We start from the raw sequence: 56,440 nt of genomic DNA, 5'->3' as shown, positions 1-56,440 counted from the left end.
CGACGGCGAACCCGTCGGCGCCATCAACCGGGTTCCGGCCGAGCACGATTCACGTTCCAACATGCATGTCGGCGGCCGCGCCGAGAAGACCGAGCTCACCGACCGCGAACGCGAGATCTGCGCCCGCATCGGCCCCTCGCTCAAAGAACGGGGCTTCATCCTCGTCGGCATAGACGTCATCGGCGACTACATGACCGAAATCAACGTGACCTCGCCGACCGGCGTGCGCGAGGTGAGGAAATTCGGCGGCGCCGACATCGCGGCGCTGTTCTGGGACGCCGTGGAAGCAAAGCGCGCGTAAAGTCCGTCGCTCTACGGTTCAATTCCCTGGCTGTTCTTGCCTATCGGCTCCTGCAATCCGCCTGCACTGAATTCGATAATTTGTTCCTGTATTGTTCTTGAACGTTATCGAGAATTGTGCTTGTCTCTGACCCGAGGGGCGCCCTTCCGCGTGGCGGGCGCATTCGGGATGGAGGGGGCAGCATGGTTTCGCGGGTGCGGACTGTCGCGTTTCAGGGCATCGAGGCCGTACCCGTCGATGTGCAGGTGATGATCGCACCCGGCAAGGCCGGCATGCAGATCGTCGGGCTTCCCGACAAAGCGGTCGCCGAGAGCCGTGAGCGAGTGCAGGCCGCGCTGCATGCGTCGGGCCTGTCGATGCCGGCCAAGAAGGTAACCGTCAACCTCGCGCCCGCCGACCTTCCCAAGGAAGGCAGCCACTACGATCTCCCGATCGCGCTCTGCCTGATGGCCGGGCTTGGCGCGATTCCCGGCGACGCCCTGGGCGACTATGTGGTGCTCGGAGAACTGTCGCTGGACGGAACAATCGCCCCTGTTGCCGGCGCGCTGCCAGCCGCGATCGGCGCCAACGCACTCGGCAAGGGGCTGATCTGCCCGCATGGATCGGGACCGGAGGCGGCCTGGGCAGGTCCCGAATTCGACATACTGGCGCCGCGCAGCCTGATCGCCGTCGCCAATCATTTTCGCGGCACGCAGGTCCTTTCGAGGCCGGAAGCAAGTATCCATGCACCGGCGCGGGACCTGCCGGATCTCGCCGACATCAAGGGCCAGGAGAGCGCCAAGCGGGCACTGGAAGTGGCGGCGGCGGGCGGCCACAATCTGCTGATGGTCGGTCCGCCCGGTTCCGGCAAATCGATGCTGGCGCAGCGGCTGCCGTCGATCCTGCCGCCGCTCGCGCCCAGGGAATTGCTGGAAGTCTCGATGGTCGCCTCGATCGCCGGCGAACTGGCCGGCGGCAAGCTGACCGACCGACGGCCGTTCCGGGCGCCGCATCATTCGGCATCGATGGCGGCGATGGTTGGCGGCGGCCTGCGCATACGCCCCGGCGAGGTGTCGCTCGCCCATCACGGCGTACTTTTCCTCGACGAGTTTCCGGAATTCTCGCCGGCGGTGCTCGATTCACTCCGCCAGCCGCTCGAGGCTGGCGAATGCATGATCGCGCGAGCGAACCATCGCGTCACCTATCCGGCCCGCATCCAGCTCGTCGCGGCGATGAACCCGTGCCGCTGCGGCATGGCGGGCGAGCCTGGCTACCGCTGCGCGCGCGGTCCGCGCTGCCTCTCCGACTATCAGGCGCGGATTTCGGGACCGCTGCTCGACCGCATCGATCTCAGGATCGAGGTGCCCGCCGTTTCCGCTGTCGACCTGATCCGCCCGGCGAAATCCGAAACCAGCGCTACCGTCGCACTGCGTGTTGCCCGCGCCCGGTCGATCCAGCGCGAACGTTACGAACGGCTCGGCTGCGCGTCGACCACAAACGCGCATTGCGCCACGGCGCTTGTCGAGGAGATCGCGTCACCCGACGCCGCGGGCATGTCGCTGCTGCGCGACGCCAGCGAGAAGATGGGCTTTTCGGCGCGCGCCTATCACCGCGTGCTCAAGGTGGCACGTACGCTTGCCGACCTCGACGGTGTCGAGACGGTCGGCCGCATTCATCTCGCGGAAGCGATTTCCTACCGCATGTCGGGCGAAAGACTGGCACAGCAGGCGGCATAGCGCGAACAGCGTTGGCGGGCGTTTTCAACGATAGGAGAAGAACTATCGGCCGTTACCGAACGGCACCGACCATGGTGTTTTCGCCGTCGCGGATCGAAACCCAGCGCCCTGTGTGGTCGCTGGCCTGCCGCTTCAGATAGCGGTAGCCGGTTTCGTCCCAGAGCTTTACAGCGGCGGCGAGGTTGTCGAGAACAAAATCACCCTTATCGGTACGCACCGTCAGCACGGCATGCCCCTCACCGTCGGGCTTGCGCACGACGGTGATCAGCAGGTTGGAAAGTGAAATGCCGCTGTTCATCAGGATACGGCGCTTCTCCAGCACGTAGTCTTCGCAGTCGCCGAAACCGTCAGGATAGGCCCAGACCTCGTCCTTGCCGTAAATATCGAAATCGTTCATCGGCTTGATGCTGTCGTTGACCGACAGGTTTACGCTGGCCAGCTGCCGCCAGAGTTTTCCGGTCATGTGCTCCGGGCCGCCGTCTGCTGAGCGGACCGCGCACTCGCCCGGATTGGATTTGCAGAATTCGAAGTGGCCTATCGGCTGCGATGTCAGGCCGCCGGTGTGCATCAGCTCCGAGGCTTGGACTGCGGGAATTGCAAAAAGCAGGGCGATCGCCATTCCGACGCCCCGTGCAAATCGCTGTCCCGGTGTGGAAATCATTCCGCCTGTCCCGACCACCCGCTTTTGTTAACAAAAGGTTAAGGTCGAGCTGCCGGTCCTGTCAATTCAAGGGAGGCAACGATCTATTGGAATGGTTACTTCCGCGGCACGCGTTGCGCTGCAGCCACACATTGGCGTGCGATCACGCCCGGGCAGAGTGAACGATGCGTGGCTTGACCGGAACGCGGTTTTCGCGGCCGTAGCTTGTCATGAAGTCGACGATGCGCGGCACAATCTCAGACCTGAAGCGCGAGCCGTTGAAGACACCATAGTGGCCGACCGCCGGCTGCAGGTAATGCGCGCGCATGTCGGCCGGAATGTTGGTGCACAGCGTGTGCGCCGCCTGGGTCTGGCCGACGCCGGAAATGTCGTCGTTCTCGCCTTCGACCGTGAACAGCGCCACGTTCCGGATGACGGAGGGGTCGACCGGCTCGCCGCGGTGCTTCATCTCGCCCTTCGGCAAGGCATGGCGAACGAATACGGTATCGACGGTCTGCAGGTAGAACTCGGCGGTCAGGTCCATCACGGCGAGATATTCGTCGTAGAAATCACGGTGCTTCTCGGCATTGTCGCCGTCGTGCTTCACAAGGTGCATGAAGAAATCCTTGTGGGCGATGATATGGCGGTCGAGATTCATGCTCATGAAGCCCGAGAGCTGCAGGAAGCCCGGATAGACGTCGCGCATGAAGCCGGGGTTCGGCCACGGCACCTGCATGATGGCGTTGTCGCGGAACCAGTCGATCCCCTTCTCTTCGGCAAGCGTGTTGACTGCGGTCGGATTGCGCCGCGTGTCGATGGGTCCGCCCATCAGGGTCATGGTGGAAGGGGCACAGCGGTCGCCGCGCGCTTCCATGACGGCAGCCGCCGCCAGAACCGGAACCGACGGCTGACACACGGCCATCACATGCGTGTCGGGCCCCAGCGCGTGGAGCATGTCGATGACGTAGTCGATATAGTCGTCGAGATCGAACTTGCCGTCCGATAACGGCACCATCCGGGCGTCCGTCCAGTCGGTGATATACACGTCGGCATGCGGCAGCATGGCCTCGACCGTGCCGCGCAGCAGCGTAGCGTAGTGGCCCGACATCGGCGCAACGATCAACAGCTTCGGATCGCGCCGGCGGCTGGCGGGCAGCGCCCGCTCGAAATTAATCAGATTGCAGAAGGGCCGCGACCAGGCGATCCTTTCCTTCACATCGACGGATTTCCAGTCGACGGTGGTTTTCGGCAGGTCGAAGCGCGGTTTGCCGTAACGCCGCGTGGTTCGCTCGAACAGTTCCGCCATGGCCGCCACTGAGCGCCCCCAGGCGGTGTGCGAAAAAGGATTGAGCGGGTTGGTGTAGAGCAGCCTCACCGAGTCGGCATAAGCCCGTACGGGCTGCAGCGACGCATGGTTGAGTTCATACAGCTGATAAAACATCCGAACTCCGCGGCCGGCGGCGGTTTCGAGGATCGAATCCGTCCGAGACCATGTTGTATTGCAACAAAGCTAACATCGATTTGCTGCGATGCAATACTGCCGTCACGTAACTGTCATCTCATGCTTTGGTCCAAAGACCGTTAACGGTCGATCTCACCACCCTTCACTGGCGAAGCATGAGAACGCGAGATTCCGGATCGATGCCGGGCGGCATTTCGGACGAAAACTGGGCTTTCAGGGCAGCCGGCGCGGCATCGAGCGGCAGCACGGCAAACCCGAGCCGGGCATAAAATGGCGCGTTGAAGGGAACGTCGCGAAATGTCGTCAGGCTCGTTCCCGCGAAGTTTCCGGCCCGCGCTTCGGCGACAACGGTTTCGACCAGCGCCGTACCAACCCCCTTGCGGCCATGAGCAGGGTCAACGGACAGTTCCCTGAGATGAAGATATCCATCGATCGCGCCGGCAACCGCAAAGCCCGCCGGATGGCCGGCTTTATCGGTCGCTACCCAGACCTTTTGCCCGGCCATCATGGCGCGCAAGACAGCAACGTCGGGGATCGACGCGTCGACGACATCGGGAAGTCCGTGATCGCGGAACAACTCCGATGCCCGGTTTTCCACCCCCACCAGCGCCGGATCGTCCGCCGCAACGCGCATGCGGATGAGATAGCCAGGCAGCGTTCGGATCACTGGCTCAAGCGCCTTCGACCAGCACAATCTCGCCGTCGGCGAATTGCTGGCGGATTGCCTTCGCCGCTTGATACTCTTTCGAGTTGTAGCAATCGCGCGCAGCGTCGAATGACGGAAATTCGATGATCACGTTGCGGGCACGTCCGGGTCCCTCGACCTTTTCGTGGGCGCCGCCGCGGGCAAGGAAATTTGCACCGAACCGCTCGAAAGCAGGCTTGGCCGTGGCGACATAGTCCTTGTAGCCTTCGGGGTCGCGCACATCGACGCGGGCGATCCAGTATCCTTTTGGCATTTCTCTCTCCGTGGAACTTCCGAAAGCTGTTGCCGCTCTACGCAGCCTGCATTTCGTCAAGAATGGCCTGCGCTGCCGCCTTCCGGTCGGCTGCTGACACGATCGGCCGCGCGACGACCAGGTGACTGGCGCCGGCCCGGATCGCATCCGTCGGGGTAACCACGCGCTTCTGGTCGCCACGGTCGCTGCCCGCCGGGCGTATGCCAGGGGTCACGACGGCCATATCGGCGCCGACAACCTTGCGCACCGCCGCCGCCTCACTCGCTGAGCAGACGATACCGCCCATGCCGGCGTGAAGCGCCTGCTCGGAGCGCCGCAGCACCAGCGTATGCGGATCGTATTCGTAACCGGTCTCGATGAGATCCTGCTCGTCCATGGACGTCAGCACGGTAACACCCAGCAGGCATAATTTGCTGCCCTTCGCTGCCTCGACAGCGGCCTTCATCGCCTTGGGATAGGCATGCAGGGTCAGCATGGTGACGCCCATCTTGACGATATTCTCGACACCTTTCCCCACCGTATTGTCGATGTCGAGCAACTTCATGTCGAGGAATACCCTGGTGCCGCCGCTCGCCAGCTCGCGGGCGAAATCGAGGCCTCCGGCGAAGGCAAGCTGGTAGCCAATCTTGTAGAACGAAACCGTGCCGTCGAGTTCGCGGACCACCTTTTCGGCCTCGGCCAGTGTCGGCACGTCGAGACCGACGATCAGGCGGTCGCGCATGGTGTCTCCAGCCATCAGAATTTCCCCTCGAAGATTTCGACAGGCGTCCAATCGCACAGCAGGCGCCGATCCGAAAGCCCAAACGCGAAAACGTTGCCACCGCCGCCCGGCTGATCGCGAATGCGAGAGATCGGCAGCCCGCCGAGATGGCATTTCAGCAGCGTGCCGACACCGCCATGCCCGACGAAGGCGACGGGCCTGTCGCGGGAGCTTCGGGCGATCGCGGCTTCCACCGCTGAAGCGATGCGTGCCTGCGCCGCATCGGCGGTTTCCCAGCCGTGAAAACTTTGCGACGGGTTGGCGAAGAACCAGTCGGCGGCCTTTTCGAATTCGGGCGGCGGCAGGAAGCCCGTCGCGGAGCGGTCGTTCTCGCCCATTTCTTCCACGGTCTCGACCCGGCAGCTAGCCGCGGTGGCGATGATCTTCGCTCCTTCGATCGCCTTCTTTTCGGTGCTGGCGAAAACGTGGCCGAGCGAGCGGACCCAGTCGCGCCCGGCGATCGCCGTCAGCCTGGCCCGCCCGACATCGGAGAGCCCCCAATCGGGGACCGGAACCTGGGGATCGATCACCACCTGCGGATGGGTGAGATAGTAGCCGATCACCCTTCGATCCTCGTCGACAGCATGCTTGCGCGTTCGATCAGCGTCCGGCACACCGTCGCCATCGATTTTTTCGAATGCTCTTCCTTGAGCTCGCCATCTTGGTCGAACGCTTCGCTGGCTCGCGCGATCGAACATTGCGGCGTGATGATTTCTACCTGGCAATGCATCAGCACCGCGCGCAGATGATAGAGACCTCGGGCGCCAGCGAAAGCCCCGTCCGACGAAGAACACAACCCGGCGACCTTGCCCTCGAAGGGCTTGAATGGCCGCCCGCCATCCTTGCGGATGCGGCTGACCCAGTCGAGGGCGTTCTTCAGCAGCGGCGGGATCGACGCGTTGTATTCCGGGCTGCAGATCAGCATGCCGTCGTGGGCGGCGATCAGGCGGCCCAACCTGTAGGCGTTTTCGGGAACGCCTTCTTCCTTCTCGAGATCCTGGTCCATGATCGGCAGCGGATAATCGCCAAGCGAGATGCGCGTCACCTCGGCGCCTTGCTCGGCAAGTTCCTTCATCGCCGCGTCGGCGGTCTTGCCGCTGTAGGCGCCGGTCCGGATCGAGCCCGCGAATACCAGTATCCTAGCTGCCATCGTTGCGTCTCCCGGTATGCGCCATGGGTCGGGCCGGACCAACGACCGGGCAGGCCCGCGAAATACTCAGGCGCTTGCCGGGCGGCGATAGATCCAGAGCTGCGTCGGCGGAATGTTTCGGATCACGAAGTCGAAATGCTTGACCGTGTAGTTGCCGCGACCGGCCGGAATGGGAGAGAGCGGGCCATAGGTGAGCTGCACCACCGGTCGCCCGACGGGAATGCGGTTGAGCAGGTCTTCCAGATAGGCAATGCGCTGCGCCACCGGGAAATTGAGCAGCGGCACGCCCGATATCACCGAATCGAACCGCAGGCCGCGCTTGTCGCCGAGCGTCTTGTCGAGATCGAAAGCATCGCCCTGGATGACATTGACGCCTGGATAGTGATCTTCCAGGTGGCGGACGAAGTCTTCGGAATATTCGACTGCGTAAAGGCTCTCCGGCTTGATGCCGCGGGCCAGGATGGCGCGGGTGATGACCCCCGTTCCTGGACCGACCTCGAGAACCGGCAGTCCGGAACCGGGATCGACAACCGACGCCATGCGCCGCGCCGTCACTGAACTTGTGGGCACAATCGAACCGACAGCCTTGGGCTTGTCGATCCAGCCTTTGAAGAAACGCAGTTCGTCGTCGAACTTCGAGGCGAGGGATTTGCGCAAACCAGTGCCGCGTGTCATGGACATCCTCTTCTGCGCCCTGCCCCAAGGGAACTTATTTACGCAACCGTCCGGCCTTAGCAAGGCAAAACCGGTTTTCGGCTACAATACCAACAGCCGAGATTGCCGGACATCACTCTCCGAACGATTCGAAGAAGTCCTTCATACGCGCGAAAAACCCACTCGATTGCGGGCTGTTGTCCTTCGATGAAAGCTGCTCGAATTCCTCGAGCAGTTCACGCTGGCGCTTCGACAGGTTCTGCGGCGTCTCCACAGCGACCTGGATGTAAAGATCACCGATATTGGGCTGGCGAAGCACCGGCATGCCCTTGCTCTTCAGCCGGAACTGGCGGCCGTTCTGTGTGCCTTCCGGCACCTTCACCCGCGTTTGCGTGCCGTCTAGCGTCGCCACCTCGAACTGCCCGCCCAATGCCGCCGTCGTCATCGAGATCGGCACCTTGCAATAAAGGTCGGCGCCGTCGCGCTGGAAGAATTCGTGAGGTTTTACCGACAGGAAAATATAGAGATCGCCGGATGGGCCACCGCGCAGGCCGGCTTCGCCCTCATTTGAAAGCCGAATGCGGGTACCGTCTTCGATGCCGGCCGGAATATTGACAGAAAGCGAGCGCTCCTCAGTGACGCGGCCCTGGCCAGCGCATTTCGAGCAAGGGTCCTTTATGGTCTGGCCGCGGCCATGACAGGTGGGGCAGGTCCGCTCGATCGAGAAGAAGCCCTGCGCCGCGCGTACCCGTCCATTGCCGCCGCACATCGAGCAGGTCACCGGCTGGGTGCCGGGCTTGGCTCCCGAACCGGAGCAGTCGGTGCAGGAAATCGAAGCCGGCACGTGAATCTGCGCGGTCTTGCCCGCATACGCCTCTTCGAGCGTGATCTCCATGTTGTAGCGTAGATCGGCGCCGCGCTCGCGGCCGCCGGAGGAGCGGCGCTGGCGGCCGCCGCCCATCATGTCGCCGAAAATATCCTCGAAGATGTCGGCGAAGCCGCCTGCGCCAAAACCCTGGCCGCCGCCGTTCATCCCGCCATTCTCGAAGGCGGCGTGACCGAAACGATCGTAGGCCGCACGCTTCTGCGGATCCTTCAGCGTCTCGTAGGCCTCGCCGATTTCCTTGAATTTGTGCTCGCAGGCTTGGTCGCCGGGATTGCGGTCCGGGTGGAACTGCATGGCGAGCTTGCGGAAAGCCGCCTTGAGCTCTTTCTCGTCGGCGCCTTTCTGGACGCCCAGCGTCTCGTAGAAATCAGCTTTCATGTCACCCTGTTGACCAAGCTTCCCGCCGCCACGCCGCCCATGCCGGCTGGCGCGTGTCCATTAGCCACCGATTTAGTAAGTCGCACGAGCGGATGCCATAGCATCCATGCAACGGCCGGGATTTTTTTCAGATTTAAGCCGGAAATGTAAGCTTTGCGCTTTTTCATCAGCCGCAGCAGCCTCAAAGAAAAGACCCGGCGCGTGGCGCCGGGTCTTTCTTGTCGATCGGAGGCATCAAGCCGACTTTTTCTTGTCGTCGTCTTCGTCGATTTCCTCGAAATCGGCGTCGACCACGTCCGAATCCTTGGCGGCATCCGCCTTGGCGTCGGCTTCGGCCGCTTCCTTCTGCGAGGCTTCGTACATCGCCTGGCCGAGCTTCATGGATGCTTCGGCAAGCGTCTGCGTCGCCGTGTTGATCGCCTCGACGTCATCGCCCTCTGTGGCCGTCTTCAGACCGGCGATGGCATCGGAGATCGCGGTGCGATCGGCTTCCGAAACCTTGTCGCCATATTCCTGCAGCGACTTCTCAGACGAATGCACTAGCGCTTCGGCCTGGTTGCGCGCCTCGACCAGCGCACGGCGCTTCTTGTCGGTCTCGGCGTTGGCTTCGGCGTCCTTCACCATCTTCTCGATGTCGGCGTCCGAAAGGCCGCCCGACGCCTGGATTCGGATCTGGTGCTCCTTGCCGGTGCCCTTGTCCTTGGCCGAGACGTTGACGATGCCGTTGGCATCGATGTCGAATGTGACCTCGATCTGCGGGACGCCGCGCGGTGCGGGCGGAATGCCGACCAGGTCGAACTGGCCGAGCGCTTTGTTGTCCTGCGCCATTTCGCGCTCGCCCTGGAAGACCCGGATGGTCACAGCCGACTGCGAATCCTCGGCAGTCGAGAACACCTGGCTCTTCTTGGTCGGGATCGTCGTGTTGCGCTCGATAAGGCGCGTGAACACGCCGCCAAGCGTCTCGATGCCGAGCGAAAGCGGGGTCACGTCGAGCAGCAGCACGTCCTTGACGTCGCCCTGCAGCACGCCGGCCTGGATGGCGGCGCCGAGTGCGACGACCTCATCCGGGTTGACGCCCTTGTGCGGCTCCTTGCCGAAGAACTGCTTCACGACTTCCTGGACCTTCGGCATGCGGGTCATGCCGCCGACAAGCACCACTTCGTCGATCTCGCCAGCCTTCAGGCCGGCATCCTTGAGCGCCGCCTTGCAGGGCTCGATGGTGCGCTGCACGAGGTCATCGACCAACTGCTCGAACTTGGCACGCGTCAGCTTCAGCGTCAGGTGCTTCGGACCGGTCTGGTCGGCGGTGATGAAGGGCAGGTTGATTTCGGTCTGCGAGGAGGAAGAAAGCTCGATCTTGGCCTTTTCCGCGGCCTCCTTGAGGCGCTGCAGGGCGAGCTTGTCGTTCTTCAGGTCGATGCCCTGTTCCTTCTTGAACTCGGCCGCCAGGTACTCGACCAGGCGCATGTCGAAATCCTCGCCGCCGAGGAAGGTGTCGCCATTGGTCGACTTCACCTCGAAGACGCCGTCGCCGATTTCCAGCACGGAAATATCGAAGGTGCCGCCGCCAAGGTCATACACGGCGATCGTCTTGCCTTCCTTCTTGTCGAGGCCATAGGCCAATGCCGCGGCGGTGGGTTCGTTGATGATGCGCAGCACCTCGAGGCCGGCGATCTTGCCCGCGTCCTTGGTGGCCTGGCGCTGGGCGTCGTTGAAGTATGCGGGAACGGTGATGACCGCCTTCTCGACCTTCTCGCCGAGATAGGCTTCCGCCGTCTCCTTCATCTTCTGCAGGATCATCGCCGAGATCTGGCTTGGCGACTGCTTCTTGTCGGCCGCCTCGACCCAGGCGTCGCCATTGTCGCCCTTGACGATCTTGTAGGGGACAAGCTTCTTGTCCTTCTCGGTGACCGGATCGTCGTAGCGGCGGCCGATCAGGCGCTTGACCGCGAAGATGGTGTTTTCCGGATTGGTGACCGCCTGGCGCTTGGCCGGCTGGCCGACGAGGCGCTCGCCTTCACCCGTGAAGGCGACGATGGAAGGGGTCGTACGCGCGCCTTCCGCATTCTCGATGACCTTCGCGTCCTTGCCGTCCATGACGGCGACGCAGGAATTGGTCGTTCCCAAGTCGATACCGATTACTTTTGCCATTTCATTCTCTCCACTAAGCAGACTGTCAGGACCCGATGTGGCGTTCCAGCGACAGCCCCTGTTCACATGAAATTCCGCGAGGTTTCAGGGCTTGTAGGCCATCCCCGCAGTTGTGCGGCGTATATAAGAAGACCCTATCCGACACGCAAGACATATCCCGCACGGAGAAATCGGCGTCGAGAGGCTTATTTCAGCGGTTTTTACGCTTTTTGACGGGATTTTCGGCAATCGGCGCCCTGACGGCGGTGAAGTCCTCGCTATAAACGGCCACCGGGCGGGACTCGGCAAACGGAATCGGGCGTACCATATTGCATGGATGAGCCAGGCAACCCCGATCGATCTTCTCGAACACCGCCGCAATCGCCTCCTCAATACGGTTCACACCTGGCTGCTCGGCTTCGGCAGCCTTGCGCTTCTCGCCATCACGGCCTGGGCGTTCGGCGGTACCGCCGGTATCCTCTACGCCATCATCTTCGGCGGCGCCTCGATGTGGGCAATGCGCCGTGTCAGCCCGCAGGTGGTGCTGAAGATGTACAAGGCAAGGCCGGTGACGCCGACGGAATTTCCGCTCGGCTTCCGGCTCATCAACGAACTGTCCAGCCGCGCCGGCTTGCCGGCCGCGCCGAAACTGTTTGTCGTGCCGTCAAAGCTGATGAACGCGTTCGCCGTCGGCCGCCGCGAGGATTCGGCCATTGCCATCACCGATGCGCTCGCTCGAAACCTGACGGCGCGCGAACTTGCCGGCGTCCTGGCGCATGAGATGAGCCACATCGCGCATGGCGACATGAAGGTGATGGCCCTTGCCGACATGGTCTCGCGCTTCACCTCGGTCATGTCGACGGTCGGCATCCTGTCGTTGGTGCTCAACCTTGGCAGCTTTGCCGGCGGCGGTCGCGAGCAGGTGCCGTGGATTGCCGTGCTTGTGCTGATCGCCGCGCCGACAGTCGGCGGGCTCCTGCAGATGGCGCTGTCGCGTACCCGCGAATTCGACGCCGATCTCGGCGCGGCGACGCTGACCGGCGACCCCGATGGCCTGGCATCCGCACTGCAGAAGCTGGAGCGGGCACAAGGCCGGCGCTGGGAAACCGTGTTCTTGCCCGGCGGCCGCATTCCCGATCCTTCGGTTCTGCGCACGCATCCGGTCACGGCCGAACGGGTGAAGCGGCTGCTGGCGCTGAAAAAGGCGGTCGAGGAGGGCGACATCGCCGTCGTCGCAAAAGAACCGCGGCAGCGCGGCGAGCCGCGCGTTTCCCTCGTCCCGAAAATCCGGCGCTCTGACAGCCATGGCGATTTCACCGGCCCCACAGGCGTCTCTTCGCTCTTTGCTCACCCGTCAGGCCTTCCTTCCGAAGAGCCTTCGATGCACCTGCCGGCCTGCGGCAAGTCGCTTTACCCGCCAGACGGAGATCCGCGCATCCGGCTGAAGCATGGCGGCGTCTGGTGGTGATGGCGCTTGCGCAAACCGGCCTGCCGGGTGATTTTGCCGCGGCAATGTAGTGTTAGGCGGGCATGCACGGGCCACGTTCCAGAAAAATGCGTTTGAGCGAGCGGCACATCGCCATGCTGGCGCGCGAGATTGCCGATCCGGGTTTCAGTTTGCTGCCGGGTTTCAGGGCCGCGACCGACGCCGACTACGACGCCATCGTCGGCGACATCATCGCGGCTGCGCCCAACGACGGCCTCTGGGTGTTCGCCTACGGGTCGCTGATCTGGAACCCCGCTTTTGACTTCATCGACAGCAATGTCGCCGTGGCGCATGGCTGGCACCGGTCGTTCTGCCTCGGCTGGGACCGCCGTTTCCGCGGCAATCCCGAGCAGCCGGGGCTGATGCTGGCGCTTGATCGCGGCGGCCAATGCCGGGGTGTCGTCTACCGGCTGCCGCCGGGCGCGCTGAAACCCAACATGGACAAGCTCATCCGCCGCGAGATGAGCATGGTGCCAACCGCCTTTCCGCCGCGCTGGATCAATGCGACCACCGCGGGCGGCCCGGTCCGGGCGCTGACCTTCGCCATGAACCGCAACAGCGGCCGCTACATCAACGGCCTGTCAGCCGACGCGCTGGCGGATATCCTGGCAACGGCCTGCGGCTTTCGCGGCTCGATGGCCGAGTATCTGTTTTCGACGGTCGCCCATCTGGAGGAACTCGGCATCCACGACCGTCATCTCTGGCAGATGCAGGAACTCGTCGCCCGGCGCATCGAAGAGACCCACGGGATCAGTTAGGCCCCTTCCGGAGCGAAAGCCTCAAACATACTCCCAGCCATCATGCTCGGCAGCACGGAAGATCGCATCGATCATCTTCTGGTTCGACACCGAATTCTCCAGCGCGAACACCGCGTCCTTGCCGCCCTGTGCCGCACGCGCGAACGTCTCCACTTCCAGCCGGTACTGGCGCGTGCCAGGGAAGCGGAACACAGTCGCCTGGTCATGCTTCTGGTTGTGCAGTTCGACGCGATGGTGCTCGTAGTCGCCAGCGTTGAACGGCGCGTGCACCTCGATGAATCCCTTTTCGCCATGAAGGACGATGAATTGCCTGAGCGCCATCTGCGTCGAGCAGTAGAACGACAGGTCGAAGTCGCCGAAATCAGCCTTGATGCTGGAATAGATGTCGGTGCCGAACTTCTCGTCGCGCTCGATCGTCGCCTGGATGCGCACCGGCTCCTTGCCGCTGACGAAACGGGTGACGACGCTCGGATAGACTCCGATGTCGGGCAGCGCGCCGCCGCCCAGTGAAAGCTGGTTGCGCATGTTGGCAGGGTCGACATTGTGGTAAGCAAACGCGCCCTGCACATGCCTCAGCCGGCCGATGGCGCCTTCGGCAATCAATTCGCGCACCTTCGACCATTGCGGGTGGTAGAAGACCATGAAGGCTTCGCAGACCAGCACGTGATTGCGGTCCCGCGCCTCGATCAGCGGGGCGATGTCCTTGGCGTCGAGCGCGATCGGCTTCTCGCAGAGTACATGCTTGCCGGCATCCGCTGCCTTCAGCGTCCATTCGACATGCTGCGAGGTCGGCAGCGGGATGTAGACGCCATCGACATCCTTTGACGCGAGCAGCTCGTCATAAGATCCAAAGGCATGCTCGGCGCCAAAACGCGTCGCCAGCGCGCGCGCCTTGTCGATGTCGCGACTGGCGATGGCGGCCACCGTGCCGTTTTCGGAATCGAGCATCGCCGGCAGCAGATGATCCCGTGCGATCTTGGCGGTCGAAAGGACACCCCATCGAAACATTTTCTTCCCTCCTGATTGACCGGCGGAAGCTATCCATCGCGGCTTAAAAAGGGAAGCCGCCGCACTCGATTCCTGCCGGCCCGGATCAGATCATCTCGAGCGGGCGCTTGCGCGACGGCGGCGGAAAGGCACGGTCGAGTTCGGCAATATCGGTCTCGGTGAGCTCGATGTCGAGTGCAGCGCGGTTGTCACGCACGTGCCCGGGCCTGCTCGCCTTGGGAATGGCGATGACGCCCGGCTGCCGCATCGTCCACGCAAGCGCAATCTGAGCCGCAGTGGCTCCATGGCGTTCGGCGACCGGCGCCAGTTTCGAATCGCGCGTCAGGTCGCCCTGGCCGATCGGCGAATAAGCCATGACCGGAATACCGCGCTGCCTGGACCACGGCAGCAGGTCGAAATCGACGCCGCGGCTCGACAGATTGTAGAGCACCTGATTGGTCTGCACCGCCTCTCCCGAGGCAACACCCGCCAGCTCTTCCATGTCGTCGGTATCGAAATTGCTGACGCCCCAGTGCAGGATCTTGCCTTGCTGCTTCAGCGCTTCGAAAGCCGCGACGGTCTCGCCGAGCGGCGTGCCGCCACGCCAATGCAACAGGTAAAGGTCGATACGGTCGGTGCCCAACCGCTTGAGGCTCGCCTCGCAGGCGCGCATCACGCCGCTGCGCGATGCGTTCGATGGCAGCACCTTGCTGACCAGGAAGACTTCTTCGCGGCGCCCCTCGATCGCTTCGCCCGTCACCTCCTCGGCACCGCCCGAAGCGTACATCTCAGCCGTATCTATCAGCGTCATGCCAAGATCGATGCCGAGCTTCAGCGCGACAACCTCGTCGGAACGACGGCGGCGATCCTCGCCCATGTTCCAGGTGCCCTGGCCAAGCACCGGCACGTCGATGCCGGCGGGAAGCCGGGTGGTGGGTAGCGAAGAAGACATTTCGTGTTCTTTCATTCGACAAGAAGTGCCAGCATCTATGGCGCGCCGGCCGGATTGCAATCAACCCTACCAGGGCACCACGGCAATTTCCGGCCACTGCCGTTGCGCCCGCGCGCCCTTCTCCTCGTGTGTCGCCCGGTTGTCGATGATGCGGTTCGGCGTCACCCGCAACGAAAAGATGTCGTCGAGGCCGAACGGTGCGGTGACCTCCATGGTGTCGTCATGCCGCAGCCGGACGCCGACCGCATGGGTCCGCGACGCGAAATAGCCAAGCGACTCCGCCGAGGACCGATAGGCCGGGCACGATCTGCCGAAACGCTCCGGATACCAGAGGTGCACCCTTGCCTGATTGCGGATTTCGACCGCCGGCGGCGTGCCGGCGAAATGCCGTTCGCCGGCCTCGATGACGACATCCTCCGCTTCCCACGACAGGTCGGAACCGTCGAAATAGAAAAGATCGATGTCCTTGATGCCGTAGCCGGAAGGCTTGCCGGTCAGGCTGTTCCAGACCGTGTTGTAGATGGCGCCCGAGACGATCATCCAGTCCGGCAGGTCGAGATTGCGGGCGCTCCGAAGTGCCTGCCAGGTCAGCGGATCAGCCTTCAGGATCGCAATGAGCGCGGCATGTTGCGTTTCAAAACCCAGCCCGGAAAACCGCAGATGATCCATGCGCCGTTTGAGCGTGATTCGCGTCGCGGCTGCAACGTCCGCAGGACGGACGGCAGCTTCCGATGCGCGCCCGGCGTGCCGCTATCCGCGCAGCACGCCACCAGTCTGCTTCTTGACGTTCTCGACAATGCGGCCAGCGAGCGCTTCGAAATCCTCGTCGGTCAGCGTCTTCTCGACCGGCTGGATCGAAACCTCGATGGCGATCGACTTTTTGCCGTCGCCGAGTGACGCGCCCTCGAAGATATCGAACACCGAGACGCCGGTGATCAGCTTCTTGTCGGCCGCGAGTGCGGCACGGGTCAGCGTTCCCGCCTCAACCGTCCTATCGACCACGAAGGCAAAATCGCGCTTCACCGCCTGGAAGGCCGAGAGTTCGAGCTTCGGCTTGGTGCGCGTCGGCTTCGCCTTCGGCTCGGGAACGGCGTCGACGAACACTTCGAAACCGGCCAGCGGTCCCGAAACATCCAGCACCTCCAGTGTCTTCGGGTGGAACTCGCCGAAATGCCCGAGCACCGTCTTCGGGCCGAGCTTGATCACGCCGGACCGGCCGGGGTGATACCAGGCCGGGCCACCGGCCTCGACCTGCAATCTGTCGACGGGCGCCCCGCAGGCTTCCAGAACGGCGAACGCATCGGCCTTGGCGTCGAATACGCCGACGTTTTGCGCGTTGCCGGCCCAGCTGCGGCCTGCGCCTTCGAGTTTCGCGGTACCGCGGCGGATGCCCGCGGCGACACGGCGCTGCGTCTCCGGTGTGTCACCCTCATAGGTGCCCGACACTTCGAACAGCGCGACATCGCCAAAGCCACGGTCGGCGTTGCGCTGCGCGGCGGCAATCAGCCCCGGCAGCAGCGACGGCCGCATGTCCGACATGTCGGCGGCGATCGGATTGGCGAGCTTCAAGCCGGACTGGCCGCCGCCAAAAATTTCGGCGTGCCTTGCCGGGATGAACGACCAGGTCACCGCTTCCATCATGCCGCGCACGGCGAGCGCCCGCTTGGCCGCGCGGCTGCGTATCTGCAGCGTGGTCAGGATCTTGCCGTTGACCGTGCCGTGGCTCGCCAGCGGCTGCGGCACGATCTCGTCGACGCCGTGGATGCGCATGACCTCCTCGACCAAGTCGGCCTTGCCGTCGACATCCGGTCGCCATGAGGGAACCGAAACATCCACCACGTCGCCCGAGCCATTCGGCCCGAAGCCGAGCCGCTTCAGGATGTCGAGGCTCTCCGCCTTCGGCACGTCGAGGCCGGTCAGCCGCTTCACTTCCGACACCGGGAACGAAACGATCTTCGGCTGGTGGCTGGCATAACCGACGACTTCGGTTTCGCTCGGCGTGCCGCCGCAGAAATCCATCACGAGCCTTGTCGCCAGTTCCAGGCCGGGCACCATGAATTCAGGGTCGACGCCACGCTCGAAACGATAGCGCGCGTCGGTGATGATGCCGAGTTCGCGGCCAGTGCGGGCGGTGACGATCGGATCCCAGAGCGCCGATTCGATCAGCACGTCTGTGGTGGTCTCGTCGCAGCCCGAATGCTCGCCGCCCATCACGCCGGCGATCGACTCGACGCCATTGTCGTCGGCGATCGCACACATGTCGGGCGTCAGCGCGTATTCGCGCCCGTCGAGCGCCAGCACCTTTTCGCCGTCCTTCGCGCGCCGCACGACAAGATTGCCGGCAACCTTCCTTGCGTCGAACACATGCAGCGGCCGGCCACGGTCGAAAGTCACGTAGTTGGTGATGTCGACCAGCGCGTTGATCGGGCGCAATCCGATGGCGATCAGCCGCTGCTGCAGCCATTTCGGCGAATGGCCGTTGTTGACGCCCGCTACCCGCCGCAACGCGAAGCCGGGGCAGAGGTCCGGCGCCTCGATCGTCACTTTCACCGGGCAGGCGCCCGTGCCGGCGACCGGCTCAATCTTGCCGTCCTTCAGCCTACCGAGTCCGGAAGCGGCGAGATCGCGCGCGATGCCGTGAACGCCGGTGGCGTCCGGGCGGTTCGGGGTTAGCCCGATCTCGATGACCGGGTCATCGAGATGCGCGTAACTGGCGAAGCTGGTGCCCACCGGCGCGTCTTCGGGCAGGTCGATGATGCCGTCATGCTCGTCGGACAACTCCAGCTCGCGCTCCGAGCACATCATGCCATGGCTCTCGACGCCGCGGATCTTTCCGACCGCCAGCGTAACGTCGATGCCGGGAACATAGGTGCCGGGCGCCGCGAAGGCCCCAACCAGGCCGGCGCGGGCATTCGGCGCTCCGCACACCACCTGCACGGGCGAGCGGCCGTCGCCGGTGTCGACGGTCAGCACGCGCAGCCGATCGGCGTCGGGATGCTGCACGGCGGTCAGCACCCTGGCGATGACGAACGGCTTCAGGCTCGACTTGTCGTCGACGGATTCGACTTCGAGGCCGATCGAGGTCAGCCGCTCGACGATCTCGCCGAGCGTTGCCTCAGTCTCGAGATGGTCCTTCAGCCAGGAGAGGGTGAATTTCATGGATTGGTTCCGTCTGGTCTCGGTACGCTGGTCTTCGGATGGCGCGGAAGATCGTCCGGCATGTGGACGAAGGGGAGTTGCTCGCTCACATAGGCGTGCAGGGTCGGCTTGTAACAAGCCGGCGTATCCATGACGCCGAGCATGAAATAGACGTGGTCGCCGATACGGGCGTCGACATAGGATACAGGCGAACCGCAGGTACCGCAGAAGCTGCGTATGACCGGGCCGTTTTCAAACGTCTTCAGCGCCTTGCCTTCGATCGCCATCTTGTCGGCTGGGAAGCCTACAAACGCCGAGACCGGCGCACCGCTTGCCCGCCGGCAATCGCCGCAATGGCAATAGCTGACGTGGCTCGGTTCAGCCGAAGCCTCGAACCGCACCGCGCCGCAGCGGCAGCCGCCGGTGTGAGCCGTCGTCACGCGCTCAGCCCCCCGAAAAGCGTCGGCAGGTCGAGCGGGCGGAAGCCGTAATGCTGCAGCCAGCGCACGTCGGCATCAAAGAAGGCGCGCAGGTCCGGCATGCCGTATTTCAGCATGGCGATGCGGTCGATGCCCATGCCCCAGGCAAAGCCCTGGTATTCGTCGGGATCGAGCCCGCCGAAACGCAGCACGTTGGGGTGCACCATGCCGCAGCCGAGAATCTCCAACCAGTCATTGCCCTCGCCGAAGCGCACTTCGCCCGGTCGCGAACGGTCGCACTGGATATCGACCTCGAGGCTCGGCTCGGTGAACGGGAAATAGCTCGGCCGGAAGCGCATCTTCAGGCTCGGCACCTCGAAGAACGCCTTGCAGAATTCCTCCAGCACCCAGCGCATGTTGGCGACGTTCGCCGTCTTGTCGATCACCAGGCCCTCGACCTGGTGGAACATCGGCGTGTGGGTGGCGTCCGAATCCATCCGGTAGGTTTTTCCAGGGATGACGATGCGGATCGGCGGCTTCTGCGCCTCCATGGTGCGGATCTGCACCGGCGATGTGTGGGTGCGCAGAAGCTTCGGCTGGTTGCCGTCAGCGGAATTGAGGAAAAACGTGTCGTGCATCTCCCGCGCCGGATGGCCCTCAGGGAAATTCAGCGCAGTGAAGTTGTAATAATCGGTCTCGATGTCCGGCCCTTCGGCGACCGAGAAACCCATGTCGGCGAAGATCGCGGTGATCTCGTCGGTTACCTGGCTGATCGGGTGAATGCGGCCGCGCTCGGCCGGAGACTGGCGCACCGGCAGGGTGACGTCGACCTTTTCGGCGGCGAGGCGCACGGTGATGGCGACGTCCTTCAGCTCTGTCTTGCGTGCCGTCAGCGCCTCGGTAACCCGGTTCTTCAGCCCGTTGATCGCCGGGCCTTTAACCTGCCGTTCTTCGGCGCTCATCGAGCCCAGCGTCTTCAGCATTTCCGAGACGGAGCCCTTCTTGCCGAGCGCGGCGACGCGCACGGCTTCTATGGCCTGTTCGTCGGAAGCCGCGGCGATGTCGGCGAGCAGGGAGTTTTCGAGCGTATCGAGAGTGCTCATGATCTCGTTCACGATTTTGATCCGCTTGGTTCGAGGCGATCCTAAGTCACTGCTGACTTAATCCAGTCCAAAGAAAAACCCGCGCCAGCCCTGCCAGCGCGGGTTTCCCAAATCAAGTATCCTGATGCTTCGGGAAAACGCTGGCCTTAGGCGACAGCGCTTTCAAAAGCATTCGGAGTGGTGTTCTTCAGGTATTCGAGCGCAACCTTCGCCTTGGCGACGAGCGCGGCGAATGCCTGCGGCTCGTGGATCGCCATGTCGGAAAGCACCTTGCGGTCGATCTCGATGCCGGCCTTGTTGAGGCCGTCGATGAAACGCCCATAGGTCAGGCCGTGCTCGTGCACCGCCGCGTTGATGCGCTGGATCCACAAAGCGCGGAAATTGCGCTTGCGGTTCTTGCGGTCGCGGTAGGCGTACTGCAGCGACTTCTCCACCGCCTGCTTGGCGATGCGGATGGTGTTCTTGCGGCGGCCGTAAAAGCCCTTGGCGGCTTTCAGAACCTTCTTGTGCTTGGCGTGGGCGGTAACGCCTCTCTTTACGCGTGCCATGTCATGATCTCCTTAAAACTGTACCAGCCGCGGCTCAGAGGCCGTTCGGCAGAAAATTCTTGATGACCTTCTTGCCGTCCGGTTCAGCCAGAACCATCGTGCCGCGGGCATTTCGAATGAACTTGTTGGTACGCTTGATCATGCCGTGACGCTTGCCGGCCGCAGCCGACAGAACCTTACCCGTACCGGTGATCTTGAACCGCTTCTTGGCGGCCGACTTGGTCTTCATCTTGGGCATTTTGCTACTCCGTTTCTATGAGGCCCCTGACGTGCCGACGGCACGCCGCGCCTCTTGTTGTTTGATCTTCGGGCAGACCAGGCCCGAAAAGCATTGCGAACCGCCACGGCATGCCCTGCCGGACGGTTCTGAACGCGCGCTATTACCAGCAAGGCGGGTGGAGTGCAAGTGGTGGAAGCGGGTGGCGGTCCGGCGCTTCGTCTCCATCGCTTCCGGGTGCGCTGCCGATCCGACTTGCGGGAGTGGCGACGGCCGGTACCCGCAGCCTACGCTCGGCGGTGGATGACAAGACGCTTAGGGGCGGCCGCGCCTCACTCCCGCGGCGCAAACACCGCGCACGGCACAGCTATGCCGCGCAGCCTATGCTCGCCGAGCGGCATCAGGGGCTGTGTCGTTTCCGCCGCGAAGGCGCCCGAGAGCAGCACCGGGCGGCCGAGCGGTCGGCATAAGCCTTCCAGCCGGCTGACCAGGTTCACGGCGGGGCCGATCGCGGTGAAATCCAGCCGGTCGGCAGTGCCGATATTGCCCCACAGCATCTCGCCGACATGAAGCGCGGCGCCGAACTGCAGGGGGGCCAGGTCCTCAGCAGCGCGGGCGCGATCGAGGTGGTCCATGCCGGCGCGCGCCGCGGCAATGGAACGCAATGCCGCATCGCAAGCGGCGGCAGCATCACGCTCTCCGATCGGAAAGATCGCCAGCACGCCATCGCCGATGAATTTCAACACCTCGCCGCCGAAGGCATGGACCGCACCGGCGATGCGGTCGAACCAGGCGTCGAGCACCGCCACCACCTCCTGCGGCGGGGTCTCCTCCGACAATGCGGTGAAACCGCGCAGGTCGGCATAGAGCAGGGCCGCCCGGATGGTCTCGCCGGGCTCGCGCCGCAGCCTGCCGGCCAGCACCTGCGCTGCGCTGCGCCGGCCGAGATAGGTTTCGAGCAGCGCGGCCAGGGTCGAGCGGGCGGCAAGCACGGCAAGTGGCGCGGCGGCGAAGCGTGCCGTCTCACGCAGCAGCACGGATTCGGACGCGCTCAACGGCCGCGTCACCGCCCAGCCGAGCACGGTACCGTCGGAGGCCGCGGCCGTCGCACTGACAAAATTCTCCTCCACGATTGTGGCGCCGAGGCCCGCCAGCCAGTCGCGGCCGACATTGGCCTGCTCGGCAGGCATGGCCGGGCCGAAGCCCATCGCCTCGACAACCCTTCCCGTGTCGGCGCGCCACAGCCAGGTACGACGCGCGATGATCGGATGCGGTGCCGCCTGGGTGAGTGCGCCGCCGGCGAGCGGCAGCCCGTCGGCGACGAGCTTTGTACCGAGTGCCGTCAGGAAAGCTTCGGCGCCGGACAGGCCGATCGCCTCGTCTATAAGAAAGGAAAGGGCGGAGGGCAGTTGCATGACCAGGATCATGCAATGGCGCTAGGCCCCTGTCATGAGGCGGCGGAAACTTTCTTGCGCCGAATGGTTATTTGCCTAGAGTGGCGCCTATGCTGGAACGACGTGTCGTTCCAGCATAGGCGGGATTGCTGATGAACGAGACGCTTCGCACCGAGATCGAGATAGCGGCCCCGCAGGCAACGGTTTTTGCCTTCCTCACCGATCCCGACAAGATCCTCCGCTGGCTCGGCACGGCGACCACGGATGCACGGCCCGGCGGGATCTATCTCGTCAGCGTCGGCGATAGGCATCCCGCCCGCGGCGAATTCACGGAGGTGATCCCTGTCCACCGTCTCGCCTACAGCTTCGGCTGGGAAGGGCGCGAGGCGGTGCCGCCAGGATCGAGCCTGGTCGAGATCGATCTGGTCGAGAAGGGCAGCGGCACGCTGGTGCGCTTCACCCACAGCGGGCTGCCGAACGAGCAGGAGCGCGCCGACCACGAAAAGGGCTGGAAGCACTATCTGCGCCGGCTGGCGACCGCTGCGGCCGGTGGCGATCCGGGACCGGATACACAGCTCGAAGCGTGAAAATCCCCACCGAATAGCCTTCCTACCGCGCGAACTTCCGTGCGCCGAACACACACAGGATGACCGCGACGGTCACGGCAAGCATTGCCGGCGTTACCGGCTCGTGCAGCAGGGTTGCCGCCAGCGCAAGACCGAAGAAGGGCTGCAGCAACTGCAACTGGCCCACCGCCGCGATGCCGCCCTGTGCGAGGCCGCGATACCAGAACACGAAGCCGATCAGCATGCTGAACAGCGAGACATAGGCCAGGCTGATCCAGGCGGGTACCTCGATATTCGACAAGGTCGGTGGCATCGTCAGGAACGCCAGCACGATCATGATCGGCAGCGACAGCACCAGTGCCCACGAGATCACCTGCCACCCGCCAAGCATGCGGGACAGTTTCGCTCCTTCCGCATAGCCCAGGCCGCAGACCACTATCGCCGCCAGCATCAGCGCATCGCCGATGGGCGAGGCGGCGATGCCCTGCGACAGGGCAAATGCCGCCACCAGCGAGCTGCCGAGTATGGAGAAGGCCCAGAACGCCGGCTTCGGTCGTTCACCACCCCGGATCACGCCGAAGATTGCGGTCGCCAGCGGCAACAGCCCGACGAATACGATCGAATGCGCGGCCGTCACGTACTGGAGCGCCAGAGCCGTCAGCAGGGGAAACCCGACCACGACCCCCAGCGCCACGACCAGCAGCGATGCGAGGTCGCGGAGCGCGGGGCGCTTTTCCTGGAAGGCCAGCAACAAGCACAATCCCATGGCGCCAGCGATCGCCGCGCGAGCGGCGGTCAGGAACACCGGGTCGAACTGCATCACGGCAATGCGCGTGGCGGGGAGGGATCCGCTGAATATGATCACCCCGACGAGGCCATTGATCCATCCGCTCATTGTCCGATCCATGCCAGGCTCCTTCGACTGCGCATCCAATCGGCTTCCGAGGCTGGCGGAGCCAGTGACAGTTCGGTACAGTTGAGCCAAACTGTTGTGATACGAATGGCAGTACAGATGAGCGAGCAAGCGGGAGAAGGCACGCGGGTCGAGATGGTCATGGCGGCAATCCGCCAGCGGATTGCCGGACGCGTTCTGACCACCGGTGCCAAGCTGCCGTCGATCCGGGGACTGGCCTTGGCGCTGAAGGTATCGGCCTCGACGGTTGTGGAAGCCTATGAGCGTCTTGTCGCCGAGGGCGCGATTTACTCCCGGCCGGGCTCCGGCTTCTATGTCGCCAGCCAGACGGCGCCGCTGTCCCTCTCGCAGGTCGGCCCCAAGGTCGATCGGGCCGTCGATCCGTTCTGGATTTCGCGGCAATCGCTGGAAACGCCCGACACCGAGATGAAACCGGGCTGCGGATGGCTGCCGCCGTCATGGCTGCCCGAGGATGGCATCAGGAAGGCGCTTCGTTCGCTTTCCCGCGCCAACGGTCCCGCCTTGGCCGACTACGGCTCGCCGCTCGGCCTGCCGCCCTTGCGCCAGTTAATCGCCCGCCGAATGTCCGAGCGCGGCATCGACTGCCCGCCAGACCAGATCATCCTCACGGAGTCCGGAACCCAGGCGCTGGATCTGCTGTGCAGGCTGCTTCTCGAACCCGGAGACACGGTACTCGTCGACGATCCGTGCTACTTCAACTTCCAGGCGCTGCTCCGCGCCCACCGCGCCAGCATCGTCTCCGTGCCTTATACGCCATCCGGCCCGGACATCGAGCAGTTCGGCGCCGTACTCGCCGAACATCGGCCACGCCTCTACATCACCAACTCCGCGATCCACAATCCGACAGGCGCGACCTTGTCCCCCTCGGTGGCTCACAAGGTGCTCAAGCTCGCCGAACAATTCGCACTGACGATTGTCGAGGACGACATTTTTGCGGATTTCGAGCACACGCCTGCGCCGCGCCTCGCTGCGTTCGATGGGTTGGAGCGCGTCATCCATATCGGCAGCTTTTCAAAGACGCTCTCGGCCTCTGCGCGTTGCGGATTCGTGGCGGCGCGGCTGGAATGGATCGAAAGCCTGACCGATCTCAAGATCGCCACCTCGTTCGGAGGCGGACGGCTCGCCGCGGAGTTGGTGTTTGCCGTCCTGAGCGACGGCGGCTACCGCAAGCACATGGACCATCTCCGCAGCCGCCTGTCGCGCGCCATTTTCGATGTCGCGGTAAAGTTGAAGGCGATCGGAATCGTGCCCTGGCTCGAGCCGCAGGCCGGCATGTTTTTATGGTGCCGGCTGCCAGATGACATCGATGCCGCGGACGTCGCCCGCACGGCGCTCGCCAGGAACGTGGTGCTGGCGCCGGGGAACGCATTCAGCCCGTCGCAATCCGCGACGAGCTACATGCGGTTCAACGTTTCCCAGACAAGCAGCGACCGCACGTTCGAGGTTCTTCGGGATGCCCTCAAGCCTGCCAGCAGGACCAGCAGGTGACCGCGTCCGCTCGATAAACCCGCAATCGTGCGGCAGCCTCAATACAGCCAGAAGAGGACCGGAATTACACCGCTTTCCTGTCCGGTCTCGATGAATTCAAAGAACGGTATGGAGATCAGAAAAGCGAGACCATCGCGCAGCGTATGGTTGAAGATGCGCGGGGTGAAGGTCACCTCGGGCTCATCGCGGAAAAGCAGGGGATTGGGAAAAAACCGCGGCACTCGTGCGATGTAGTCCTTGTAGGGCGCCCCGAGCACCGTCATCAAATGCCGCTCCTCGCGCAGCGTGACGATATGGAATGCGGCCGCGCACAAGACCGCCGACGCCACCGCGACGATCATGCTGCCGGTCTGGGCGCCTATACCCAACGCCGCTATGGTGGAGAAGAAGTACAGCGGGTTGCGCATCACCGAATAAGGACCGGTGTCAACCACCTCGGCCGATTTGCGACCGCCGATATAAAGGATCGACCAGAGCCTTCCACCGATACCGATCAGGATGAGCGCGATGCCGTGCGCCTCGATGCGCTCATGCATGAGTTCGTCGTGCGGAGAGCCGCCGAAGACCAGCAAAGCGCAGAAGGCGCCGATCAGCAGCGCCAGCAGGATGCGCCGCCGCCGCTGGTAGCGGCCCATCTCGTCGAATGACTTTTCACTCGGGGAACGTGCCGCGGCGGCCATCGGGATCATCCTCTCGCCGGGGATCTGGCGATCGAGACCCGTTGTCGATGTCACTTGCGGAAAATTGATGGCGAAAAAAGGCCGCTTCGGCGGCCTTTTTCGGCTGGCGTTCGCCTCAGCGCGGCGCCAGCACCATCATCATCTGGCGGCCTTCGAGCTTAGGCTCGGCTTCGACCTTGGCGATCGGCGCGACTTCCTCGCGCACCTTGTTCAGAAGCTGCATGCCGAGCTCCATATGGGCCATTTCGCGGCCGCGGAAACGCAGCGTCAGCTTGACCTTGTCGCCTTCTTCAAAAAAGCGTCGCACGGCCTTCATCTTCGTCTCATAGTCATGAGTGTCGATGTTCGGGCGCATCTTGATCTCCTTGATCTCGATGACCTTCTGGTTCTTGCGCGCCTCGGCGGCCTTCTTCTGGTTGGCGTATTTCAGCTTGCCGAGATCGAGGATTTTGGCGACCGGGGGATTTGCATTCGGGGAAATCTCGACGAGATCGAGCCCGGCCTCTTCGGCGAGCAGCAATGCGTCGTTGATGGAAACCTCACCGCGGTTTTCGCCGTCCACGCCGATCAGCTGGACGCGGGGGACTCGGATATCGGTGTTCGAGCGCGGCCCGTCCTTGGTGGGCGCCGCGGCTTTGAATGGTCTGCGAATGGTCGTGTTCTCCTGGCTATTTCAGTTCGGGGTTCTGCTTGAAAAAATCGGTACGCGCTATGTCGTGCACACAACGGCGCTGTCAATACCACAGCCAATCGAAAGAATCACGATCAAACCTTGATCGGCCGCATTCTTCGCTGGAGGGTGGCGCGGCTTCCCGCTCGGGCTGGCTCATGGCAGAAGGGCGCCCTAAACGCTAAGGGAATCACGATGACCGAAACCCAACCGCAAATTCTCGATGTCGCCGGCGTTCCGATCGCGGTCCGCCACCGCGAAGGGCGCGAGCCCGGCGTCATGTGGCTCGGCGGCTACCGTTCCGACATGCGCGGTACCAAGGCTGAAGCGCTCGATACATGGGCCCAAAAATCCGGCCAGGCATTTCTTCGGCATGATTATTCGGGCCACGGCGAATCCGGCGGCATCTTTCGCGACGGCACGATTTCGCTCTGGGTCGAACAAAGCCTCGCGGTCTTCCGCGCATTCGCGCACGGCCCCCAGATTCTGGTCGGCTCGTCGATGGGTGCCTGGGTGGCACTGCGCATGATCCAGGCGCTTCGCGAAACCGGCAAGGGTGGCAACATTGCCGGGCTGCTGCTTCTGGCACCGGCCCCCGATTTCACCAGCGAGCTGATCGTGCCGAACCTGACCGCCCAGCACCGCCGCGACCTGGACGAGAAGGGCTATTTCGAGGAATTCTCCGAATATTCGCCGGACTATCCGAACATCTATACCCGCGCGTTGATCGAGGACGGCGAGGCCAACCGGGTGATGAATGGTCCGGTCGACACGCACTGCCCGATCCACATCATCCAGGGCATCAAGGATCCCGACGTGCCGCATACGCATGCACTCAAGCTGGTCAGCCATCTTCCGGCCGACGACGTCACGCTGGCGCTGGTGCCCGACGGCGATCACCGGCTGTCGCGTCCGCAGGACATCGCGATGATCCTGCGCGCCGTCGAAGAACTCACTAAGCAGGCGGACTGACACCATGCGCATGTCGATCCCGGTTTCGGCTTTCGTCGCGGCGATCGTCGGCTTCGGCGGCACGCTGGCGCTGATCATCGCGGCGGCCGATGCCGTCGACGCGACGCAGGCGCAAACGGCGAGCTGGGTCACGGCGATCTGCCTTGCCATGGCATTCGAGACAGCCTGGCTGTCATGGCAGACCAGGATGCCGGTCATCAGTGCCTGGTCGACGCCGGGCGCGGCGCTGATTGCCGCCTCCAGCGGCTTTTCCGTCGGCGAAGCCGTCGGAGCCTTCGTCGTCACGGCCGTGCTGCTCATCGTCACCGGCCTGTTCAAGCCGCTGACCCAACTCATCTCGAGGATCCCCGCCTCCGTGGCGTCCGGCATGCTGGCCGGCATCGTCGTCACCTTCGCGCTGAACGCGGTGAAGACCATTCCGGTCGATCCGTGGCTGGTGCTGCCGCTGATCGCCGCCTTCTTCCTCATCCGGCTATGGGATCCGGCGCTGTCGGTACTCGCCGTGCTGATCGGCGGCGGACTCGCCGCATTCCTGACCGGCCGTGTCGGCGGCTTGCCGGCGCCGGAATTGTCGACGCTGACGCTGGTCTGGCCGGAATTCACCACCGCGGCCACGATCGGCCTGGCGCTGCCGCTCTATCTGGTCACCATGGCCTCGCAGAACCTCTCCGGGCTGGCGGTATTGCGCGCCGCCGGCTATCAGCCCTCACCCGGCCTGCTCATCGGCGTCACCGGCCTGTTTTCGCTGCTCAGCGCGCCTTTTGCCGCCTCCACCACCAACCTCGCGGCCATTTCGGCGGCGATCTGCACGGGTCCGGACGTGCATCCCGACCCGGCCGAGCGTTGGAAGACCGGACCATTCTACGCGCTCGCTTACCTCGTCTTTGCAATCTTCGGCGCCTCGCTGGTGGCACTGTTCGCGGTGCTGCCGCAGAGCCTGATCGTGCTCGTCGCCGGGCTGGCACTGATGGGTGCGCTCGCCAACGCGCTGGCGATCGCACTCAAGGACGAGCGCGAACGCATGGCCGCGACCACGACATTCGCGGTCACCGCGTCCGGGCTGACCTTGGTCGGCGTCGGCTCGGCCTTTTGGGGGCTTTTGGCGGGATTGACCGTTCTTGCTCTCGATTTCATCAAAAAAAGATAATTCATTCAACAGCTTCTCCAGTTTCGTAGAAAACGATCTTGAATCGCCATTTTCTCAATACCATTTCGATTTGAGCGGTCCGGATTGACCGCCTCCAACCGAAGGAACGGGAGAAAATGAACACGACTGCTTTGATCCGCCCGGCGTGGACGCCGGCAACCATCGCGTTGATGGTGATCGGCTTCATGGTGTTCTGGCCGCTTGGCCTCGCCATGCTCGCCTACATCATCTGGGGCGACCGGCTTGAAGGCTTCAAGCGCGACGCAAACCGCGCGACCGACGGCATCTTCGCCGGCTGCCGCCGCGGCGCCGACAAGGCGCATCGCTGGGGCCACGGCTCGGCCCGCACCGGCAATGTCGCTTTCGACGACTGGCGCGAGAAGGAACTCGAGCGCCTTGCCGAAGAGCGCAAGAAACTCGACGAAATGCTCGAGGAGTTCGACAACTACGCCCGAGAACTGCGCCGCGCCAAAGACCAGGACGAGTTCGACCGCTTCATGGCCAACCGCAACAAGTCCACGGCGCCGACCACGACGGCAAAAGGCAAGGGCAAGGGCACTAATCTGCTCGACGAAGCCTGATCCTACCGGCAGCCTGTATCTTTAGAACGGCGCCGCTTCCCGCGGCGCCGTTTTTTCTTTCCGGACTTTTGAAAAATAGGCACATCAAGGCGGACTTTTTCGCAAATCCGTCGCGATTTTTCGCGATTTTTTCTCCCGAATCGGCGACTTTCCGGCAATGGCTTTCGGTTTTTTTAAACGCAAGGAACCTGAGTTCCGCCCCGCGCCCCAGGAGCGGACGCACGACGTTGCCGGCCGCTTGTTGCCGCTCCGGATCGTCGAGAACGACCGCGCTCGCCGCCTGACCCTGCGCATCGACGCCGGCGGTCGCGGGCTTCGCATCACCGTCCCTCCCGGCATCGCGCACGGCGAGGTCGACCGTTTCCTGCATCGTCATCAGGGCTGGCTGGAGCAGCGCCTCGCCAAGGTTCCCGACCGTCCTCAGGTCAGGCCCGGCATAAAAATCCCGGTGCGCGGCGTTCCGCACCTGATCGTCCACGAGCCCGCGTCGCGCGGAACCGTGGAACTGGGCGCCATCGACGGAAAACCCGCCTTGATCGTCCACGGCGACCGCCGGCACCTGAGCCGGCGCATCGCCGATTTCCTGAAACGCGAGGCAAAACGCGACATCGAGTCTCTGGTCGCGAAGCACACGGGGACCATCGGCAAGCGCGCCAGGGCTATCCGCTTCCGCGATACGACGAGCCGCTGGGGTTCATGCACATCGGACGGTACGCTGTCGTTTTCCTGGCGCATCATGATGGCGCCTGCGCCGGTCATCAATTACCTGGTCGCGCACGAGGTCGCGCATCTCAAGGAGATGAACCACGGTCCGAAATTCTGGAAGCTGTGCAAGGAATTGTGCCCGGACACCGAGCGCTGCAAGGACTGGCTGAAGCGCAACGGCGGCGCCCTGCAGGCGATTGGATTTGAGTGAACGCGGCACGGAACCGATGCTGAAGCCGGATCTCGTTGCCGAAGTGACTCTCCTGCCGGCGGGGGAAAGCGCGCGGTCTCTGCCGCTATCGCCTGGTTACAGTTGCCCCTGCTTTTCTAGTAGGACAGGCGTGAAAATGGGTGGGATGCCCGCCTGCTTCTTGAGGGCCGGCCAATGGCGCTTGGCGAGACGAGAACTGTTGGTTTCGTTTTCCTGTCCGGGCAGGAGGCGGTCGAGGCCCTTTCAACGAAACCAACCTTCTTTCTCTGGGATGGTGGAATTATTGGAGAAGCGCGGGTCGTGGAGCCTCCAGCGCTTAGTTAGATTTCCTCGACTCTTCTCTCGTTTCATGCCACTTCCCCGCCATGCCCCTAGACGTCAAGATCTGCGGCCTGAAGACTCCGGAAGCGGTTGCCGCCGCGCTTGCCGGCGGTGCGTCGCATATCGGCTTCATCTTTTTCCCCAAAAGCCCGCGCTACGTGACCGCCGAGGTGGCGGGAGAATTGCGCAAGGCGGCAATCGGCAAGGCGAAGGCCGTCGCCGTCACAGTCGATGCAGGTGATGACGTCCTCGATGCGATCGTCGCCGCCATGCAGCCGGACATGCTGCAGCTGCACGGCAGCGAGACCCCGGAACGGGTGGCCGCGGTGAAAAACCGCTACGGTCTGCCCGTGATGAAGGTGTTTTCGGTGCGCGAGGCCGCCGATCTCGACGCCGTCGGAGTATTTCGCGGTGTCGCCGACCGTTTCATGTTCGATGCCAAGCCGCCGGCCGGCTCCGAACTGCCGGGCGGCAACGGCATCCCGTTCGACTGGCATGCGCTCGCCGGACTCGACCGCAACGTGGATTATCTGCTGTCGGGCGGCCTCAACGCCGCCAATATCGGCGAGGCGCTGCGCCTCACCAATCCGCCCGGCATCGACATCTCGTCAGGCGTCGAAAGCGCGCCAGGCGTCAAGGACGTAGCGATGATCGAAGGGTTTTTCAGCGCTGTCCGGGCGGCGGAAACGAGCCGGGCAGCCTAGCAACGCGCCGCAGCAGTTTACTTTCTGCCCCGTAAAGAGATAAGCGGTGGCATTCGCGCACGAGGGACGATGGCGGTATCGTATCCCCGAGCCAGTAGGACGCCCTAGATGAACAAGCCAGCCGAGCCCAATTCCTTCCGTACCGGACCCGACGAGCAGGGCATGTTCGGCATCTTCGGCGGCCGTTTCGTCGCCGAAACGCTGATGCCGCTGATCCTGGAGCTCGAAAGGCACTGGCACGAGGCCAGGAACGATCCGGCGTTCAAGGCCGAATTGCAGGATTTGTCGACACATTATGCGGGACGGCCGTCGAAGCTCTATTTCGCCGAAGGCCTGACCAAACATCTCGGCGGCGCGAAAATCTATTTCAAGCGCGAGGATTTGAACCACACAGGCTCGCACAAGATCAACAACTGCCTCGGCCAGATTCTTCTCGCCCGGCGCATGGGCAAGACCCGCATCATCGCCGAGACCGGTGCTGGCCAACATGGTGTCGCCTCGGCCACCGTTTCGGCGCGGTTCGGCTTTCCTTGCGTCGTCTACATGGGCGCAACCGATGTCGAGCGGCAGAAGCCGAACGTCTTCCGCATGAAGCTGCTCGGCGCCGAAGTGAAGCCGGTCAGTGCCGGCCATGGCACCTTGAAGGACGCCATGAACGAGGCGCTGCGCGACTGGGTGACCAATGTGCACGACACCTATTACCTGATCGGCACCGCCGCCGGCCCGCACCCCTACCCGGAACTGGTGCGCGAATTCCAGTCGGTGATCGGCAACGAGGCGCGCGCACAGATCCTCGAACAGGAAGGCCGCCTGCCGGATGCGATCATTGCCGCGGTCGGTGGCGGCTCCAATGCCATCGGCATTTTCCATCCATTCCTCGACGACCGCAGCGTTGCCATCTACGGCGTCGAAGCCGGCGGGCGCGGGCTCGACGGCGTCGAACATTGCGCCTCGATGAGCGCCGGCAGCCCCGGCGTGCTGCACGGCAACCGCACCTACCTCTTGCAGAACAAGGACGGGCAGATCCTCGACGGCCACTCGATCTCGGCAGGCCTCGACTATCCGGGCGTTGGACCGGAGCATTCCTGGCTGCGCGACAGCGGCCGCGTGAGCTATGTGCCGATCCTCGACGACGAGGCGCTGGAAGCATTCCAGCTCACCACCAGGGTCGAAGGGATCATGCCGGCGCTGGAATCGGCACATGCCATCGCCCACGCCGTCAAGCTGGCGCCGACCATGGGCAAGGACAAGGTGATGATCGTCAACCTCTCCGGCCGCGGCGACAAGGACGTGCACACCGTCGCCGGCATGCTGGGCATGGAGATCTAGGATGACCACGCGCATCGACCGCCGTTTCGAAAAGGTCAAGGCCGAAGGGCGTCCGGCGCTCGTCACCTATTTCATGGGGGGCGATCCGGACTACGACACCTCGCTCGCCATCATGAAAGCCCTGCCCAAGGCCGGTAGCGACGTGATCGAGATGGGCATGCCGTTTTCCGACCCGATGGCCGACGGCCCTGCTATCCAGGCGGCCGGCCTGCGGGCGCTGAAAGGCGGCCAGACGCTGGAGAAGACGTTGCGGCTGGCTCGTGAATTCCGGACCGGCGACAACGAAACGCCGATCGTCCTGATGGGCTATTACAACCCGATCTACATCTATGGCGTCGACCGGTTCCTCACTGATGCGATCGATGCCGGAATCGACGGGCTGATCGTCGTCGACCTGCCGCCGGAAATGGATGAGGAGCTCTGCATTCCGGCGCTCAAGGCAGGCGTCAATTTCATCCGCCTGGCGACACCGACCACCGACGACAAACGCCTGCCGAAGGTGCTGCAGAACACTTCGGGCTTCGTCTATTATGTCTCGATGACCGGCATTACCGGTTCGGCGCTGGCCGACACCGGCGCGGTCGCAGAAGCGGTGAAGCGCATCAAGGGGCACACCGACCTTCCGGTCTGCGTCGGCTTCGGTGTGAAGACCGCCGAGCAGGCACGCGTCATCGGCGCCTCGGCCGACGGCGTCGTGGTGGGCACCGCGATCGTCAACGCTGTCGCCAACGTTCTCGGGCCAAAGGGCGAAAAGACCGCCGAACCCGCTGAAGCCGTGGCGACACTGGTCAACGGCCTGTCGCAAGGGGTGCGCGCGGCGCGCCTTGCTTCGGCCTAACAATTTTTCCATCACTTTCGGACAATTTGGAGCCGATCAGATGAACTGGATCACCAACTACGTCCGGCCGAAGATCAATTCGATGCTCGGCCGCCGCGATATGCCGGAAAACCTCTGGATCAAGGATCCCGAAACCGGCGAGATGGTCTTTCACAAGGATCTGGAGAGCAACCAGTTTGTGATCCCGTCATCCGGACATCACATGAAGATTTCGGCCAAGGAACGGCTGAGATTCTTCTTCGACGACGGTAAATTCGATCAGTTGGAGAACCCGAAGGTCGCGGTCGATCCGCTGAAATTCCGCGACGAGAAGCGCTACACCGACCGCCTGAAGGACGCCAGGACCAAGACCGGCATGGATGATGCCATCGTCAACGGGCTCGGCACCATCGAAAACCTGCCGATCGTCGCGACCGTACAGGATTTCGCCTTCATGGGCGGTTCGCTCGGCATGGCCGCCGGCGAGGCCATCATCCGCGGCTTCGAGACGGCGGTCGAGAAGAAGCGGCCGCTCGTGCTGTTCGCCGCATCCGGCGGCGCGCGCATGCAGGAAGGCATCCTGTCTCTGATGCAGCTTGCCCGCACAACCGTCGCGGTCGACCGGCTGAAAGAAGCCGGGTTGCCATATATCGTGGTGCTCACCAATCCGACGACCGGCGGCGTGACGGCTTCCTATGCAATGCTGGGCGACATCCATATCGCCGAGCCCGGCGCGTTGATCGGCTTTGCTGGACCGCGGGTGATCGAGCAGACGATCCGCGAAAAGCTGCCGGAAGGCTTCCAGCGTTCCGAATACCTGATGGAACACGGCATGGTCGACATGGTCGTGTCGCGGCTCGAGTTGCGTTCGACGATCGCGCGGTTGCTCAAAATCCTGCTGAAAACGTCGGTTTCCGACGCAATCGAGCCTGAGATCCTGCCGCCGGCGGTGGTATCGGGCGAAGTACGTCCGCAGCTCTGATCGCCAAGGCTCGGGCGCCGTTCGCCCAGGGTGCAATTCATGATGACAATGACAGCTGCCGATCAGGAAATCGAGCGCCTGATGAGGCTGCACCCGAAAGGCTTCGACCTTTCGTTGGATCGCATCACCCGGCTGCTGGACAAACTGGGCAACCCACAGGACAGGCTGCCGCCGGTCATCCATATAGCCGGGACCAACGGCAAGGGTTCCGCGGCGGCGTTTTCACGGGCGCTGCTGGAAGCGTCCGGATTGCGGGTGCATGTCCACACCTCGCCACATCTGGTCTATTGGCATGAGCGGTATCGTATCGGCGCGGCCGGCGGCAGCCGGCTGGTGACGGATGAGGTGCTCGCCAAGGCAGTCGCACGGGCCGCCGAGGCCAATGCCGGCGAGCACATCACGGTCTTCGAGATTCTGACCGCCGTAACTTTCCTTTTGTTCTCCGAGTACCCGGCCGACGTGGCAATCATTGAAGTCGGATTGGGTGGGCGGTTCGATGCAACCAACGTCATCAAAAGGCCGGCTGTTTCGGTCATCATGCCGATCTCGCTCGACCATGAGGCCTATCTCGGCGATCGCGTCGAACTGATCGCCGTGGAGAAGGCGGGCATCATCAAGCCGGGCGTACCGGTGGTAATCGGCGCCCAGGAGACGCAAGTCGCGCAGGATGTGGTGGTCGACACCGCCGGGAGGCTGGGATGCCCGACCTTCATCTATGGTCAGGACTTTCTCGCTTACGAGGAAAACGGCCGCATGATCTATCAGGACGAGATGGGGCTGATGGATCTGACCCCACCGAAACTTCCGGGCCGCCATCAGTACGCCAACGCCGCAGCTGCAATAGCCGGCGTCAAGGCAGCCGGCTTCGAACTCAACCAGCGCGCCGCCGATCGGGCAATGACCACGGTCGACTGGCCGGGGCGCATGCAGAGGCTGCCCAAGGGCAAACTGTCGGACCTTGCGCCGGAGGGAGCGGAAGTGTGGATCGACGGCGGTCATAATCCGGGCGCGGGGGTGGTGGTGGCCGAAGCTCTAGCCGAACAGGAAGAGCGGTTCGCCCGGCCGCTGTTCCTGATCTGCGGCATGCTCAATACCAAGGACCAGGTCGGCTTTTTCCACGCCTTCGAAGGCATGGCGCGGCATGTCTATGCCGTTCCGGTCAACTCCAGCGATGCCGGCGTGCCCAACGCCGAACTCGCGAACCGGGCGATCGCCGCCGGCCTCTCGGCCGAGCCCGTCAATTCGGTCGCCAATGCGCTGATGCTGCTGCGCGACACCTGGGATCCCGGCGAAACGCCGCCACGCATCCTGATCGGCGGGTCGCTCTATCTCGCCGGCGAAGTGCTGGCGGAGAACGGGACGGCACCGACCTGAGGGCTGCCTCGCGACGCCGGCTATAATCTCACGCTCGCCAACAAAAAGCCCGGCGCGATGGCCGGGCTCAATGTATCGAAAAAAGGCTCGGATCAGGCGACGGCGCCGTTGATCCAGTGCGAAAGCGCGGTTTTCGGTGCGGCGCCGACCTTGATGTCAGCAACTTCGCCGGCCTTGAAGATCATGAGCGTCGGGATGGAACGCACGCCGAACTTGGCGGCGAGTTCCGGGTTCTCATCGATGTTCAGCTTGGCGATCTTCACTTTGCCGCCGAGTTCGGTGGCAATCTCCTCGAGTGCCGGCGCGATCATCTTGCAGGGGCCGCACCATTCGGCCCAGAAATCGACGACCACCGGCTCGTTGGCCTGCAGCACGTCTGCCTGAAAGTTGCTGTTGTCGACCTTGACCGTGGCCATGTGAAATCCTTTCGGGTGTTCGATGTCGCACAATATGTGGTGCAGATAGCCGGCTCGTTCAAGCAGGTTTTGTGTCACGGCTGCGTGAGTCGGGCAAGGGCGGCGTCCATGATCGCGCCGTCAATTGGAATGAGCCGCGGAACTTCGGTGAACAGCAAGGCCGCCGAGACCGTACGGTCCGGATAGAGGGGCTGCAACAAGGCACGGTAAAGCGCCATCTGCAGGATATAGGCCTCCGGCACATCGCCGATCACGGAAGGCGGTGGCCGGTTGGTCTTGTAATCGACGATCATCACCTCGTTGGGTGTGATGGCGAGACGGTCGATCTTGCCTGACACCGCGCGCTCGCGGCCTCTGACGACAAGCCTGCCCATGATCGCCACTTCGGCGCGAGAGCCTTCTGCAAACAGCGGCGCGAAGCGGGAATCGCCGAGAATGACGTCGACCGCGTCGAGCGCCTGCTGCCGCTCTTCCTCTTTCCAGTCGGCACCGGCGCGGCCGAGATAACGACGCGCCGCGGTATCCCTCTCGATCTCCGGCAGACCTGGAAGCATCTGCAGCAGGCGATGCATGGCGAGGCCACGCTGGATAGCGAAGGATGGTTCTTCCGAGGCATCGAGCACCGGCGAGCGCGTCGACGGAACAGGCTCGTTGTCCTCCTCGATCAGCGCCGATGCGCCCGACGGCGAGAGCGGCCGCGGCAGTATCGGGGGCTGCGCGAGTGTTCCTGACAGTTCGGGAGGCAAAACGGCAAGGATCGGCTGTGCCGTATCGTCTTCGCTCCGGGGAGCCAATGCCGGCGTCTTGGTGACGCGGTAGCGATGGACTGTTTCGCCGGTCAGCGAATTCTGTCGCGCCTCGCTCTCTTCAGCGCCCCCGAGCGCCCGGTCGACGATCGAATGCCAGGTCGCGCTGTCCGGGGCGCGCTTGCCGTGATAGCCACAGACAATCAGCCGGTCCTCCGCGCGCGTCATGCCGACATAGAGCAGCCGGCGATATTCCTCTTCCGCCTTCTCCCTCGCCCGCCTGCCAACCTCCTGCGAAAACCCGTTGGCGACCTCGGCCGCCGACCGCCAGAGAAACCCGCTCCCCTGCCACAGGCCCTTTCGCGGTTCGAACGGCATCAGCCGCGACAGATGCTGCTCGCTGAACGGTGCTGCGCCGCTGTCGACGAGGAAGACGACAGGAGCCTCCAGCCCCTTTGCCGCATGCACCGTCATGATGCGAACCTCGTTGCGGGTCTGGTCCATCTCGCGCTTGATCTCGGGACCGGCGCTCTCCAGCGTCGCGAGGAAAGCTTCGAGGCCCGGCAGGCCGGTCTGTTCCTCGGCGAGGCAAAAATTCAGGAACTCGTCGAGGATGTCGCCCGCCTCATGGCCAAGCCGGCCGACCATCTTCTTGCGGACCTGATCGCGACCGAGAACGCCGGCGTAAAATTCGAACACCGGCTTGAAGGCGGCCTCGGTTGCCCATTTGTCGAGCTGGCCGACGATGCCCGTGAGCAGCAGGTCGGTCTCCGCCTTTCGCCGCAGCGACGCAATCAGCGACTGGCCCTTGGGCCGGTTCCAGGCGAGCTGGAACAGCGTCTCCTCGCTCTCGGCAAAGATCGGGCTCTTGAGGATGGCGGCCAGCGACAGGTCATCTTCCGGCTGCAACAGGAAGCGCCCAAGCGCCGCCAGATCCTTCACCGCGATATGCGCCGGCAGGCTGAGCCGGTCGGCGCCGGCAACGGGGATGCCCCGGCTTTTCAGGCTGCGCGACAAAGCGTGCACGAAACGGTCGCGCTTGCGGACCAGCACCAGCACGTCGCCGGCGGCGAGCCGCTTGCCGGAGCCCTCGATGATCTCGCCGGCACCGATCCAACCCTCGATGGTCCTGGCGACATTTTCGGCGACCCTGACGGCAGGCGCCTTCGTATGGTCGACCGCCAGTCTCCAGTCGTCGGGCTCCTCCACCGCGTCGGCGCCGAGGGTCGGCCAGACTTCCACATAGCCTGGCGCTCCGGCGCGGATCGCTTTGTGGCCGAGTGGACCGGAGTCGCGGGTAAGCCCCTTGCGCACATCCTCGCGCGCGAACACGAGGTCAACGGCCGAAAGCACATCGTCCGTGGAACGGAATGACCAGGTGAGCTTGACCGGCTCGAAATTGCCGCTGGCATCGCGCACCCGCCCCGAAAATTCCTGGCCGCTTGCCGCGAAGGATTCCGGATCGGCGCCCTGGAAGGAATAGATCGACTGTTTCTCATCGCCGACGGCGAAGATGGTGCGGTGGATATCGTCGCGCGCGCCAAGGCCCGAGAAAAACTCGGAAGCAAGTTTCTTCACCACCTCCCACTGGTCGGGGCTGGTGTCCTGCGCTTCGTCAATCAGTATGTGATCGATGCCTTTGTCCAGCTTGTATTGCACCCAGGGGCCGGCATCCTGCCGCGCCAGCAGGCGGACCGTACGGTTGATGAGATCGTTGAAGTCGAGGAAACCGCGCTCGCTTTTGAGCTGCTCGTAGCGGGCGATCAGCCAGTCGGCGACAATCAACGCGGCACGCGTGCCTTCCAGCATGCGAAACAGCGCCAGGCGATCCGATGTCTCGCGAATCGTCGTCGCCATGCGTTCGAAGGACTGCTCGAAAAGCGGAAAATGGTTGGCGACATTCTTGGCCGCGATCTGCCTGATGCTGCGCGGCTGCCATCCCTCTCCTGATTTCTTGGTGAGGAATGTTTCCTTGAGCCCCCGCAGTCGCTTTATCGGATCGGCGATGCGGCAAGCCTCGAGGACATTTCGCGCAAAAGTCTCGGCCACACTCTTGCCGGCATGCTCGGCCCGCCGCAGATATTCGCCGGCAAAGCTTTCGTCGAAATACGCATCCGGCCAGATCGAGGCGGCGATGGCTTCCGCGGTCTCATGCGGGTCGAAGCCGAACTCTTCGAACAGGTCGATGAACGGTTCGCCGGGGCTGATGACCTGCTCGATGAAACGGCGTATCCGATCGCGTTTCTGGACGATTTCCGTCAGCAGGCTGTCAAGGCCGAACTCGCCGCCGCGCTCGAGAATAGTTGCGAAAGCTTCGGCAAGTTCAAGATTCTCCTCACTCGCGGCGCCGGAGATCATATCGCGCCGGGCTTCGCCGACGAGCGCCGCCTCCATCTGCGAATCGAGCATTTCGAAATGCCCGGCGATATTTGCTTCGAGCGGAAACTGATGCAGCAGCGCCTCGCAGAAGGCGTGGATGGTCTGTATCTTCAGGCCGCCCGGGGTCTCCAGCGCGGTGGCAAAAAGCCGACGGGCGCGCGCCAGCTTGCTGCGGCCGGGCCGGCCGCCGTCGATGGCCTCGATCTCGGCCGACAGGGCCGCGTCGTCGAGCATCGTCCACTTGGCGAGATTACCGAAGACGCGGTTTGCCATGTTGGCCGCCGCCGCACGCGTATAGGTGAGGCACAGGATCTTCGACGGGTCGGTGCCTTCCAGCAAAAGCCGCGTCACCCGCTGCGACAACACATGCGTCTTGCCGGATCCGGCGTTGGCCGAAACCCAGACCGAGTTGCGCGGGTCCGACGCCTTGGCCTGAAGCGCGATGGTGTCCTGCGGAATGACGCGCGGCTGCTTCATTCGCCGCCTTCCATTTCAGAGTCATCAGCGCCCGCCGACCATTCGAGCACGCGGGCGAGATGATCGTAGTCGCCGTCCATGTCTCCCTCGCGGAACGGCAGCGCGCGAGAGAGATAGCCGGTTTCGAGATCGTTGTAGTGCTGGAGAAGCTGCTCCAGCCGGCGCCATGCGTCGTCGGCCAGTTCGGGCCCGGACTTGCTCTTGCGATCGTGCTCCAGGATTGATTGTTCCTCGACTTCGCCATTCGCCTTGAATCGAACGAAGGCAAGCTGCGACGGCTGCCGCGGTCCGAACGCCTTGAACGCCCCTCTCTTGAGCAATGCGCCTTCAAGCGCGAGTTGCGGCGCCAGCAGCGTATGCGCCTGGCCCCTGGATGGCGACGATCCCGTCTTGTAGTCGAGGATGTCGGCCATGCCTGCCGGACGCAGATCGATACGGTCGGCGCGGCCCGAAAGCGTGGCGCCCGTTTCACCAACGGCCAAGGGTTCGGCGCGTTCCTCGGCGTGGCGGACTGTTATTCCGTCGGCGCGGTCGCGTTCCCATTGGACGATATTGCCGGCCAGCGCGACAAAGCGCGGCCACCAGACTGCCTGCACATCGGCAGGCAGCGCCGCTTCGGCAAAGCACGACCGTCCAATCTCCAGCAAGATTGACGCCGCCTCTGCCGACGCGGGATCGGCCTGCTTTTCAGTGAAGCGATGCATGATCTCGTGGAACAGCGTGCCACGCTCGGCAGCACCTGGGTCGCGCAGCAGCGGCTCGATGGGCGCAACGCCGAGGATGCGCCGTGCGTAGACCGCATAGGGATCGCGACGCAGCGTCTCGATTTCCGTCACCGAGAACCGTTTCGGCCGCGCGTCGAGCCGTGGTTTGGGCCTCGGGCGCTTGACAAACGGGGCTTCGGCGCCGCGGTCCAGCGTTCGCGTCCACCCAAGCAGTTCGTCGCCACGGGCGCGCAGTTTTCCGGCGTGATCCTTGCCGACGAATGTCAGCAGACGCTGCAGCCATCGCGACGGAACCGCCGGTGCATCGCCGGAACGCGCGGCGCGGGTAAGCACGACCGTTTCCGTGCCCATCGCCATCCAGAAATCGTGCGCGGCAAGGCCGATGCGCCGCTCCGGCGGCTCCAGATCGATCCCGGCCTTCATGATGCGCGACATGAACCGGTCGGCTTCGGCTCGCCGTGGCCAACTGCCTTCATTCAGCCCGCCGAGCACCAGCGTGTCGACGGTCTGCAAGCGCGCTTCAAGCGCACCCCAGATGAAGACGCGGCCATCGCCGCCGGCAGCCGGCTTCACCACCTCCGTCGCGATCAGCGCCGCCAATATGTCGGGCCATTCCCGCGCCGTGAAATCCAGGCTAGCCGAGGATGCCAGGACGGAGCGCAGGAATTCGGCAAGTTTTTCTCCGGCATCGCCCGCGTATAGATCGACAAGGTCGCCCGCCACACCACGGCCGATATTTTCAAGCGCCACAACGGTGGCACGAACGATCTCGGGCAGCGATACGGACCCTCCGCCACAGAAAGCAGAAAGCGGTTCCAGCCCTTCCCGCAGCCGGGCAAGCAACTGCCTCGCTTCCTCGAGCCGCTTCGTATTCATGCGCGCCAGCCAGAAGGGCGCGTAGCGGTCCACCCCCACGGTCGCAAGACGCCGCTCGAACGTCTCGCTAAGTTCGGCAACGTCCGGTCTGCCGGTGCCGCCGCGCAATGTGATCAGTTCGATCGTTTCCGCCGCGCGCCGCACCTGGGTGCGGTCCATCCCAAGACCGAGAAGCGGGTGCTTCAGCAACGCAAGGATGGCCACCGGATCGCCGGGCCGGAATACCACTTCCAGGAGCAGCCGCAGCAATGTCGCCGGCGCCGTGCGGGCAAGCGGCAAGCCGCCGGAATCATCCGCCCTTATGCCGAACCGCAACAATTCCGCCGATACCCGTCGGGCGAGGTTGCGGTCGGTGGCAACCAGCGCGGCGCTCTTGTCTCCAGGCGCGATAGCGCGCCGCAACGCGATTGCGATGGCAAGCGCTTCGTCGCGTTCGTTGGCGGCTTCCACCAGCGTGACATTGGAAAGCGCGTCGCCAATGTCGGCCTCGGGAAAACCCGCCCGGCTGGCAATCCAGGCGTCGGTGGTTTCCGCCGGACGAAGCGCCTCGCTCACCAGCCTGGAACGACGCGCAAGCGGCTTGGACGCGGCACCGATTTCCAGGACATCGATTTGCCGCAGCCCGAATTTTCGCAGCAGCTTGGCGAGACCGAATTGCGGATGGCCGAGCACGGAAGGTTCCGGTGCGGCCTCGGCGATCACCGACCAGGTGCCGTTATCGAGATGCCTGTCCAGCCCAGGCAGCACCACCGCGCCATTCGGCAGTTGCGCGATCACCGACAGCAGTTCCGCCGTCGCCGGAACCGAGCCGGTCGACCCGGCTGCTATGACCGGACCTGCCGGCGGCATCCGCCTCAGGCGAGCCGCTTCGGCCAGAATCAGGGCACTCCGATGCAGGGCGGGATTGGAACGATCGCGCTCCTTCAGAAGTACCGGCCATGCAGCAGTAACGATCTCGAGGAAGTCGAGCGTGACCTGCCACCAACTCGCGAGATCACCGGATACGAGTTCACCGAGTTTCGACCAGTCGGAGCCTTCGGTTTCGATCTCGTCCATCAGTGCCGCGAGATCGCGCGCCAGCCAGATCGAATCCGACACCGATGCCGGCACCACGACTTCCTCCTCGAACAGGGCGGCGACGTGGGCCGGAAGCCGTCTCTTCCATGCGCGAACCAGTGGCGCCAGCAACAGAAGGCGGTCGATCGAGGCAATCGGCGGTGCAATGTCGAGTGCGGCGCCGCCGCTCGGCTCGAACAGCACCTCGTCCTCGTCGAACTCACCAAGCGCACGGATCGTCGGCAGGATAGCCGAGCGGCCACCGTACAGGTCTACGAAAACACTGCGAAGCTCTCGAGCAGCACGCCGTGTCGGAACGAAGATGGTCGCGGTGGCAAGCTTCAACGGGTCGCGGTCGAGACGGAACCCCGGCACCAGCGCGCCGGATATCAGCGCCTCCGCCAAGGTGGGCAGAAATGGCGCGCCGGCAGGAATCGAAAAGACCTTCGGCGGCTCGCGGCCGGTCATCGCCTTTCCGCCAGCGCGCGGGCAACGGCGGCCTCGGCCGGCAGGATCGCGTCCGGGGTGCCGACCGTGATCCAGTGGCCGTTCATCTTCATGCCATACAGGCGGCCTTGCGCGATCGCCTTGTCGAAATGAAGATTGAGCGAATGGCGTCCGAGAGGCGCACCATCAAAAATACGCGGATGCAGGATCGCAGCGCCCGCATAAATCAGCCCATCCGAGGCCCCGGCCGCACGCGCAAGCTTGCCATCGCCGGAGAGCAGGAAATCGCTGCCGCCGCTGTGCCCTGTCGCCGATTGGAAATCCGCCAGCATCAGCAAGATATCCATCCTCGTCGGGTCCCATGCAAGGGCGAGCCGATCGAGATTGGAGGCGGCGCGATCGATCCAGAATGTATCGGCGTTGAGGATGAAGAAGGGAGCTGCACCAAGCATGGGCAGCGCGTGGGCGATGCCACCGGCGGAATCGAGGAGTTCCGCCGATTCGTCTGAGATGATCACTTCCGGCTTTTGCCTACCGGCGACATGGGCGACGATCTGATCCGGCAGGTAATGGACGTTGACCACGGCCTTCGAAACGCCCGCCGCCGCGAGGGCGTCCAGCCCCCAGTCGAGCAGCGTTTTTCCCGCGATTCTGACAAGTGGTTTGGGCAACGCCGCGGTAATGGGAAGCATCCGTTTACCCAGCCCCGCCGCGAGCACCATTGCGGTATCGGGTTTTGCGGCACTCATAAGGATCGCTCCTCGAGGAAGCCAAGCCTTTCGTAAAGCGCACGCAATTCCGCAAGAGACGGATGCATCAGCACGCGGCGGAGATAGTCGCGAATGCGCGGCAGATGCCTGAGGTATTGGGGTTTGCCGTCACGCCGGTGAAGCCGCACAAAGATGCCGAGTATCTTCGAGTTGCGCTGCGCCGCCATGATCGCATAGGCCTCGGCGAAATTCTCCGCATCGAAGCCAGTCTGTGCCTGGCGGGCGGCGATATAGGCGTCGATGGTCGTCTTCTCCAGTTCGGGCGTCATGGTGACTCTGGCGTCCAGCGCGATCGAAGCGACATCATATGCGGTGGGACCGATCAGGGCATCCTGGAAATCGACGATACCGAGCCGATCGTGGCCGGAACGTTTCGCTCGCCATACAATGTTCGGTGACTGGAAATCACGATGAACGAAGCCATGCTCCTTGTCCTCCAGCCTGTCGAAGACCCCGTTCCAGGCCGCGGCAAACGCCCTGCGCTCGTCTTCATTAGCCGGCTTTCCAAATACCGCCGGAACGTACCAGTCGAGCAGAAGTTCGACTTCTATCATCATAGCATCGCGGTCGAACGGCGGTATCCGATGAATGACGCCAGGCGCTGCCTCGAATTCCTCCGGCCAGGCCTTGCCATGCATCTTCGCCAGGAGCTGGGCCGCAGCTGTGAGACGGTCCGGCACGGGCCGTCCGGCCTCATCGAGGAAATTCCCGTCGCCGAGATTCTCGATCAGCAGAAATCCCTGCTCCAGATCCTGTTCGAATATTTCGGGTACGGTCACGCCACCCTGTTTCAGCATGCGCGCGATAGCGACGAACGCCGTCACCGTCTGTGCGGTGTGGGCGATCTCGGCATAAGGCTTGCCATCGCGTACCGGCGGTCCGAGCACGAGGCGCGGCGAATTCATCAGGATGCGTGGCGGCGATCCGCCGGCGGAGACCGTCTCGTAGCCGCGCGCCGAGGCATCGCCGGAAAACAGGGCCCGATCCGAATCTCCGTTGCCCGTCCTGTCGAGGAAATCGCGGGCAGCCAATGAACGTTCGATCCGTGCAAGTGCCGCGGCGGGGCCGGACAGCGTCGCGCGGCGCCCATTGCCTTCATGTTCCAGCGTCAGGAAAATCGTTTCCTTGGGTAGATGACCGCCGGCCTTCTCCGGCCATTCGACGATGACAATGCCGTTTCCGCCGGCCTCATCGAAGCCGAGTTCGTCGAGTTCATCCACCGATGAAAGCCGGTAGAGGTCGAAATGCTGAACCGGAATGCGCGTCTCGTAGCTCTGTACCAGCGTGAAGGTCGGGCTCGGCACTTCCAGTTCAGGGTCGGCGGCGAGGGCGCGGATCAGGCCGCGCGCCAGCATGGTCTTGCCGGCGCCGAGATCGCCCTTGAGCGCCAGCACATCGCCACTGCGCAGGGCAGCCGCTATGTCCTGCCCGAGCAGCACCGTGGCGCGGTCGTCGGCCAGACTCAGTTCCAGAACCTTCCCGCCCATGAAGCTCCGCTATTCCGCCGCTGCCCTGGCGCGCGCCGGGACCATGGGAAACTGGCAGACGACCGTGGTGCCCTGGTCCCTGGCCGAATCGATGCGGACATTACCGCCATGCAATTCGACGAAACTCTTGACGATCGACAGGCCGAGCCCGGCGCCGCGACGCCGGCCGCCATTGGCTCGTGGCTCGAAGCGGCGAAACACCGTGTCGAGCACATCCTGCGCCATGCCGGGTCCGTCGTCATGCACGGAGAACTGGATATTGCCGGCCACCATCTCGCAGGTCAGCGCAATGGTGCTGCCTTCGGGCGCATAATTGGCGGCGTTGCTCAACAGATTGAACAATATCTGACGAACACGGTTTTCATCGCCATTGAAGCTTTTGGGCGCTCGCGACACATCTACGTCCAGGGTGATCGCATGTTCCCGCAACCGCTCCGCCACCAGTTCCGCGGCCGCCCGAACCGTGTTGTCGACCTGGATTTCGCCAACGTCCAATTCCATGATTCCCGCATCGACGGTGGCAAGATCGAGGATGTCGTTGACGATGGTCAGCAGCACCGACGACGACGAGCCGATGTGACCAACATAGTCGCGCTGGCGCGGCGTCAACGGCCCGGTATCGGGCAGCGCCAGCAGTTCGGTGAAGCCGATTATGTTGGTCAGCGGCGAGCGCAATTCGTAGGAAACGTGCTGGACGAAATCGTTCTTCAGCTGGTCGGCCCGCTGCAGCGCCTCGTTCTTGTCCTTCAGTGCCTTCTCGATGTTGGCGCTGTCGGTGATATCGACGAAGGTCATCATGACCTGCCCGTTGGGCAGGGGAATGATCGCGTAGCGCAGGATATTGCCGTTCTTGAGCTCGGCTTGTCCGTGACGGTCGCGGCGTTCATCGTCGAAGCCGGTCACCGCCGCGACGAAGCTGCCCCAGGGGCTGTCCTTGGTAAGGATGTCGCAAACCGCCCTGACTTCCGAGACATGGGTGTTAGGCTTGACGAAATCGGGATCGAGGCCCCAAAGCGTCGAGAAGGCCGGGTTGGCGAGCCTGACGCGGCCGTCGGGTCCGAACACCGCGACACCCTCGGCCAGATTGTCCAGCGTTTCGCCCTGGACGCGGACGGCCGTGTTGTAGCGGCTTTCGAGGTCGATCTTTTCAGTGAGGTTTTCGAAAACCCAGGTCACCCCGCCTTTTGGCTGCGGGTTGCCGATGACGCGCAACGTCCGGCCATCCGGCAGATGCCACCAATGTTCCTGCGGCTCGACGGCGCGGTACGCGCCCATGATGTTTTCCTTCCAGCGGCGCCATTCGGGCTGCTCGGCGAGCTTGCCCTCGGTGCGCAGCCTGTCGAGCAGGAGAGCGTTGTCGGGAACGCCTGCCAGGAACTGCGCATCCAAATCCCACAATTTCTGGAAGGCCTGATTGTAGAAGCTGAGCTTGCCGTCAGCATCGAAGGTGGCAACAGCGGTCGTCAGCTGATCGAGCGTATCCGCGTGGCTTCTCACCGTTCGCTCATACTCCTCGCGTATGCCATCGACCGCCGTCATGTCGGTGGCGATGCCTGCCGAACCGGAGCTTGCCGCAACGTCGGTGACCGCAAACATCCGCCGGTCGCCATCGACCACCGTCGACATCGTCTGCTCGAAAACAGGCTGGCCGGCGTGATGGCGCACGATCGCTTCGCGTGCCTGACTTCCCAGGAATTCCTTGTCGTCGCGGACGGCAACCGTTGCACTTTCCGCTTCGACCGCCTCGGCAAAGGCGCGGTTCACCCATTTGAGGCGGCCATCGGCGTCGCGAACCCAGAATGGCATTTTCAGCGCGTCGACGAGGCCAAGAACCGTTTCATGGTCCGAAACGAGCCGCTGGTTTTCCAGCTTCAGCCGCGCGGTAAGGCGCTGCGTTTCCGAAAGCGAAACGAAACGGACCAGCACATGTGCCGCGGTCTTGCGGCCCTGGACTTCCAGCGGCATGGATTTATGGGTTTCGACAACCAGGTCGAAGGCGGCGCCCCTTTCACGCAACGCCGTCACCGCCTGCTCGAGCGCGGCCGCGGAGCGGGGCATGAGCCAGCGTCCGAAGGCCAGGAAGTTGCTGCGGTCTTCGGGCGCGCCCGTTTCGGCCGGAAGAGCGCCAACCACCTCGGGTTTCGACTTTTCACTTGCCCATACGACGATGCGCTGGTCACGAAGGTTGAGAAGTGCTTCCGACCGCTGCAACGAAGCGTTGATATCCGCCACTTTGGCGCGCAGCAAGACGTTCTCGGCAGCGGTCCGCGCTCGCTCGCGGATCAGCCAGATAGCCGACAGCAACGCAGCACCCATGACGCCTGCGAAGACCGCGGCCTGCATGACTTCCACCGTGTCGACGGAAAGGCCTGGAACGCTCATGGTGCCGCTAGCTTGCGCCATGACGACGGTGGGCAATGCGGTCGAGATGAACAATGTGCCGCAGAAACGCCGGCTTTTCCACGGCAGCGTCGACGGCAGCCATGGCCTGCATGTGCGGGGCTTGTCCCTTTGCCCGCCGGAATCCACCTGGCCGCCGGAATCGGCGCTTCCCGCCTGAAGCGGGCATTCCCCTGGCATGTCTTGTTCCTCTCCGCCGCCTCAAGACCGCCCAAGCGGCCCCCACAGTCCCCTGACCTCGGAGCCTGAGGCGTCGCGAATCACTTCACTGTACCTGCTGCGCGAATCGGCGTGAAGAAGGCAACGGCGCAAAAAGAAACCGGGCGAAAAGTCAATCGCCCGGTTTCAATATATTGTAGGTGCTGGGTTAGAAATCAGTACCTGTAGTGTTCCGGCTTGAACGGCCCCTGCTGGGTCACGCCGATATAAGCGGCCTGTTCGCCCGAGAGTTCCGTGAGCTTGGCACCGAGCTTGTCGAGATGAAGCCGCGCGACCTTTTCGTCGAGGTGCTTGGGCAGGACATAGACCTGGTTCTTGTAAGCGCCAGGCTTGGTCCAGAGTTCCATCTGGGCAAGCACCTGGTTGGTGAACGAAGCCGACATGACGAAGCTCGGATGGCCGGTCGCGTTGCCGAGATTGAGCAGGCGACCCTCCGAAAGCAGGATCATGCGCTTGCCGTCCGGGAACGAAATCATGTCGACCTGCGGCTTGACGTTGGTCCACTTCAGATTGCGCAGCGCCGCAACCTGAATCTCATTGTCGAAATGGCCGATGTTGCCGACGATCACCATGTCTTTCATCGAGCGCATGTGGTCGAGGGTGATGACGTCCTTGTTGCCGGTAGTAGTGATGACGATGTCGGCGGTGGGGGCCGCATCCTCGAGGGTGACGACCTCGAAGCCGTCCATAGCCGCCTGCAGCGCGCAGATCGGATCGACTTCGGTTACCTTGACGCGCGCACCGGCACCCTTGAGGGATGCCGCCGAACCCTTGCCGACGTCCCCATAGCCGCAGACCACGGCGACCTTGCCGGCCATCATCGTATCTGTGCCGCGGCGGATGCCGTCGACCAGCGATTCCTTGCAGCCGTACTTGTTGTCGAACTTCGACTTGGTCACCGAATCGTTCACGTTGATCGCCGGGAAAGGCAGCAGGCCCTTCTTCTGCAACTGGTAGAGACGGTTGACACCGGTCGTGGTCTCTTCGGTGACGCCCTTGATGGCGTCGCGGTTCCTGGTGAAGAAGCCCGGCGTCGCCGCCATGCGCTTCTTGATCTGGGCGAACAGGATTTCTTCTTCTTCGCTGCCAGGATTGGAAAGGACGTCCTCGCCAGCTTCGGCGCGGGCGCCGATCAGGATGTACATGGTGGCATCGCCGCCATCGTCGAGGATCATGTTGGAGGTACCGCCATCCGCCCACTGGAAGATCTTGTCGGTATACACCCAGTAGTCTTCAAGCGTTTCGCCCTTCACGGCGAAAACCGGAATGCCGGCTTCCGCGATCGCCGCGGCGGCGTGGTCCTGCGTCGAGAAGATGTTGCAAGACGCCCAGCGGATATCGGCGCCGAGTTCCTTCAGCGTCTCGATCAGCACCGCGGTCTGGATCGTCATATGCAGGGAGCCGGTAATGCGGGCGCCTTTCAGCGGCTTCTTACCGCCGAATTCCTCGCGGCAGGCCATCAAGCCCGGCATTTCGGTTTCGGCGATCTCGATTTCCTTGCGGCCCCAATCGGCCAGTGAAATATCTGCAACAACGTAGTCTTTGCCAGCGGCCATTTTCGTACTCCGATCCGGTGAAGTCGAACGCGTGCCGCAGCCGATGGCCGGCGAACCCGCGCAAATTTGCGCCCTGACTAGCAGATCGAGTCAGCGGCGACAATGGGACATAAAGAAATCTTTATTCGTGCATGTGTTGCACGGGCATCCGGCCGATTAAACTTCCTCGCCGAAGCGGGACGCAATCAACGTCTCGAGCGCCACCATTACTTCTTCCGCCTCGCGACCGCTCGCGGAGACCCGGATACGGCACCCGGGGCTCGCCGCCAGCATCATCAGTCCCATGATCGAGGTGCCGCCAACGGTGACGCCGTCCTTCTCGACATTGACGAACGCATCGAACCCGCTCACCAGGGAGACGAATTTTGCCGAGGCCCTGGCGTGCAGGCCGCGCTGGTTTACGATTTCGAACTCGCGCAACAGGGTCTCGCGATCTTTTCGCGTATCCGTACCGGTCATTTGCTGCTCAGCAGCTGGCTGGCGACGTTGATATATTTACGGCCGGCTGCCTGCGCCTGGAGAAGCGCGGTGTCCATATCATCTGCGGATCGCACGCTGGAGAGCTTGATCAGCATCGGCAGGTTCATGCCCGCGATCACTTCGACACGGCCAGGCTCCATGACGGAGATGGCGAGATTGGACGGGGTGCCGCCGAACATATCGGTCAGGATGACGACGCCGGTGCCGCTGTCGGCGCGGGCGACGGCATCGACGATATCGCGGCGACGCTGTTCCATATCGTCATCAGCGCCAATAGCGACGGTTTCGAACTTCTCCTGGGGTCCGACGACGTGCTCCACGGCGTTACGGAATTCCTCGGCCAGTTGACCGTGCGTTACAAGCACGAGTCCGATCATTCTGCTTTGGCTCCCGTCATGGCCCTTTGGGCGCATCGTATTGCTGCAGTCTTTTCCGGTCGGCCCGGCGGCAAGAGCGCTATCTTGTCGACGCGCCTCCCTTTGACAAGCACAATTTTAGAAAGGAGATGGCCATTTTGACGCATTTTAAGACCTGTGATCGTCAGTCTCCCGGTAAAAAGGCGGGATGGAAAACCAACTGGCGACAGCAAAGACTGCCGCTTGAGCATTGCGTGCCGTGAGCTCAAGGCAAGCGAGATCGCATCCGGCTACTGATTCGGTCAGGACTTCCGGAAAGCGTTGTGCCGCGGCGGACGGAACGAGCCGGACAAGAAGATCGGCAATCATCGACGGCTCGAATTCCAGCGGCCGCGGACCCATTCCATAGATCTCGACAATGCCGGAAATGGGTTGAGGTGTGTGGCAGACGAGCCGGCCACGGAGAGCCTGGATCAGCACCTGATCGTCGGAAACCAGTCGGGAAAAATGTCCCAGGCGCGTAAAATAATCGACCAGCGCGAGCGCAAGCGTAGTTTTGCCGAGGCCCGATTCACCGGCAATCAGGACGCCGCGATCGCCGAGCAGGACCGCCGATGCATGCAGATTCTGCGCCTGACCCACTATCCCTCAGCCGGCAGCGTAACCACAAAACGCGCGCCCCGGATCTCGCCCGGCTTGCCGCCGGAGATGTTTTCGGCCGTCAGGGTGCCGCCATGCGCTTCGACGATCTGCCGGCTGATCGACAGTCCGAGGCCCGAATTCTGGCCGAACGCCTCGCCAGCCGGCCGGTCAGTGTAGAAGCGCTCGAAAATGCGGTCGATGTTGTCGGCACGAATGCCCGGGCCGTTGTCCTCCACGGCGATCACAACATACTTGCCGGCCCGCGACAGGTTGATGACGATCCGGCCGCTGTCGTCGGGCACGAATGATCGCGCGTTCTCGATCAGATTGGTTATGACCTGGCCCAAACGAAGATCATGGCCCAGCACGTTGAAGCTCTTCGCGGCTTGCGGCGACTTGTCGGTCTTGAGTTCGATCTCGACATGTTTCTTGTGCCGACCGGCGTCACCCGACGCCCCAACAAGTTCGGTCAGGAATTTGCGCAAATCCAGCCGTTCGGCATCGTCGCGCGCCAGTTCGGCATCCAGTCGGGAGGCATCCGAGATGTCGGTGATCAGCCGATCCAGGCGGCGAACATCGTGCTGGATGACGTCCATCAAGCGGCCGCGGGAGGCGTCGTTCTTGGCAAGCGGCAAGGTTTCGACCGCGCTGCGAAGCGACGTCAGCGGGTTCTTCAGTTCATGCGACACGTCAGCCGCAAAACTTTCGATCGCCTCGATGCGCGCGTAAAGCGCGTTGGTCATCTCGCGCAGCGCGACCGAGAGATTGCCGATCTCGTCCTGGCGATCCGAGAAATCGGGAATTTCCTCACGGTTCTTGACGCCGCGCCTGACGCGGACAGCCGCCGCGGACAGCCGCCGCAGCGGATTGGCGATCGTCGAGGCAAGCAACATGGAGAGCGCCACCGTCACCAGCGCCGCGACCCCGAATACACGCAGGATCGCCTTGCGTTCATCGGCCACGATCTTATCGATATCGCCGCCTTGCGTGGACAGCATCAGCACGCCCATGACGGCGCGGAAGCGCTGAACGGGAATGGCGACGGATACGATCTGCTCGCCCTGCTCACTGATACGGACCACCTTGGACGGCACGCCCGTCAGCGCGTTCATGACTTCCGGAAACGCCGCCCCGTTGCCGCCGGGCTGCTCCTTGTAGATCGGCAGGTCGGTTCGCCGGAAAAACTCCGCGATAAGCTTTTCGATGCGCCCGAGCAGGCCGGGTTCCTCCTGCTCGACGGAGGGGAGGTCGTAGCGCAGTATCTGGCCACGTGAATAAAGGTGACGCGAATCGAGCAGCAGGTTGGCGTCGCGGTCGTATATGCGGGCTCGCGTCCGCGTCGGCGAGATCAGCCGCCGCAACACCGGCGCGACGCGCTCGGGATTGATGGGAAAATCAAGGCTGTCCAGTTGGTCCGATCCTGGCGCCAGGCTTTCTCCAGCCTGCAGTTCGAGAAGCTTTTCCGGATCGATGCGGATCGAATCCGTCTCGACCGTCGCCGACGCGGCGATCGCGCCGGCGATAATCTCGCCTTGCGTCATCAGGCTCTCGATTCGAGCCTCCGTCAGGCCGTCGCGAAACTGGTTCAGATAGAGGATGCCGGTAACGAGAACGCCGAGCGCGGCCAGATTGAGGAACAGGATGCGCCGTGTCAGGCTCGAAAACATGTAGTGGCCGAGCAGCCGCTGCAGCCTCACAGTCAGCTTGCCCAGCAAAACGGGCGACAGCCGGAACGGCCGCTTTGCCGCGGCGACCGGCCTTTTCAGCTCTGCATCCACAGCCATCTACAACAACTCGTCCCCGCGGCAGGCTTACGCCTCTCGAAAACGATAGCCGACCCCATAAAGCGTTTCGATCATGTCAAAGTCGTCATCGACCGACTTGAACTTCTTGCGCAGCCGCTTGATGTGGCTGTCGATCGTGCGATCATCGACATAGACCTGCTCGTCATAGGCCGAATCCATCAGCGCGTCACGACTTTTGACGACGCCGGGTCGCTGCGCCAGCGAATGAAGGATCAGGAATTCGGTCACCGTGAGGGTGACCGGCTCGCCCTTCCAGGTACAGGTATGCCGCTCCTGGTCCATGACAAGCTGGCCGCGCTCCAGCGAGCGGGCCTGCTGGTTCGGCGTTTTTGCCGAGGCTTCACGGGCGCTTGCACGGCGCAGAACCGCCTTCACCCTTTCGACCAGGAGACGCTGCGAGAACGGCTTGCGGATGAAGTCGTCGGCGCCCATCTTGAGGCCGAAAAGCTCATCGATCTCGTCGTCCTTGGACGTCAGGAAGATGACCGGCAGGTCGGTTTTCTGCCTGAGCCGGCGGAGCAGCTCCATGCCGTCCATGCGCGGCATCTTGATGTCGAGGATGGCGAGGTTCGGCGGACGTGCCGCGAGCCCCTCCAGCGCCGAAGCCCCGTCCGTGTAGGTTTCAACCCGGTAGCCCTCTGATTCGAGTGCGATCGATACCGACGTCAGAATATTGCGGTCGTCGTCGACCAGCGCGATCGTTGCCATATCAAGTTGCTCCCTCATGAGCGGGTGTCCCTTCCTGCATTGGGAAGGGGCTTTTGGCGGACAAATTAGGTACAAAATGTGGCATGGCCCCCGGCAATGTCACAGATAGGCGTCCGGCGCCACCCCTGTTCTTCCAGCGGCCGTCGAACGGATTGCCTATCTTTTCGGGAGGATGAGCCAAAACATTACTCCCATGCTTCCTCCTATATAAACGATTTAAACGAATTCTAAAATCTTTAAATCGATTAATGATTTGAAATCGCTCGGCTTTTCTGGTTCTGACCTTCCACCCTTCATTGTGGCCGCCTTGCGCGGGATCAACCTTGAAGGAAAGAAAATGCGGCATCGCGGCCAATTGGGAGCCAGAATGAGCGAAATCGGCAAACGCAATCCCGCCTGCGGGATCGACGCGGCGGGACTGACGACCAACGGTCGGGTCCACTACAATTTCGGGGAGGCCTTGCTCTACGAGGAGGCGATCCGGCGTGGCGAGGCAAAGCTCACCGCGCATGGCGCCCTGATCGCCGAAACCGGCCAGCACACCGGCCGTTCGGCCAAGGACAAGTTCGTCGTCCGCGACGCGCAGACCGAACCGCATGTCTGGTGGGACAGCAACAAGCCGATGTCGCCCGCGCATTTCGAAACGCTGCTGGCGGATTTCACGGCTCACGCCAGAGACAAGGACCTCTTCGTTCAGGACCTGGTCGGCGGTGCCGACCAGAACACCAGCCTGCCGACCCGCGTCGTCACAGAATACGCCTGGCACTCCCTGTTCATCCGCAACCTGCTGATCCGGCCCTCGACCGCCGATCTGGACCGGTTCGTGCCGGAGATGACCATCATCGACCTGCCCTCGTTCCGGGCCGTTCCGGCGCGCCATGGCACCCGTACCGAAACCGTGATCGCGGTCGACCTCACCCGCATGATCGTGCTGATCGGCGGAACTTCTTATGCCGGCGAGATGAAGAAGTCGGTGTTCACCGCACTCAACTATATCCTGCCGACCAAGGGCGTCATGCCGATGCACTGCTCGGCGAACGAGGGTCCGGACGGCGACGCGGCGATCTTCTTCGGCCTGTCGGGCACCGGCAAGACCACATTGTCGGCAGATCCCTCGCGCACGTTGATCGGCGACGACGAGCACGGCTGGGGCGAGACGGGCATCTTCAATTTCGAGGGCGGCTGCTATGCCAAGACCATCCGCCTCTCAGCGGAAGCCGAGCCGGAGATTTTCGCGACGACCCGGCGATTCGGCACGGTGCTGGAAAACGTGATCCTCGACGAGGATCGCATCCCGGACTTCAATGACGGCCGGCTTACCGAGAACACCCGTTGCGCCTATCCGCTGCATTTCATCCCGAATGCCAGCGCGACCGGCCGCGCTGGCCATCCCAGGAACATCATCATGCTGACGGCGGATGCCTTCGGCGTGATGCCTCCGATCGCGAAGCTCACCCCTGCGCAGGCGATGTACCATTTCCTCTCCGGCTACACGGCGAAGGTGGCAGGCACCGAAAAAGGCGTGACGGAGCCCGAGGCGACGTTCTCGACCTGTTTTGGCGCGCCTTTCATGCCGCGGCATCCATCGGAATACGGCAACCTCCTGCGGCAGCTCATCGCCGATCACGGCGTCGATTGCTGGCTGGTCAACACGGGTTGGACCGGTGGTGCATACGGCACCGGCAAGCGCATGCCCATCAAGGCGACCCGCGCTCTGCTGTCGGCTGCCCTCGACGGGTCGCTCAACGCCGCGACGTTCCGCACCGACGGAACCTTCGGTTTTGCCGTTCCGGTTGATGTCCCTGGTGTCGACCCGTCGATCCTCGACCCCCGGTCCACATGGGCCGACAAGATCGCCTACGATCGCCAGGCAAAACGGCTGGTCGGCATGTTCATCGACAATTTCGGCAAATTCGAAGCCCATGTCGACGCGTCGGTTCTGGGCGCCGCGCCGCAACTGCGCGAAGCCGCCGAATAGTCCTTCCGAAATCGCGACATGAAGGGCCCGGCTTCGCCGGGTCTTTTCTTTTGTCCGCCGGCAAGGCATGCCTTTACAGAACGGAAGCAACCGAAGCATCCTCACCTTGAGTTCACGGGATTCCTGCGAGGAACGACGAGCATGCGAGCCGCCGAGATGATGGTCCGGAGCCAATGACCGCCGACATCGAGATCGCGCCGGGCGCCGTCATCCGCGACGATGAACTGGTCGAGAATTTCATCCGCTCATCTGGTCCGGGCGGCCAGAACGTCAACAAGGTCGCCACTGCCGTGCAATTGCGGTTCGACGCCCGCAACGCGCCCGGACTTTCCGAATATGTGCGCGAGCGGACGATAAAGCTTGCCGGTCAGCGCGCGACCAAGGATGGTGTCATCGTCATCGAGGCAGGCCGGTTCCGGACCCAGGAGCAGAACCGTGCCGATGCGCGGGCCCGCTTGACGGCGCTCGTCGCCAAGGCGGCCGAACCGCCACCCAAGCCGCGCAAGAAAACCAGGCCGTCCAAGGGCGCGGTCGAAAGGCGCCTGAAAACCAAGGCCGGGCGGTCGACGGTCAAGAAGCTGCGCGGCAAGGTTGAAAGCGACTGAGCAGAGGTTGATTGAAAAGCTTCCAATTTATTGCTGCAAATGCCAGATTTCCGCTGGGCAGAGTGCGGCAATAAGGAGATTTTGATCATGGGTATGTTCGATTTCGTGAAATCCGTCGGCAAGAAGCTCGGAATCGGCGACGACGATCCCGAGCCGAAGGCGGAAACCCTGAAAAAGGAATTGGATTCCCACAAGCTCGGCACCGAAAACGTCGAGGTGGTCGTCCAGGGCGACAAGGCGGTGCTGAAGGGCGTGGTCGCCGACCAGTCGATCTTCGAGAAAGCCGTGATCGCCGTCGGCAATACGCTGGGTGTTTCGAAGGTCGAGGCTGACGAGCTGAAGGTCGTGGCTCCGGATTCCGGGCTGAAGCTCGACTCGTCCGTCGACATGAACAAGGTGATCGCCGCCGCCAAGGCTGCCACGCAGCCGAGGTTCTACACCGTAAAGAAGGGCGACAATCTCTCGAAGATCGCCGAAGCGCATTACGGCAAGGGCAAGGCTTCGAAATACACGGTCATTTTCGAGGCGAACAAGCCGATGCTCACGCATCCGGACAAGATCTATCCGGGCCAGGTGCTGCGCATTCCCAATCTCGAAACGGCTTGACAGCCGGACTTCCAGCGACCTTCATCCGGTCAACGACGGCGGCTTGATTGCCGCCGTTTTCGTTGGAGCCATACGGAGCAGCGTCAACACCATGCAGGTTCTTCCCAGAGGTGTCCGCCACATGCCGGGCTATCTCGGCCGCGACGATCAGGTTGCACTGGTTGAAGCTATCCGGACCGTCGTGCAGA

General features: G+C 63.2%; 54 protein-coding genes (2 of these 54 cut by a window edge). 19 read left to right on the top strand and 35 right to left on the bottom strand.

Going from position 1 to position 56,440, the window contains the following annotated elements:
* Both gshB and OHD58_RS05090 read left to right on the top strand, forming a co-directional pair.
* Nucleotides 1–301 carry the end of a glutathione synthase gene (gene gshB / locus OHD58_RS05095; protein ID WP_263801973.1) on the top strand. Its footprint begins 641 nt before the window's first position, so 301 of the gene's 942 nt are visible here — the last part of the coding sequence; the start codon falls outside the window, past its left edge; the stop codon is at nt 299–301.
* Nucleotides 302–483: 182 nt separating this feature from the next.
* A complete protein-coding gene (locus tag OHD58_RS05090) occupies nt 484–2,016 on the top strand; it encodes a YifB family Mg chelatase-like AAA ATPase (protein ID WP_263801972.1) in 1,533 nt (510 codons plus the stop codon).
* A 52-nt stretch (nt 2,017–2,068) separates the two neighbouring features.
* Here the strand turns inward: OHD58_RS05090 and OHD58_RS05085 are convergent, their stop codons facing one another.
* From OHD58_RS05085 to dnaK, 11 genes are all read right to left on the bottom strand, one after another.
* Nucleotides 2,069–2,635 carry a transglutaminase-like cysteine peptidase gene (locus OHD58_RS05085; protein WP_263801971.1) on the bottom strand — a complete coding sequence of 189 codons (567 nt, stop codon included), beginning with the start codon at nt 2,633–2,635 and terminating at the stop codon, nt 2,069–2,071.
* 184 nt (nt 2,636–2,819) lie between these two features.
* Nucleotides 2,820–4,097, bottom strand: a complete 1,278-nt coding sequence (locus OHD58_RS05080) for a polyhydroxyalkanoate depolymerase (protein ID WP_263801970.1) — start codon at nt 4,095–4,097, stop codon at nt 2,820–2,822.
* A 163-nt stretch (nt 4,098–4,260) separates the two neighbouring features.
* Nucleotides 4,261–4,785: a GNAT family N-acetyltransferase gene (locus OHD58_RS05075; protein WP_263801969.1), complete on the bottom strand. Its 525-nt coding sequence runs from the start codon at nt 4,783–4,785 to the stop codon at nt 4,261–4,263.
* 4 nt (nt 4,786–4,789) lie between these two features.
* On the bottom strand, nt 4,790–5,077 hold the full coding sequence (locus OHD58_RS05070) for a DUF1330 domain-containing protein (RefSeq protein ID WP_263801968.1): 288 nt from the start codon (nt 5,075–5,077) through the stop codon (nt 4,790–4,792).
* Between the two features lie 37 nt (nt 5,078–5,114).
* The gene (gene pyrF, locus OHD58_RS05065; RefSeq protein ID WP_263801967.1) at nt 5,115–5,813 is read right to left on the bottom strand and encodes an orotidine-5'-phosphate decarboxylase; all 699 of its coding nucleotides are present in this window, start codon (nt 5,811–5,813) and stop codon (nt 5,115–5,117) included.
* On the bottom strand, nt 5,813–6,400 hold the full coding sequence (locus OHD58_RS05060) for a histidine phosphatase family protein (RefSeq protein ID WP_263801966.1): 588 nt from the start codon (nt 6,398–6,400) through the stop codon (nt 5,813–5,815). Before OHD58_RS05060 ends, pyrF begins: the two co-directional genes overlap by 1 nt.
* Nucleotides 6,397–6,987, bottom strand: coding sequence for an NADPH-dependent FMN reductase (locus OHD58_RS05055; protein ID WP_263801965.1), 591 nt, complete (start codon nt 6,985–6,987; stop codon nt 6,397–6,399). The genes OHD58_RS05060 and OHD58_RS05055 overlap by 4 nt, the downstream gene beginning before the upstream one ends.
* Before the next feature lie 66 nt (nt 6,988–7,053).
* Entirely contained in the window at nt 7,054–7,662 is a 609-nt protein-coding gene (gene pmtA / locus OHD58_RS05050) for a phospholipid N-methyltransferase PmtA (protein WP_263801964.1), read from the bottom strand.
* A gap of 112 nt (nt 7,663–7,774) precedes the next feature.
* Complete coding sequence (dnaJ, locus tag OHD58_RS05045; protein WP_263801963.1) at nt 7,775–8,905, bottom strand: molecular chaperone DnaJ; 1,131 nt, start codon at nt 8,903–8,905, stop codon at nt 7,775–7,777.
* On the bottom strand, nt 8,902–9,072 hold the full coding sequence (locus OHD58_RS05040; protein ID WP_263801962.1) for a hypothetical protein: 171 nt from the start codon (nt 9,070–9,072) through the stop codon (nt 8,902–8,904). Before OHD58_RS05040 ends, dnaJ begins: the two co-directional genes overlap by 4 nt.
* Nucleotides 9,073–9,139: 67 nt before the next feature.
* Entirely contained in the window at nt 9,140–11,056 is a 1,917-nt protein-coding gene (dnaK, locus tag OHD58_RS05035) for a molecular chaperone DnaK (protein WP_263801961.1), read from the bottom strand.
* A 316-nt stretch (nt 11,057–11,372) separates the two neighbouring features.
* Between dnaK and OHD58_RS05030 the strand changes: the two genes are divergently transcribed.
* Together OHD58_RS05030 and OHD58_RS05025 are read left to right on the top strand one after the other, a co-directional pair.
* Complete coding sequence (locus OHD58_RS05030) at nt 11,373–12,503, top strand: zinc metalloprotease HtpX (RefSeq protein WP_263801960.1); 1,131 nt, start codon at nt 11,373–11,375, stop codon at nt 12,501–12,503.
* Between the two features lie 86 nt (nt 12,504–12,589).
* Nucleotides 12,590–13,279, top strand: coding sequence for a gamma-glutamylcyclotransferase (locus OHD58_RS05025; protein WP_263801959.1), 690 nt, complete (start codon nt 12,590–12,592; stop codon nt 13,277–13,279).
* A 21-nt stretch (nt 13,280–13,300) separates the two neighbouring features.
* Here OHD58_RS05025 and OHD58_RS05020 read toward each other — a convergent pair whose 3' ends face one another.
* The 9 genes from OHD58_RS05020 to OHD58_RS04980 form a co-directional block, all read right to left on the bottom strand.
* Nucleotides 13,301–14,287: a Gfo/Idh/MocA family protein gene (locus OHD58_RS05020; protein WP_263801958.1), complete on the bottom strand. Its 987-nt coding sequence runs from the start codon at nt 14,285–14,287 to the stop codon at nt 13,301–13,303.
* 85 nt (nt 14,288–14,372) lie between these two features.
* Nucleotides 14,373–15,218 carry an aldo/keto reductase gene (locus OHD58_RS05015; RefSeq protein ID WP_263801957.1) on the bottom strand — a complete coding sequence of 282 codons (846 nt, stop codon included), beginning with the start codon at nt 15,216–15,218 and terminating at the stop codon, nt 14,373–14,375.
* Between the two features lie 66 nt (nt 15,219–15,284).
* Nucleotides 15,285–15,887: a nucleotidyltransferase family protein gene (locus tag OHD58_RS05010; protein WP_263801956.1), complete on the bottom strand. Its 603-nt coding sequence runs from the start codon at nt 15,885–15,887 to the stop codon at nt 15,285–15,287.
* 81 nt (nt 15,888–15,968) lie between these two features.
* The gene (gene pheT, locus OHD58_RS05005; protein ID WP_263801955.1) at nt 15,969–18,377 is read right to left on the bottom strand and encodes a phenylalanine--tRNA ligase subunit beta; all 2,409 of its coding nucleotides are present in this window, start codon (nt 18,375–18,377) and stop codon (nt 15,969–15,971) included.
* Nucleotides 18,374–18,796, bottom strand: coding sequence for a GFA family protein (locus OHD58_RS05000; RefSeq protein ID WP_263801954.1), 423 nt, complete (start codon nt 18,794–18,796; stop codon nt 18,374–18,376). The genes pheT and OHD58_RS05000 overlap by 4 nt, the downstream gene beginning before the upstream one ends.
* On the bottom strand, nt 18,793–19,878 hold the full coding sequence (pheS, locus tag OHD58_RS04995; protein ID WP_263802702.1) for a phenylalanine--tRNA ligase subunit alpha: 1,086 nt from the start codon (nt 19,876–19,878) through the stop codon (nt 18,793–18,795). The genes OHD58_RS05000 and pheS overlap by 4 nt, the downstream gene beginning before the upstream one ends.
* Before the next feature lie 146 nt (nt 19,879–20,024).
* Complete coding sequence (gene rplT / locus OHD58_RS04990) at nt 20,025–20,426, bottom strand: 50S ribosomal protein L20 (protein ID WP_263801953.1); 402 nt, start codon at nt 20,424–20,426, stop codon at nt 20,025–20,027.
* A gap of 34 nt (nt 20,427–20,460) precedes the next feature.
* The gene (rpmI, locus tag OHD58_RS04985; protein WP_149761273.1) at nt 20,461–20,664 is read right to left on the bottom strand and encodes a 50S ribosomal protein L35; all 204 of its coding nucleotides are present in this window, start codon (nt 20,662–20,664) and stop codon (nt 20,461–20,463) included.
* Between the two features lie 311 nt (nt 20,665–20,975).
* On the bottom strand, nt 20,976–22,058 hold the full coding sequence (locus OHD58_RS04980) for an adenylate/guanylate cyclase domain-containing protein (RefSeq protein ID WP_263801952.1): 1,083 nt from the start codon (nt 22,056–22,058) through the stop codon (nt 20,976–20,978).
* Nucleotides 22,059–22,189: 131 nt separating this feature from the next.
* On the opposite strand from OHD58_RS04980, the gene OHD58_RS04975 reads away from it, so the two are divergent.
* Nucleotides 22,190–22,624 carry an SRPBCC family protein gene (locus tag OHD58_RS04975; RefSeq protein ID WP_263801951.1) on the top strand — a complete coding sequence of 145 codons (435 nt, stop codon included), beginning with the start codon at nt 22,190–22,192 and terminating at the stop codon, nt 22,622–22,624.
* 22 nt (nt 22,625–22,646) lie between these two features.
* On the opposite strand, the gene OHD58_RS04970 is transcribed toward OHD58_RS04975, so the two are convergent.
* Nucleotides 22,647–23,510, bottom strand: a complete 864-nt coding sequence (locus tag OHD58_RS04970; protein ID WP_263802701.1) for a DMT family transporter — start codon at nt 23,508–23,510, stop codon at nt 22,647–22,649.
* 105 nt (nt 23,511–23,615) lie between these two features.
* Between OHD58_RS04970 and OHD58_RS04965 the strand changes: the two genes are divergently transcribed.
* Nucleotides 23,616–25,025, top strand: coding sequence for a PLP-dependent aminotransferase family protein (locus OHD58_RS04965; protein ID WP_412177160.1), 1,410 nt, complete (start codon nt 23,616–23,618; stop codon nt 25,023–25,025).
* A 38-nt stretch (nt 25,026–25,063) separates the two neighbouring features.
* Here the strand turns inward: OHD58_RS04965 and OHD58_RS04960 are convergent, their stop codons facing one another.
* Nucleotides 25,064–25,705 (bottom strand): methyltransferase family protein, encoded by a 642-nt coding sequence (locus tag OHD58_RS04960; protein ID WP_263801949.1) that lies wholly within the window; start codon nt 25,703–25,705, stop codon nt 25,064–25,066.
* Between the two features lie 115 nt (nt 25,706–25,820).
* Nucleotides 25,821–26,357, bottom strand: coding sequence for a translation initiation factor IF-3 (gene infC / locus OHD58_RS04955; protein ID WP_263802700.1), 537 nt, complete (start codon nt 26,355–26,357; stop codon nt 25,821–25,823).
* 213 nt (nt 26,358–26,570) lie between these two features.
* Between infC and OHD58_RS04950 the strand changes: the two genes are divergently transcribed.
* The 9 genes from OHD58_RS04950 (at nt 26,571) to OHD58_RS04910 (ending at nt 35,518) form a co-directional block, all read left to right on the top strand.
* A complete protein-coding gene (locus OHD58_RS04950) occupies nt 26,571–27,347 on the top strand; it encodes an alpha/beta hydrolase (RefSeq protein WP_263801948.1) in 777 nt (258 codons plus the stop codon).
* 4 nt (nt 27,348–27,351) lie between these two features.
* Nucleotides 27,352–28,494 carry a benzoate/H(+) symporter BenE family transporter gene (locus tag OHD58_RS04945; RefSeq protein ID WP_263801947.1) on the top strand — a complete coding sequence of 381 codons (1,143 nt, stop codon included), beginning with the start codon at nt 27,352–27,354 and terminating at the stop codon, nt 28,492–28,494.
* 116 nt (nt 28,495–28,610) lie between these two features.
* Entirely contained in the window at nt 28,611–29,075 is a 465-nt protein-coding gene (locus tag OHD58_RS04940) for a DUF2852 domain-containing protein (protein ID WP_263801946.1), read from the top strand.
* Between the two features lie 157 nt (nt 29,076–29,232).
* A complete protein-coding gene (locus tag OHD58_RS04935) occupies nt 29,233–29,991 on the top strand; it encodes a M48 family metallopeptidase (protein ID WP_263801945.1) in 759 nt (252 codons plus the stop codon).
* A 365-nt stretch (nt 29,992–30,356) separates the two neighbouring features.
* The gene (locus tag OHD58_RS04930) at nt 30,357–31,016 is read left to right on the top strand and encodes a phosphoribosylanthranilate isomerase (RefSeq protein ID WP_263801944.1); all 660 of its coding nucleotides are present in this window, start codon (nt 30,357–30,359) and stop codon (nt 31,014–31,016) included.
* A 108-nt stretch (nt 31,017–31,124) separates the two neighbouring features.
* Nucleotides 31,125–32,345, top strand: a complete 1,221-nt coding sequence (gene trpB / locus OHD58_RS04925) for a tryptophan synthase subunit beta (protein WP_263801943.1) — start codon at nt 31,125–31,127, stop codon at nt 32,343–32,345.
* A 1-nt stretch (nt 32,346) separates the two neighbouring features.
* Nucleotides 32,347–33,183 carry a tryptophan synthase subunit alpha gene (gene trpA / locus OHD58_RS04920; RefSeq protein ID WP_263801942.1) on the top strand — a complete coding sequence of 279 codons (837 nt, stop codon included), beginning with the start codon at nt 32,347–32,349 and terminating at the stop codon, nt 33,181–33,183.
* Nucleotides 33,184–33,223: 40 nt separating this feature from the next.
* Complete coding sequence (gene accD, locus OHD58_RS04915) at nt 33,224–34,144, top strand: acetyl-CoA carboxylase, carboxyltransferase subunit beta (protein ID WP_263801941.1); 921 nt, start codon at nt 33,224–33,226, stop codon at nt 34,142–34,144.
* Between the two features lie 42 nt (nt 34,145–34,186).
* Nucleotides 34,187–35,518 (top strand): bifunctional folylpolyglutamate synthase/dihydrofolate synthase, encoded by a 1,332-nt coding sequence (locus OHD58_RS04910; RefSeq protein ID WP_263802699.1) that lies wholly within the window; start codon nt 34,187–34,189, stop codon nt 35,516–35,518.
* Between the two features lie 92 nt (nt 35,519–35,610).
* Here OHD58_RS04910 and trxA read toward each other — a convergent pair whose 3' ends face one another.
* The 12 genes from trxA to OHD58_RS04850 all read right to left on the bottom strand — a co-directional run bounded on the left by trxA (nt 35,611) and on the right by OHD58_RS04850 (nt 53,063).
* Complete coding sequence (trxA, locus tag OHD58_RS04905) at nt 35,611–35,934, bottom strand: thioredoxin (protein WP_263801940.1); 324 nt, start codon at nt 35,932–35,934, stop codon at nt 35,611–35,613.
* 74 nt (nt 35,935–36,008) lie between these two features.
* A complete protein-coding gene (gene addA, locus OHD58_RS04900) occupies nt 36,009–39,536 on the bottom strand; it encodes a double-strand break repair helicase AddA (protein ID WP_263801939.1) in 3,528 nt (1,175 codons plus the stop codon).
* Complete coding sequence (gene addB, locus OHD58_RS04895; RefSeq protein ID WP_263801938.1) at nt 39,533–42,661, bottom strand: double-strand break repair protein AddB; 3,129 nt, start codon at nt 42,659–42,661, stop codon at nt 39,533–39,535. Before addB ends, addA begins: the two co-directional genes overlap by 4 nt.
* Nucleotides 42,658–43,389 carry a nucleotidyltransferase family protein gene (locus OHD58_RS04890; protein ID WP_263801937.1) on the bottom strand — a complete coding sequence of 244 codons (732 nt, stop codon included), beginning with the start codon at nt 43,387–43,389 and terminating at the stop codon, nt 42,658–42,660. The genes addB and OHD58_RS04890 overlap by 4 nt, the downstream gene beginning before the upstream one ends.
* A complete protein-coding gene (gene tsaE, locus OHD58_RS04885; protein ID WP_263801936.1) occupies nt 43,386–44,897 on the bottom strand; it encodes a tRNA (adenosine(37)-N6)-threonylcarbamoyltransferase complex ATPase subunit type 1 TsaE in 1,512 nt (503 codons plus the stop codon). Before tsaE ends, OHD58_RS04890 begins: the two co-directional genes overlap by 4 nt.
* Before the next feature lie 9 nt (nt 44,898–44,906).
* Nucleotides 44,907–47,477 (bottom strand): PAS domain-containing sensor histidine kinase, encoded by a 2,571-nt coding sequence (locus OHD58_RS04880; RefSeq protein ID WP_263801935.1) that lies wholly within the window; start codon nt 47,475–47,477, stop codon nt 44,907–44,909.
* A 194-nt stretch (nt 47,478–47,671) separates the two neighbouring features.
* Nucleotides 47,672–49,072, bottom strand: coding sequence for an adenosylhomocysteinase (gene ahcY / locus OHD58_RS04875; protein WP_263801934.1), 1,401 nt, complete (start codon nt 49,070–49,072; stop codon nt 47,672–47,674).
* Between the two features lie 156 nt (nt 49,073–49,228).
* A complete protein-coding gene (locus OHD58_RS04870) occupies nt 49,229–49,531 on the bottom strand; it encodes an HPr family phosphocarrier protein (RefSeq protein ID WP_263801933.1) in 303 nt (100 codons plus the stop codon).
* The gene (locus OHD58_RS04865) at nt 49,528–49,929 is read right to left on the bottom strand and encodes a PTS sugar transporter subunit IIA (RefSeq protein ID WP_263801932.1); all 402 of its coding nucleotides are present in this window, start codon (nt 49,927–49,929) and stop codon (nt 49,528–49,530) included. The genes OHD58_RS04870 and OHD58_RS04865 overlap by 4 nt, the downstream gene beginning before the upstream one ends.
* Before the next feature lie 147 nt (nt 49,930–50,076).
* On the bottom strand, nt 50,077–50,550 hold the full coding sequence (locus OHD58_RS04860) for an HPr kinase/phosphorylase (RefSeq protein WP_263801931.1): 474 nt from the start codon (nt 50,548–50,550) through the stop codon (nt 50,077–50,079).
* Nucleotides 50,550–52,334, bottom strand: a complete 1,785-nt coding sequence (locus tag OHD58_RS04855; protein WP_263801930.1) for a sensor histidine kinase — start codon at nt 52,332–52,334, stop codon at nt 50,550–50,552. The genes OHD58_RS04860 and OHD58_RS04855 overlap by 1 nt, the downstream gene beginning before the upstream one ends.
* Before the next feature lie 27 nt (nt 52,335–52,361).
* Entirely contained in the window at nt 52,362–53,063 is a 702-nt protein-coding gene (locus tag OHD58_RS04850; RefSeq protein ID WP_263801929.1) for a response regulator transcription factor, read from the bottom strand.
* Between the two features lie 367 nt (nt 53,064–53,430).
* On the opposite strand from OHD58_RS04850, the gene OHD58_RS04845 reads away from it, so the two are divergent.
* From OHD58_RS04845 to OHD58_RS04830, 4 genes are all read left to right on the top strand, one after another.
* Nucleotides 53,431–55,041: a phosphoenolpyruvate carboxykinase gene (locus OHD58_RS04845; RefSeq protein WP_263801928.1), complete on the top strand. Its 1,611-nt coding sequence runs from the start codon at nt 53,431–53,433 to the stop codon at nt 55,039–55,041.
* Between the two features lie 173 nt (nt 55,042–55,214).
* Complete coding sequence (arfB, locus tag OHD58_RS04840; protein WP_263801927.1) at nt 55,215–55,646, top strand: alternative ribosome rescue aminoacyl-tRNA hydrolase ArfB; 432 nt, start codon at nt 55,215–55,217, stop codon at nt 55,644–55,646.
* 87 nt (nt 55,647–55,733) lie between these two features.
* A complete protein-coding gene (gene lysM / locus OHD58_RS04835; RefSeq protein ID WP_263801926.1) occupies nt 55,734–56,252 on the top strand; it encodes a peptidoglycan-binding protein LysM in 519 nt (172 codons plus the stop codon).
* A 91-nt stretch (nt 56,253–56,343) separates the two neighbouring features.
* Nucleotides 56,344–56,440, top strand: partial view of an alpha-ketoglutarate-dependent dioxygenase AlkB family protein gene (locus tag OHD58_RS04830; protein ID WP_263801925.1) — the 5' end (the start) only. Its footprint extends 521 nt past the window's final position; only the first 97 of its 618 coding nucleotides appear in the window; the start codon lies at nt 56,344–56,346; its stop codon lies beyond the right edge, outside the window.

The organism is Mesorhizobium sp. ZC-5 (assembly GCF_025753855.1).
In the GTDB taxonomy this organism is placed as follows: domain Bacteria; phylum Pseudomonadota; class Alphaproteobacteria; order Rhizobiales; family Rhizobiaceae; genus Neomesorhizobium.
This window is presented reverse-complemented; position numbering and strand designations above follow the sequence as displayed.

What these genes read in the sequence shown, in the direction of transcription:
- OHD58_RS04945 (WP_263801947.1), top strand. Translation starts at nt 27,352, where the DNA reads ATGCGCATGTCGATCCCGGTTTCGGCTTTCGTCGCGGCGATCGTCGGC.
- trpB (WP_263801943.1), top strand. Translation starts at nt 31,125, where the DNA reads ATGAACAAGCCAGCCGAGCCCAATTCCTTCCGTACCGGACCCGACGAG.
- OHD58_RS04865 (WP_263801932.1), bottom strand. Translation starts at nt 49,929, where the DNA reads ATGATCGGACTCGTGCTTGTAACGCACGGTCAACTGGCCGAGGAATTC.
- OHD58_RS04880 (WP_263801935.1), bottom strand. Translation starts at nt 47,477, where the DNA reads ATGCCAGGGGAATGCCCGCTTCAGGCGGGAAGCGCCGATTCCGGCGGC.
- OHD58_RS04980 (WP_263801952.1), bottom strand. Translation starts at nt 22,058, where the DNA reads ATGCAACTGCCCTCCGCCCTTTCCTTTCTTATAGACGAGGCGATCGGC.
- tsaE (WP_263801936.1), bottom strand. Translation starts at nt 44,897, where the DNA reads ATGGGCGGGAAGGTTCTGGAACTGAGTCTGGCCGACGACCGCGCCACG.
- OHD58_RS05090 (WP_263801972.1), top strand. Translation starts at nt 484, where the DNA reads ATGGTTTCGCGGGTGCGGACTGTCGCGTTTCAGGGCATCGAGGCCGTA.
- rpmI (WP_149761273.1), bottom strand. Translation starts at nt 20,664, where the DNA reads ATGCCCAAGATGAAGACCAAGTCGGCCGCCAAGAAGCGGTTCAAGATC.
- accD (WP_263801941.1), top strand. Translation starts at nt 33,224, where the DNA reads ATGAACTGGATCACCAACTACGTCCGGCCGAAGATCAATTCGATGCTC.
- dnaK (WP_263801961.1), bottom strand. Translation starts at nt 11,056, where the DNA reads ATGGCAAAAGTAATCGGTATCGACTTGGGAACGACCAATTCCTGCGTC.
- OHD58_RS04970 (WP_263802701.1), bottom strand. Translation starts at nt 23,510, where the DNA reads ATGGATCGGACAATGAGCGGATGGATCAATGGCCTCGTCGGGGTGATC.
- lysM (WP_263801926.1), top strand. Translation starts at nt 55,734, where the DNA reads ATGGGTATGTTCGATTTCGTGAAATCCGTCGGCAAGAAGCTCGGAATC.
- arfB (WP_263801927.1), top strand. Translation starts at nt 55,215, where the DNA reads ATGACCGCCGACATCGAGATCGCGCCGGGCGCCGTCATCCGCGACGAT.
- OHD58_RS04930 (WP_263801944.1), top strand. Translation starts at nt 30,357, where the DNA reads ATGCCCCTAGACGTCAAGATCTGCGGCCTGAAGACTCCGGAAGCGGTT.
- OHD58_RS05070 (WP_263801968.1), bottom strand. Translation starts at nt 5,077, where the DNA reads ATGCCAAAAGGATACTGGATCGCCCGCGTCGATGTGCGCGACCCCGAA.
- OHD58_RS05025 (WP_263801959.1), top strand. Translation starts at nt 12,590, where the DNA reads ATGCGTTTGAGCGAGCGGCACATCGCCATGCTGGCGCGCGAGATTGCC.
- dnaJ (WP_263801963.1), bottom strand. Translation starts at nt 8,905, where the DNA reads ATGAAAGCTGATTTCTACGAGACGCTGGGCGTCCAGAAAGGCGCCGAC.
- OHD58_RS05080 (WP_263801970.1), bottom strand. Translation starts at nt 4,097, where the DNA reads ATGTTTTATCAGCTGTATGAACTCAACCATGCGTCGCTGCAGCCCGTA.
- OHD58_RS04890 (WP_263801937.1), bottom strand. Translation starts at nt 43,389, where the DNA reads ATGAGTGCCGCAAAACCCGATACCGCAATGGTGCTCGCGGCGGGGCTG.
- OHD58_RS04935 (WP_263801945.1), top strand. Translation starts at nt 29,233, where the DNA reads ATGGCTTTCGGTTTTTTTAAACGCAAGGAACCTGAGTTCCGCCCCGCG.
- OHD58_RS04870 (WP_263801933.1), bottom strand. Translation starts at nt 49,531, where the DNA reads ATGACCGGTACGGATACGCGAAAAGATCGCGAGACCCTGTTGCGCGAG.
- rplT (WP_263801953.1), bottom strand. Translation starts at nt 20,426, where the DNA reads ATGGCACGCGTAAAGAGAGGCGTTACCGCCCACGCCAAGCACAAGAAG.
- OHD58_RS05085 (WP_263801971.1), bottom strand. Translation starts at nt 2,635, where the DNA reads ATGGCGATCGCCCTGCTTTTTGCAATTCCCGCAGTCCAAGCCTCGGAG.
- addB (WP_263801938.1), bottom strand. Translation starts at nt 42,661, where the DNA reads ATGACCGGCCGCGAGCCGCCGAAGGTCTTTTCGATTCCTGCCGGCGCG.
- OHD58_RS05010 (WP_263801956.1), bottom strand. Translation starts at nt 15,887, where the DNA reads ATGGATCATCTGCGGTTTTCCGGGCTGGGTTTTGAAACGCAACATGCC.
- OHD58_RS04950 (WP_263801948.1), top strand. Translation starts at nt 26,571, where the DNA reads ATGACCGAAACCCAACCGCAAATTCTCGATGTCGCCGGCGTTCCGATC.
- OHD58_RS05020 (WP_263801958.1), bottom strand. Translation starts at nt 14,287, where the DNA reads ATGTTTCGATGGGGTGTCCTTTCGACCGCCAAGATCGCACGGGATCAT.
- OHD58_RS05015 (WP_263801957.1), bottom strand. Translation starts at nt 15,218, where the DNA reads ATGTCTTCTTCGCTACCCACCACCCGGCTTCCCGCCGGCATCGACGTG.
- addA (WP_263801939.1), bottom strand. Translation starts at nt 39,536, where the DNA reads ATGAAGCAGCCGCGCGTCATTCCGCAGGACACCATCGCGCTTCAGGCC.
- OHD58_RS05030 (WP_263801960.1), top strand. Translation starts at nt 11,373, where the DNA reads ATGAGCCAGGCAACCCCGATCGATCTTCTCGAACACCGCCGCAATCGC.
- OHD58_RS04910 (WP_263802699.1), top strand. Translation starts at nt 34,187, where the DNA reads ATGACAATGACAGCTGCCGATCAGGAAATCGAGCGCCTGATGAGGCTG.
- OHD58_RS04965 (WP_412177160.1), top strand. Translation starts at nt 23,616, where the DNA reads ATGAGCGAGCAAGCGGGAGAAGGCACGCGGGTCGAGATGGTCATGGCG.
- pyrF (WP_263801967.1), bottom strand. Translation starts at nt 5,813, where the DNA reads ATGGCTGGAGACACCATGCGCGACCGCCTGATCGTCGGTCTCGACGTG.
- OHD58_RS04960 (WP_263801949.1), bottom strand. Translation starts at nt 25,705, where the DNA reads ATGGCCGCCGCGGCACGTTCCCCGAGTGAAAAGTCATTCGACGAGATG.
- trxA (WP_263801940.1), bottom strand. Translation starts at nt 35,934, where the DNA reads ATGGCCACGGTCAAGGTCGACAACAGCAACTTTCAGGCAGACGTGCTG.
- pmtA (WP_263801964.1), bottom strand. Translation starts at nt 7,662, where the DNA reads ATGACACGCGGCACTGGTTTGCGCAAATCCCTCGCCTCGAAGTTCGAC.
- OHD58_RS04845 (WP_263801928.1), top strand. Translation starts at nt 53,431, where the DNA reads ATGAGCGAAATCGGCAAACGCAATCCCGCCTGCGGGATCGACGCGGCG.
- pheT (WP_263801955.1), bottom strand. Translation starts at nt 18,377, where the DNA reads ATGAAATTCACCCTCTCCTGGCTGAAGGACCATCTCGAGACTGAGGCA.
- ahcY (WP_263801934.1), bottom strand. Translation starts at nt 49,072, where the DNA reads ATGGCCGCTGGCAAAGACTACGTTGTTGCAGATATTTCACTGGCCGAT.
- OHD58_RS05040 (WP_263801962.1), bottom strand. Translation starts at nt 9,072, where the DNA reads ATGAAAAAGCGCAAAGCTTACATTTCCGGCTTAAATCTGAAAAAAATC.
- OHD58_RS04850 (WP_263801929.1), bottom strand. Translation starts at nt 53,063, where the DNA reads ATGGCAACGATCGCGCTGGTCGACGACGACCGCAATATTCTGACGTCG.
- trpA (WP_263801942.1), top strand. Translation starts at nt 32,347, where the DNA reads ATGACCACGCGCATCGACCGCCGTTTCGAAAAGGTCAAGGCCGAAGGG.
- OHD58_RS04975 (WP_263801951.1), top strand. Translation starts at nt 22,190, where the DNA reads ATGAACGAGACGCTTCGCACCGAGATCGAGATAGCGGCCCCGCAGGCA.
- pheS (WP_263802702.1), bottom strand. Translation starts at nt 19,878, where the DNA reads ATGAGCACTCTCGATACGCTCGAAAACTCCCTGCTCGCCGACATCGCC.
- OHD58_RS04940 (WP_263801946.1), top strand. Translation starts at nt 28,611, where the DNA reads ATGAACACGACTGCTTTGATCCGCCCGGCGTGGACGCCGGCAACCATC.
- OHD58_RS05055 (WP_263801965.1), bottom strand. Translation starts at nt 6,987, where the DNA reads ATGGCAGCTAGGATACTGGTATTCGCGGGCTCGATCCGGACCGGCGCC.
- OHD58_RS04855 (WP_263801930.1), bottom strand. Translation starts at nt 52,334, where the DNA reads ATGGCTGTGGATGCAGAGCTGAAAAGGCCGGTCGCCGCGGCAAAGCGG.